The organism is Pseudomonas sp. BN606, assembly GCF_029873115.1.
Lineage (GTDB): Bacteria > Pseudomonadota > Gammaproteobacteria > Pseudomonadales > Pseudomonadaceae > Metapseudomonas.
The window spans coordinates 112,187-168,656 of the sequence record NZ_SSOF01000052.1 but is presented as its reverse complement, the minus strand read 5'-3'; the positions used below and the strand labels follow the sequence as shown (position 1 = coordinate 168,656).

Here is a 56,470-nt window from a genome sequence, read left to right as displayed (position 1 = left end):
ACAGGCTAATGCCTCCCTTGCCTATTACCCATCTAGAGGAGACAACAATTATGGCAATGGAAACTGGTTTGATCTTTCATCCCTACATGCGTCCTGGCCGGACAGCCAAGCAGACCTTTGATTGGGGCATCCAGAGTGCCGTGCAGGCGGACAGCGTCGGTATCGATTCAATGATGATCTCCGAGCACGCCTCGCAAATATGGGAGAACATCCCCAACCCTGAACTTTTAATCGCCGCTGCAGCCTTGCAAACCAAGAACATTAAGTTCGGGCCTATGGCCCACCTGCTGCCGCATCAGCATCCAGCAAAACTAGCGACCATGATCGGCTGGTTGTCACGCATTCTGGAAGGCCGTTACTTCCTCGGTATTGGTGCTGGCGCCTATCCGCAAGCCTCCTACATGCACGGAATTCGCAACGCCGGCCAGTCCAACACGGCTAGCGGTGGAGACGAAACCAAGGACCTGAACGACATGGTGCGAGAGTCACTGTTCATCATGGAGAAGATCTGGAAGCGTGAGCCGTTCTTCTATGAAGGTAAGTATTGGGATGCGGGGTATCCGGAAGAGCTTGAAGGTGCCGAGGGTGATGAACAGCATAAGCTGGCGGATTTCAGTCCTTGGGGGGGAAAGGCACCTGAGATCGCGGTAACCGGTTTCAGCTACAACTCGCCGTCCATGCGTCTGGCCGGTGAGCGCAACTTCAAGCCGGTTTCGATCTTTTCTGGTCTTGATGCACTGAAGAGACACTGGGAAGTCTATTCCGAAGCGGCCATTAAAGCGGGCCATACCCCGGACCGTTCGCGTCATGCGGTATCCCACACTGTGTTTTGTGCTGAAACCGACAAGGAAGCCAAGCGTTTGGTGATGGAAGGACCGATCGGCTACTGCTTCCAGCACTACCTGATCCCCATCTGGCGTCGTTTCGGCATGATGGATGGGTATGCCAAGGATGCAGGTATCGATCCGGCTAATGCTGATCTTGAATTCTTGGTGGATCACGTCTTCCTGGTCGGTTCGCCCGATACCGTGAAGGAGAAGATCAATGCGCTGTTTGAAGCAACAGGTGGTTGGGGAACGCTACAGGTAGAAGCGCATGATTACTATGATGATCCGGCGCCCTGGTTTCAGTCGCTAGAGTTGATCGCTAAAGAGGTCGCTCCCAAGATTGCGCTTCCTAATCGCTGAATCTAGCGCTAGCAATCTAATCTAATCGTGCCCCCTGAGGCTTCGCCCAGGGGGCTTTTCGATTTGATGTGCTGAGAGTTAGGAGCTACTTACTGCCGCTCGAATGGTGGGCAATATATTTATATAAAAATAATCCATTTTACAGAGATAAGCTTTGCTTTCGAGCCAATTACCACTTCTTCCGATTCTTCGGTTTAAGGGGGGTAACGTCCCGTTTTCAAGCGACTGGATTATCACTTCTCAAATTACTTCCATTTAGAGTGCTCCAGCCAATCTCCGAAAGCTTCCGCAGGCATTGGCGCTCCTATGTAGTAACCTTGAACTACATCGCATCCCATCTTCACGAGACGCTCCCAAGCCTCTTGGTTTTCAACGCCCTCAGCAATTACCTCTAAATTCAATCTGTGCGCTAACTCAATCGTAGAGTGAACAATAGCAGCCGCCTTCGGGTGCTCGGCCATTTGCTTAACGAAAGACTGATCTATCTTAATTGCATCTATCGGCAGATTTTGTAGGTAGCTCAAGCTGGAATAGCCAATTCCAAAATCATCGACAGCAATCTGAGCCCCTGTTCCTTTCAATTTCCGCAGTGTTTCTAGCGCATTAGCTGGGTCCTCCATGAGCGCACTTTCAGTAACCTCAAACTGTATCCAATTCGATTTCGCCCCCCAAGTCGCCATCAAACCTTCGATCTTGGTGACTAGCCTGGTGTCGCATAAGTCTTGCGCCGAAAGATTTATGGAAAGCGGAATGTTTAAACCTGACTCATTCCATGCAAAGCATTGTCTAAATGCAGCTTCGAGAACCCAAAAGGTGAGTGTAGTAATCAGTCCGGTGAATTCAGCAAGTGTCACAAACTCGCTGGGAGGCACCATGCCCCGAACCGGATGCCGCCAACGCACTAGTGCCTCAGCTCCACATAGATACGAGCAAGCTAAACTGAATTTAGGCTGGCAATAGAGTATTAGCTGGCCAAGCTTGATCGCTTCACGCAAGTCCGACGTCAGTAATAACCGGTTGGTGCATGCCTCATCAAGGCTATGCGCGAATACCACATAGTCGCGTCCTGTGCGCCTCGCCTCGGACATAGCAGCTCGTGCATGCCTAAATAATGCATCCGGCTCAACACCATGGCCGGGGAACAACGCAATTCCTATCGTCACCCTTGTATAGTGGGTTAGCCCAGAAGAGTCAGGCGCACAATGAAATAATGCATTAAGCTTTTGCGCCATTTGAATAGCGCATTCTGCGTCCGCATGAGGATAAAGAATAGCAAATTCGGCCTCGCCTACGCGAGAAACAAATCCACTCGAGAGTATTGTCGCGCAGAGCTGGTTGGCAATCTCCTGTAGTAACTTGTCTCCCTGTATGTGTCCAAAGGTGTCCTTGATTTCGTGGTAATTTTTGGCCTTTAGAAGCAATACTGCGAGCGGGCGATTTTTCTCTCTGAACTCTATAATGGCTGACTTGATTTTTTCATAAAACATCTCTCGATTAGGTAGTCCGGTAAGTGAGTCGTAGTAAGCCATTTGATGAATTTTTTTTTCTGCAGCTTGATGCTTTGCACGTATGCGCAAATTTTCTATCCCGAACGCCAGATCATCAGCCAACTCGCCTAACAAAGAAACTTCAGACTCATCAAATACTTCAGGTTCGGTAGCAGTGATGCACAGAGATCCTACGACAACTGAATCTACCCGCAATGGAAAGGCAGTAACCGATCCATAACCAAGACGAACCATGTCTTCGCGCCATTTAGCGTGGTCAGGGTCGGTAAGAAGATTGCGGCCGACACAGGCTTTACCTGTAATGACAGCGATAGCTGCGGCTCCTCCCCTTTCTGGATTTGCCCACGAAAGCGAAATGCTTTTAAAAAATTCAGCCTCCTGAAGGCTATGTGAAGAGCTGAGTGCATACGCCATATGAACTAGGGGATAGCCATCGTCGTTTAGCGCACTCCAAACACCGGCATAGCGATAATAGCCTTTTCCTACTATTACGCGGCACATGCCGCTCAGTAGTTCTTGCTCATTTGAGCAGCGCAGAAGCATACGATTGCCTGCACTAAGGGTCTCGAGCGTTCGGTTAAGTCGCTCCAACTCCCGAAGACTGCAGCCTGCCTCCGCTGCCACTGAGGCACCATCTGCGCGAGTGTCTTTGCTAGGGGTAGCCATTAGAGATTGACCCTAAGGGAATACACTCAGCTTAGACCCGTATGTAGCCCCTGCTACGTATCGATCGGCCGCCGCTCGTCATCAGCTTTCATTGCATCCGCAAAGACCTGGACTGAAGCAAGAGGCGGATACGTTCGAGGTAGGCTTGATGCAGGCCACTCAAGTCATTTTCCGGGTAGCCATCCGCGTCACGATCAATCTTCTTGTGACAGCTTGGGCAGAGGAGCATGAGGTTGGCGCTGTCGTTGGTGAGCCCCTGCGCCTTTGCTTCGTCATGGTCCTTACGCCCCCGCGGACCTTGGGGGCTGGCCGGTAGGATGTGGGCTACCTCGCCCCACTTCATTGGCTTGCCTGCGCGGTAGTCGAATGTGAGATCGGTGCCGCATAGCTCGCAGTGACCGGCAGCCTGAGTCCAGACGATTCGTTTCGTTTCGTCGTTGGTGTCGTACCGCCCATTTGGGGGCTTGGTCTTTCGTTGTTTGTCCAATTCGGCGTACCCCCTGGTACATCGATGATCCTGGCTTGTGATAGCCAGGCGGAATCAAACTGAGGTTGTAAGTTACACGGGAAGGTGACGGCTGCTTTTCCCCCAAGCCGGAACTGTCCCGCCAGTAAAAAGGGCCAGCGAGCAATGCTCGCCGGCCCTGTTGTTTACTCTTTGCTGCCCTCTATTCCTTCGGGGCCAATGGTCTCGACCTAACAGCGAAAGCCAGCCTTGGATGGCTGTCGCCGCTGCCTCCCCTGGCAGCGGCTATGCACCGTCTCGGTGCATTCGTTTCAACATTCAGTGAAAAAGTTTCAGTGTTTGTTGAAAAACTACGCGAGATAGCTTTGATCCCAGCTCAGTGCGCCGTAGGTCTAGTACTCGATGACGCGAGTTTCGAAGAAGTTCTTCTCTTTCTGGCCCGATTCTGTCCAGCCTTCTCATGGGTGAGCATCTCACTGACCTGGTCCTTGGCAAGCTCGATGGCCTCTGCGTTTAATTTGATTCCGTTACCAATCGGCCGTCAAAAGCAAGCCACCAACAGCTGCCGGTAGTGCTGCGAGAAGCTGATTTGATAGCTTGGCTCAGCGGCGAAATCACCCAACGAGGAGATGCCTACCGAACCTGTCCCAAGACCCTGCCCACTCTCAGTACCACTGCTGCCATCGACATAGTTAGCGGTAGCCAGCCCGCCAGACGTAATGCCGGGTGTAGAAGTAGGCGTATGAACCTGACTCAGCACCGCCAGATCATCCGGTAGATCATCTGCAATGCGCTCCGCAAAGCGCTGGAGCGTGGGCTCCGCGAGCATGAATAGCCAGGCCTTGTCATCGGGCTCGCCTATACGCCGCAGCACCCGTCCCAACACTTGCCGGTAGTGCAGCTCGGTTCGGATGCGGCTGAGGTAGCAGCACACCTGCAAGCGGGGGATGTCTGTGCCTTCGCTGATCATTCCCACGGCGACGATCCAACGGCAGTCGCTGTGCTTGAAGTTATTGATCACCTGCTGGGCATCCGGGGTTCGGTTGGTTACGACCCGGCAACTTTCTCCCCTGGATTTTAGGGTCTGGGCAATCTGATGGGCATGCTCGATATCGGTGGCGACCACCAGGCCAGCAGCATCCGGCTTGATTCGGCGAAGCTCATCCAACCTTTCGCATCCCAGGCCGAGCAGTTGATCGATCACCTCGTCATGGCGAAGCAGGTCTTCATAGGTGACGGGGGATTCCTCCAATAGCTTGACAATGCTGGGAAAGTGCCTGGCGAGGCTCTCGGCCCCCAACTCTTCCGTAAGCTTCACCTTCTGGTTGTCGAGGAGGACGATGCGAGGCGAACGGCACACCCCGTCCGCAATGGCCTCCTTCAAGCCATAGCGATAGTCACAGATCAGGTGCCCCTCGGGAGAGGAGTATCGCGCGAGGGCAATAGCACGGTCGTCCGAGCGCCATGGAGTGCCGGAAAGGGCCAGGGTGAAAGCGGCACGATCCTGGATCCGTTGCAGGATCTGCTGTCCCCAGGCGTTGCTCAGGAGCGGATCATGACCGGCGCAATGGTGGATTTCGTCGAAGACGACAAATACGCGGTAGTCGTCGAGGAGGCGCCAGAATGCCTCGTCTCGGTACTCCATGGCTTGGTAGGTGTACGCGCCACCCAAAGCGCCAAGCAAGCCGTCCAAGCGTCCGCCAAGCACCGATGAAAAGGTCGAGCGAAAGCCGTCCACCACCTGGCACGACGGAGCAAAGCAGAGCACCAGATCGATCAAGCCTTGCTCCCGCAGGCGCCGGGCCAGCTCCGCTGCCATGCGAGTTTTGCCGGCGCCCGGTGTTGCCTGGCAGAAGAAATGCGGCGTGGAAATGAAGTGCTCGAGCGCCGTTTCAATACAGCGACGCTGCCAATTTCTCAGGGATGACGTCATCGCGAAGTAGTAAGTGTCTTGAGCGTCTTCTCGACGGCACGGAGGTGTCCCAAGAGGCGCGAGCTGCGGTCCATGGCTTCCAAATACTCGCCTTCGACCTTTTCCCGCAGATCCGGCATGTCATCAAGTAACTGCTTGAATCGCTCCGCCTCGCCCATGGCGGACAGGAAGTCGAGCCGGATCTCCTTGAGGAGCGTTTCCAGGTGCTGCTCCGCGTCGAATGAAGGTCTAGGCGGCTCAAGCACTGGCGGCGCCTGCCTTGGTTCGCTGAGGCTATTCTCGAACCCGTTGTCTACTAGCTCGAGTTGCAAATGTGCCGGGATTGGTTGCAGGTGGTAGACCTGCCCGCGCGTGCGGCGCTCTTCGTCAAGCACGAGCCAGCCTACCCGCAGCATTCGGCGGATCTGCTTATACACATATCGGCGCACATTGCCGAGACGAAAGGTCATGCCCTCCAAGCGCTTGGCATAGGCATCCCGCAGGTCACGAGTCGTGAATTGCGTGCGCCCTTCCTCCTGAAGCAGCTGATACAGCCGCCTATCGAAGATGAACGAGGCAGATCTCATGCGGGCACCCACGGGGTCGTAGCGTAAAAATGCGGATTATAGTCCGTGGTTTGTGCGTCGGCAAACGCAGGATAGTGCCGCCTCAAGTGGAGTTGAGGCGGTCATGGATCAGTTGGCGAAAGCGTTGGGGACACGCATTCGGACGCAGAGAAAGTCCTGCCGGATTTCCCAGGACGCATTGGCACTGGCCTGCAGCATTGACCGCAGCTATATGGGACGCATCGAGCGTGGTGAAGTGAATATCACCGTCGAGAAGCTATACCGTATCGCCAGCGTGCTGGCGTGCGATCCAGCCACTCTTCTGCCTCAGGTGACAGAACTGCAGGCCAACTAATCGTTACGGGAATTCAAGAAAGCCCAAGGCTGACTTTCTTGTGGAAGCTCTTCCACCTTTCCGGCAAGCAGTGACTTTATCTTCTCTTGGCTGGCTCGCCATTCCGCAGCAAATTCCTCCGGAGTGAGATCGCCAATCGTGCGGTGCGGTCGGTGTTCGTTGTAATCCCGTCGCTACGCCGCGGTGCGAATTCTGGATTTTGCCAGCGAACAGAATCGTGGCTCGTTGAGGCATTCATCCTGGTACTCGCCGTTGAAAGACTCGATGAAGGCATTCTGCGTGGGATTGCCAGGCTGAATTGGCCATCAGTTTGACGGCGCGTTGAGAGGGCCTTACACAGTCTTAAGGTCACTATCCATTGCCGCTGTGAGGGACTCCTCGCGCTCGATGTATTTTTCTTTGCTGATTTTGCCGGCCTTGAAATCCTGAAGAAGGCGTTTTCTTCGGCGCTCGTAGACTTCATAACGTCGGGCGATTTCGACGTTGTGGATGAGTTGCTCGAATTTGGATTTGACCCTGAAAGCGGCGTCTACATAGTCAAGCAAGCTTTCTAGCGTTGCATGGCCGCTCATGGACATCGCTCGCTCGGCCAGCATCTTATTGGTCATCAGCGTTTGTCTGAATGAGTCGGTGCTTAGCGCCTGTGTTTCAGCAATGAGGTTGGCGACAATGTTGGTACAAAAGGCGTGTCTAAAGAGGTGTGCACAAGCTTGTTCCTCAATGCCAGCTGCGCGTCGGATTATTGAAAATTCGGTCGTCAGCGTGTCTGCCCCTAAAGGGCGTCCGCCGCGCTCGGTAACAAACAGGAAGCCGTGATCTGGAATGCCCTTAAATCGTTTCATGATTTCGCGGCGATCGCCGCGAATATATGTCAAGAGATCCTCAATCAGGGGAGGGCTCAGCTCTAACTCGCGCGTCAGGCCAGTCTCTCCTCGCTTTAAAGTGGTGATGGTAATTATGTGTTTTTTTTTCTTGCTGGCGGCTAATACCTGGGCAACGGTAATAGGCTGAATTTCGCCTCGTCGCGCACCAAGTTCCTCAAACAAGGAAATCATCAAGTGCCGACGATTGCATAGAAATTCTGAGTTGGATATCTCATCAACTGCATAGCGCAACTTTTCAATGCTCGCCTCGCCAATAGGCTTGCGAGTCTTTTTGGCGCTGGCCGTCCTGAAAGATCTATGGTGGACGCTGGAGCGTTTGAAGGATTTTCCGTTTCGATAGGCAGTTGAATCGACCATTTTTATAGCAATGGTTCCACCAATGCCAACGAAATTATGCAGCTGGTTCATTTCTCCAACGTGTGATAGAAAGTTCAAGCACCTTTTGCCAATGCTGGAAATTGTGCGCTCATTTCTCTTGAGTTGGCTTGGGTTGTTGAGTTTGGTCTCCTTGCGGAGCCCATCGATGAACTCACAAAAATCGTCGTCCGAAAGAGAAATGAAATTGAGTTTGTTGTAGTAGCAGAACCTGATCAAATGGCTAATCTGACCCGCGTACTCTCCAAATGTACCACCTTTGCTTCCGAGTCTTGACGGGCCGTTCCCGCCTCGGCCGGATTGCATACGGATTCTAATCATGTAGGCATTTGCTTGCAGGCATGGTGATCCATCCGGCCATGTCATGAAGGGCATGTTGCTGCCGTCAAGCGTTCGGAGCGTGTCCTGCGTTAAATAGTCGTAGAGTCTTAATATAGGAATAGGTTTAAAAAGTTGAGCTGATTCAGGATACTCAACGATTCTATTTTTCATTGGGCACCGACTGCAAATGCTTTTTCATGGACAGAATAGTGATGTCGTCGAAAGGTGCAGGATTCAAATTTAAAATCTTGATGATCCGATTGATCGCGTCGTTAATCCTTTTTTGTCGAAGACCTGTGCTGGGGGTATCGGATATTGTGATTAGATCCCTTCGGTTAACCTCCAGTGCCTGTATTAGAACCATGTTAACTGCATGGAGTGTGGCGACAGATTTCTTAAGTTCCTCAATCTGATCCTCCAATGCAGAACGGGTCTTCTTCTTAGGGGTGGTCAAATCTTCGCTAAATTTTCGTATTGCCGCCTGTGCTTGCACTCGAAGCTTATCCAGGTGCTGAAAATTTATATCAGAGGAATTGTCGGAGAGCCTTTTCTTGAGAGTGTTAAGGCTTATTGGTCGAATTGCTAGCTGTTCATCCTGTACGGTGAAATCCAGATCGAGGGCGCAGAGATTTCCCTGGCTCTTCAGTGCGTTAAAAACCTGTTTATTTTCGACATAGCTCCCTGGGGAGTACGCTATGTCTGAAAGTAATTTAAAAATGTTCCCAATAGATTGGTCGATCAACTCGCGCTTAGGCAATGTGCTCATTGTTTTAGCTGACAATAAATAGGACTTTCATGGATTTGCCGTTTTCATCGTTGAAGAATTGCGGCTCAATCCGGACTTTACCTTCTTCAAGCATCGCCGAAAGGTAATCTTCGATTTTCTGCTCGTCTACCAATGAAAATTTAGAGGTGCCGAATTCCGCAAACAGCAAATCTTGCAAATTTTGATAGTTTTCCAACCGCTCCTGTTTAGCAAGTTCAGCGAAATAGCGGGCGCCCGCTCCCCTGATATCTTTGGGCTCCAGACATTCAGTCAGGTAGTGCCAAACGTGCTCGATGTCGCGGTGGCCAAGCATCCAGCGAAGGGTATCCAACTCGCCGAAGCTATTCGTGTAGAAGAACATGATGGCGAAAAAGCGGCGTAGTTGGTGTTGGCGTACGTAGTAGCGCTCCCCAGCAGCGTTAATATCGCTTTCGAAGTAGTCACAGGCCAAGTCCAGATTGCGATGGTACAGGTGCAGTGTGCAGTCCTGCAGTCCTTTGAGTCCCCGCAACCATGGAGTCGCGAACAAGTTGGTCAGGTCGCTTATAACTCCAAGGCGTTTAAGTATCATTTGAAAGCGGCGCAGTTCCTCAATCATTTCGACGGCAATGGCATCGATAGGCCGAGACTCACGCTGCCGAATCCCCAAGGCTTTGTGGGTGGATTTCGCTAGGTTGAAGACAAGCCATGATTTGCTTTCGTCCAAGCATCTCGAGGCGTCTAGAGTGACCAACTCGTCAATGCGCCGCGCCATGAGCATCCCAACGGCCAACTGGACACTGCCCAGGTAGACACTCACCAACTCAAGCAGTCCATGGTTGGCGCGTAAGTGCTGGAAGTATTGCTTTGCGCCACCTTTTCGAGGAGATTTATTACTACGGTAACTCGAAAGGCCTAACTTTTTAACGCCGAAGCTGACAAGTTCCGGGCCGATAATCCTCAAAAAGTCCGCCTCGGGTAGGCGGGTCATTGCGAGATTCTGTCTGTGGCAATGCGCTGCTACTCTGATGAAGCCGTTTAGGACCTTCCTTCCATGTTCGACATGAAAATCTATACTGCAACGGAAGAGCTTTAGCAGGTTGCTCGCAGGCACACTTCTGTACCGGGAAGCCTCGTTGAGTTTTGGAATGTACTCTATGATGGTGTGAGTATCTGAGGGAGCCGGCAACCCCAATGTGCTGAGCGCTGCGCTATTCACGAGTGCATACCGATAGTAAAAGTACGCGGTGTCTATAAGGTGTTCGGATTCACCTGTGGTTACTTTGACTTTCGGATATTCGCGCTTATACCTGGTTTCGCTGGGATAGAAGCTTAGTACTTCGAGAGACGATTTTGGCGTCTGCCGCCCGTAGATCGTGTCTGGATAGACGCTTTCCGAAAGTAATTTAGTATTTACCTTAAAGCCCTGGCAGTGGGTTCCGTAGTACAAATTAGCTTTCATGAGCGCCGCACGAATCATCGGGATCTCAGCTACGGTGATATTGAGTTTAAGATCTTCACATTCATCATCGTTAACCTCCAGCATACTTGGATACTTAGCAAAAAAATCCTCGGCCTCGCTGTAGATTATATTGCTCAGTTGGGCATTACAGAAAGCGGATGCGCGTTCATGCCATGCATAAACGGACTCTTCAGCCCGTGGGGAGGAGGCCAAATGGTTGAGAATTCCTTTCAATTCATCGGCGTTCAAGGCGCCAAGGCCGAATTGGATAAGACTAAGGCTTTGAGCATGGATTAACAGATAGTCAATGATTTTTAATATGAATGAAAGGCGCGTTTTTAGGGACGCTGGCGCGAGTGTGGCAAACTCGTCGTTGACTCCCGTCGTGCCAATGATGAGCAGGTGCTTCAATGACCGGAGTAGTACCTCGTTGTTGTCGTCAGTTAATAGGCTGCCATCCCCAAGACGTACACTCCAATCAAGTTCGTATAATTTCTTTTTGTTAATATAAATTGACCAAAGAGTCTCATCGAAGTCACTGAGCAGCCAAGGTGCTGACGTATGAGGCGATAGTTCTGTTACCCCAAACTCATCGAGGAATTCATACCCCGTGCTAGATTCACGCCCAGTGAGCAGGGACATAGATCAATTTCTCCATTTTTTTTGCGTCGATCAGCTTCAATGCAGCATTCAGGTGTTTTTTCAGTAGACGGTTAGATCCTTTTTTGATTTCTGTCTTGATTTTGTCTGCAAACGACGCCCAGTATTCTGCTTTTCCGCATACGCGGGCCCGGTCGGTGGAGGCTGTGACTGCCACTTCGAGTGAGAGCAGAGAAGCCAGGAACGGCACGCCGATAGAGAGTACAGCCTCACTGGTCTCGGTATTTTCCCATTGTTCTGTGCGTTCAGGGTCGGAGGCCTGGGACGGAATCTCTTTGATTCGGTGGTTGGCCAGAAAGTCATCTAACTCATTCATGGTATTGAATTGCGTCGCCCGAAGGAGGTTCGGGCTATCTTTCATCGCTTCACAAACAAGAGCTTTCTGAAAGATTCGGATCCACCGAGCTTTGATAAATGCTAGTAACGCATCCGGAAGGTAGTGGCTGAGAAGATCTGGATAGTAACGCTCATGGCCGAGGGCCTTAGACATGGCCTCGCTACTTTTGGTCTGAATAAATATTTCAACTGCCCTAGATGTCCGTATCTTGGTCAGTCGCACCCGTTTGATGAACTCGATCAACTCGTCTGCTGGCAGGTCGCTGTGGGGACTAAATTGTGCGATTAGTTGTTCGCGCAACTTAGGATTTCCAAGAAATTTATGCTTGTTCCAGTACGTTACATTGGCCCGCCGAACTCGATCAAAGGCTGTGCCTGACGTGATAAATAGGTAGCGATAGCTGTCATCTCCTTGGGCACGAAGCTTTCTCCGGCATACGCTAGTTATTTCGATGATGTCCTTAACTGTTTGGAAAGAAATGTCATTGAGTTTGATTACCTGCTCCCGCATATCTGATCTTTTGCGGTTTTTGTATCCAGTGAGTAAACGCTTCTCTTCGTCAAATCCCGTCAATTGACCTTGCTCATTATAAAGCTCGAAACTCCGTAGAAATTCGGTCGTGATTTCAGGATGCTCAAGCACCAATAAGCACTGAAGCGGGAACAGGCTTCCTGTCACGGGGTATCCGTAATAGTTGGCAAGTTCTGAGCCACTGCAGTTTTCGCCAGTGACCCAATAATGGACTTTGCAGAGGAACGCAGGTGGCACTTCGGAACTGGTGGCCTCCAGTGTCGCGCAGACGTCGGCCAGCGTATATTTTTTCGCGGTACTTGAACCTTTGCACTCTATAATCGGATTGCCTTTCTGAGCTAGCAGGACACGACGAGCTTGTCGGGATTTAAGGTCTGCAGCCTGATGGGCTGCCCAGCCACGAACCGTGGCTAGGTCGTTCTTAATGTGGAAGAAGAGGACCTCAACGGCTTCAGAGTCGGTTACGTGAAGGGGAATGCTCGTAAGTAGTTTCTCTTGGACAAGCAGCCCGTCTTCGCACTCTTTTAGTTTGGTTTCAGATCCACGTTTGGTTGACGATGGTGGCTTCTTGATAGGCTTCGAGAGGTTTGCCCATACCCCTGTTTTGCATAGGCATACCTCAACCGTGCTTACAAACGTGTTCCAGCTTTTGATTTGTGATTTTGCGTCCTTCTGGGCCTTCTCTGCCTTGGTGAAGTGAGCAATCGTGAAGGCTTGCATGAAGCTTTTCACGCCTTCTTCGGTATTAAAGGTCCTCCGTGGCCACCTGGTTTGGTGCTCGCCGAGGTAGTCGAACATGTCATTCCATTCGTTGTGAAATGAGGCAGGTCGGCCACGGAAGTCTTTTTCAACCTCTGCGAAGATGGCCTCTACAAATTTCCTTCCATAAGGGACTACGAGCTGGCCGAGCCGCAGGTACACGCCACGTTTGTGCGGGCTTTGGATTGCCCAGCCCTTCCAGTACCAACGTTTGTCATCACTAGTCGAAGCAATCCTCGCGCACACGGCTGGGTCTGGTTTGAACAGGGAGATGTCCCAAGCTAAAGCGTGAGCGCCAGAAACTCGCGCTCGTGCCGAGGTGAGCGACTGGTAGAGACGACGGCAAATTCCGACGTTCCGTGGTCCCGATTGCTCCAATAGAGCATTGCCTGCCATCGCGGCGCAGAACCCTTGCATGATTGCCTCAATGGCTGAGCTTCTGAGCGTTTCCATGGTGATTCGCAGGCCGGCAATGTCGCAGTAGGCCTCCAACAGCTGCAGGGGAACACTGATGCTGTGGTGACTCGTGCCGAAGGATCGTTGGTGGAGCGAAGCCCCATGGTTAATAAGATTCGCCACTTCTGGGTCGATTGCAGCGAGAGGATGAGAGCGGATGGCCCGGGTGTCTTTGATAATTGTCATTTTTATTGAGTTGCCGTGGCGGTCTGAATGGCCCATTCCAGGGGCGTTGAAAAAATAATGACAAAGGTTGCTAAATAGTCAAATCGCGGAACTGGGTTTCGAACTCACCTTCAACTACAAGGAGGGCCTGGATCTGGAAGCGGTTTCGGCATTCTTCGAGCGTTTCATCGACGAAGCGGTCGAGGGCAATGGTCTGGGCTTCATCGGTTCCGAAGACTACGGTTTCGTTTGCCTTGGCAAGCGTGGTTCGGTAACCGCCGAGCAGCGTGACCTGGTCGAAGCCTGGCTGAAGAAGGGCCACGCTGAGCTGGCCGGCTCCACTGTCAGCCCGCTGATCGACGTGTGGTACCCGGAAAATCCCGTCAACGCCTGATTGGGTTGAAGGATGGAAAAAGGGCGCCTGGTGGCGCCCTTTTTTTGTTTTCTGCGAATTGCTGCACGGGCGATTTCAATCACCAGGCAGACCACCGATCTGCAGGGGCTTCATCTGGGGGCAGCTTCGCTGCCTTGTCGAATGAACTCGCGGCGTGTGCCGCCCGATCAAGCCAGCCCTGCTTTCGTCAACACGTCCGTCTCGTCCACTTGGTCGATCTGTTCCGGCTTCAGGAAGCGCTGCGCATAGTCCATGTAGACCCCGGAGCGGATGAACAGGCCGAACAGGTCGGGGTCGATGTGGGCATTGCGGCACATGCCGATCATGATGCCCAGCGCTTCGGAGAGAGTCTTGCCCTTCTTGTAGGGGCGGTCTACGGCCGTCAGCGCCTCGAAGATATCGGCGATCGCCATCATACGTGCCGGCAGGCTCATCTCTTCGCGGGTCAGGCGTTTCGGATAGCCAGTCCCATCCATCTTCTCGTGGTGCCCGCCAGCGATCTCCGCGACGTTCGCGAGATGGGCAGGGAAGGGCAGGTGATTGAGCATCAGGATGGTTTGCACGATGTGGTGATTGATGATGTAGCGCTCCTCCTCGGTCAGCGTGCCACGTCCAACGGAAAGGTTGTGCAGCTCGCCACGATTGAATTTGTGTGCAGGCACCTGCAGCTTGAAACCCCAGGGATTGTCAGGGGGAAGCAGCTCACTGGCAGGGCGCTCGATCACGTGGTCGGGGCGGTCGGCCAGGAGATTCTCTTCCACCGGCAGCGGCTGCGGCGGGGTTCGGGCCAGGCGCTGGGCCTCCTCCCAGGACACGCCCAGACGATTGTCCAGAGTGCGCGTCCAGGTGCGTGCGGCGATGTTCTTCAAGCGTGCCTGGTCCGCATCCGCCATGGCTTCGCCGCCCAGGTTGCAGCGGGCGATGAAGGCGAAGTCATCGTCCAGCGCGACCAGTTCGTCATCGCGTAGCTGTACTTGCCCGGCCTCCTCGGCGCCTTGGGCGATCGCCTGCCAGTAGCGCACCCAGGCGTCACGCTTGAGCACCTCGAAGCGGGTGCGGATCTCATGGATGCGATCGTTCAGGGTTTCCAGCTTGGTGGCCTTGTCCACGACGTATTCCGGGGTCGTGACTTTGCCGCAGTCATGCAGCCAGGCGGCAATATGCAGCGCTTCCCATTCTTCATCCGTGGGGTTGAACCCGCGGAATGGTGTCTCGTTGCTGGCGGCGGCGGCGCGCGCCAGCATCAGCGTGATTTCAGGCACTCGCTGACAGTGTCCGCCGGTGTAAGGGCTCTTGGCGTCAATGGCGCCGGCCATCAGTTGGATGAATGCATCCAGCAACTGCTTCTGCTTCTCCAGCAGCCGCTGGCTTTCAATGCACAGCGCGGCGACACCGGAGATGGCTTCGACGAAGGCGATGCGTTCCGGCCTGAGGATGGCGGGGCGCGACTCCTTGCCCGTGTCGCGGTGCAGCAGGACCAACACGCCGATGGTGACACCCTGGCGGTTGTGCAGGCCGGTGCTGACCAGATGTACGCGAGGGCTTTCCAAGGTTTTCAGCAGGTCACGGTAGGCGCCGGCCTGGTCATAGCCGAAGGAGCAAACCTGGCTCGGGCCGCCGTGGGATGGAAGGTCCAGCCAGTGCGGCAGGGCCGGGCTCTCAAGGCCGAAGCCACGAATACCGTGTGATTCCAGATCCTGCTCCTGATCGTTGAGGAACAGACCGTGAGGCTCCAGGCGGCCCTTCTGGTTGTCGATCAGATAGATCAGCCCGCCGGAGGCTTCGCTGATGTCGACAGTTTCGTCGAGGACGCGTCGCAGCAAATTGTCGAAGCGGGTTTCGGCCGATAGGCTGGAGGCGATTTCCAGGAAACTGGAAATGGTTTCTTTCATTCGCGCCGTGGCGACCGCCAATTGGTCGACTTCCAGGATCGGCGAGCGGCCCATGGCGGGCAGGCTGAAGTTGAAGCTGCGAATGGCTTCGGCCTGGGTGACCAGGGCTCGCAACGGTTCGACCACAACGCGCGAGAGCAGGATACCGAGCGGGATGCACAGCAGCAGGATGGCCAGGGTCAGCATCGCGCTCTGCCAGCGGATGCGATAGGCATCATCCAGCAGTTCGTCCTCAGGAGCGAGAACTGCCAGCTGAAGGCCTTTCGGACCGCCCTCCTTGAGGTGCTGGCGGGCGAGGACCCAGCGTCGGTCACCGATCTCCAGGCTGGTGCGCAGGGCATCCTGGCCGGAAAGGCCGATCAGCGCCGCGAGCGGGGGACTGAAATCCTTCACTTCACCCAGCTCGGGCGCGCCGTTGAGACGCCTGACCAGTTTGCTGGTGTCGGGATAGGCCACGGCGCGGCCGTCAGGCTGGTAAAGCACCACCTCGGTGGAGGGGGTGACTCGGTGATTGGCCAGGGTGGCGGACAGGTCTTCCAGGGTCAGGTCGGCACCTATCACCGCGTCGCCGCCGCTGGGGCGGGCCAACGTAGTGCCGACAGCACCGCTGGAGAAAAACACGTAGGGTGCCGTGGTGATCGCACCATCCTGTTCCAGGGCACGGTAGTACCAGGGCCGGCCACGAGGGTCATAGCGTTCGTTGAGCTCCTCGCGGCTGGTGATCTGGTTGAGCTGGTCGTCGAAGAAGAAAGTCAGCGAGCGCGCCGTGGACTGGTTGTCTCGCTCGATGCTCCACACCTGGAAGGCTGCAGTCGGCGGTGCTTTGAACGCTTTCTTCAGGGTTTCGCTGCGCAGGTGGCGGACCATGAAGAAGTCGCCATCGTCATAGCCGAGATACAGCGATGCGAGTTTGGGGTTGTCCTTCAATGCCTGGGTCAGGGGTTTGAGCAGGGCGTTGAGGCGATCTGTGCTGTCCAGAGACTGGTCTGTGTCGCTCAGGGCCAGCAGGTTGAGCAGATGGTGGATCGGCTGGTAGGTGTGCTGCAGATCGGTTTCCACCTCCGCGCTGATGCGGTCGAAAAGCTCATCGCTGCTGGACAGAATGATCTGGCTGGTCTGGCGGTAATTGAACAGGCCAAGGACCACTCCGGTGATAAGCAGCAGCAGGGTAAAGAGCGCACTGATGTGGACGTGCAACGGAAAGCGACGCTCAGCGAACTTTTGCGGCATTGCGGAAGCTCCTCGAGCCCTGTCCCTGGTGGCCTACAGCAGCATAGATGAGGCTCGTTGCGCGCGTCGTGCAAACTGCCATGAAGGGCAAAATTGTCAGCTACAGAAGGGGAGGTGCCGGGAAACTGCGAAAGCCCGGCGATCCCGATTGCACCCGGGGCCATGGATTTGGCGATCACCGGGCGGGAACCGAACTGTCTTTCCTATCGAAATTGGCCCGCAGCTGTAGGACAGGACGCAAGCTAAGGTAGGTCCTGTCCTGAATGGCGCGACCGGTGCCGTTCAGGGGTCGACAGTGCAACGAGCTTCTCTATCTTGGCAGCCACCAAACCGCGCCAAGGGGGCGATGCTGTGAGCAAACTGGTCAATCTGGACGATTTCCTCGAGCCGGGAAGCGAGTCCGCCTACAAGGTAATGATCGTCGACGATCACCCGGTGATCCGCCTCGCCGTCAGGCTTTTACTGGACCGCGAAGGCTACGCGGTAGTGGCAGAAACGGACAACGGCGTTGATGCAATCGCGCTCGCGCGGGAGCACCAGCCAGACATGGTGATACTCGATATCGGCATTCCAAAGCTCGGCGGTCTGGACGTCATTGCCCGGCTCCACGCCTTGGACCTGCCCCTGAGGGTGCTGGTACTGACCGGACAGAACCCCAACCACTACGCCACGCGATGCATGCAGGCAGGTGCGGCGGGTTTCGTCTGCAAGGAGGGCGATCTCGCCGAGGTCACCGCGGCGGTTCGGGCGGTCCTTTCCGGCTACAGCTACTTCCCGAGCGATGTGATCAAGTCCGGCAAACGGCAGATCGGGTTGCCCGATGAAGTCGAGATGATCGGCCGCCTTTCCGATCGGGAGTTGGTGGTACTCAAGTTTCTCGCCAATGGTCTCAGCAACAAGGAGATTGCCGAGGAGATGTTCATCAGCAACAAGACCGTCAGTACCTACAAGACGCGCCTGTTGCTCAAGCTCAACGCCCGGACGTTGATTGAGCTGGTGGAGTTCGCCAACCGCAACACCCTGATCTGACGCATTCATGCGCTTAATCTACCTGCTGGCAGGCCTCCTGCTCGGAGGCTCGCTCCTGCCCTCGATCAGCCTTGGCGACGATAATCTTTCCCTGGAACTGTTGGGGCGGTCCGAATCCAGCAGCCTGGTAGTGTCCATGACAGAGGATGACCAGCGCTGGTTGAAGGAAAAGCGCGTGTTGCGGATCGGCACCAACGAACCCGATTTTCCTCCCTTCGATATCACGGCGAGCGGCCAGGACTACGAAGGGGTGACTGCGGACTTCTTGCGGCTGATCACCCAGGCCCTCGGGGTCAAGGCCGAGGTATTGCGTTTCCCTGACCGCGAGGCGGCTCGCGAGGCGCTGCGCAACGGGAAGGTCGACCTCCTGGGCAACAGCATGGAAGGTGACGCTGCCAGTCCTGGCCTGATCCAGAGCATCCCTTACATGCATCATCAGCCGGTGATGGTGACGCGCATAGATGATCGTCGTGCGGCCAGCGGCAATCTTCGCGACTTGCGCCTCGCCTATTCAGCGGAGGGGCCGAGCCTGGAAATGCTCCGCCAGCTCTACCCCGATGCGCGTCTTATCCAGCACAGCTCGGTGCGCAGAGCCTTGCAGTCAGTCGCATTCGATCAGAGCGATGTTTTCATCGGCGACGCCGTCGCTGCCAACTACCTGATCAGGCAGGGCTACCTCATCAACCTGCGCATGACGAACTTTGCCGGATTCGACGGTGTTGGCGTCTGCTTCTCCATGGCCAAGGGTAACGAGCGGCTGCAGCGAATTTTCGACAGCGCCATCGCCGGGATCCCGGATGCCGCTCGCGTAGGTATTGCGAAGCGTTGGGGCGGCGGTGCGGGGATGTTCCTGGACAACCTTCGTCCCCAACTTACCGAACGCGAGTTGCGCTGGATGGCGCAGCATAATCCCGCACGGCTGGTGGTCGATGAAACCTTCGAGCCGCTGACCTTCTTCAGCCGGCAGGGCCGCTTCCGTGGGATCGTGCCGGATCTCCTGGAGTTGATCCGGCAGAGGACCGGCCTGGAGTTCGAAGTCAGCGCCAGGTCCACCGCCAGGGATATGCTCGCGGACTTGCGGGAAGGGCGCGTCGACATGGCCGCCACGCTGTTCTCCACACCCGAGCGCAGCCAGTTCCTTGGCTTCACCCGACCGTACTACAGCACCAGCAGCGTTCTGGTGGTAAGGGCTTCGGATAGCGCTCCGCAAGGGCTTGGGGAGCTAAATGGGCGCACCCTGGTGGTTCCTGCCGGGCATTCGCTGATCCCGTACATTCGCGAGAACTACCCCAAGCTAGAGCTGCGAGAAGTCGAAACCGGCATCGAGGGTCTCGCGAACGTCGCGGAGGGCAAGGCCGATGCAGCGGTGCATGCTATGGCGTCGTCCACCTTCCTTATCAATCGATACTATCCCGGGCAACTCCGGATCGCCGACACCATCGGCCGTGATCCGGGCCGCTTCGCCTTTTCGGTATCTCGTGATGCGCCCGAACTGCAAAGCATCCTCGAGAAGGCGTTGTTGTCCGTATCTCCAGATGAGCTGGGCAGCATCATCAACCGCTGGTATACCAAGGCCGAAGAGCCTGCGAGCAGCTGGATCGAGTACCGGGCGCGGCTCTACCAGATCGGCTTCGCTTTTCTGCTGGTGGCGATAGTGTTCGCTTCATGGGCGCTGTATCTGCGTCGTCAGGTGTGGCGGCGTGAGCGGGAGGAACGTCGCCTCAACGACCAGTTGGCATTCAAGCGATCACTTATCGATGGGATTCCCTTTCCCCTATCAGTGCGCGGTCTCGACGGCTGTACCATCACCTGCAACCGCAGTTTCATCGACGCCATTGGTTTACCACGCGCGGCACTGATTGGTCTGCGTCTGACGGAAGTGCCTGGCCTCAAGGCAGACGCCGTAAAAGAGCTCGAGGTGCTGGAAGGGCTGAGTCGGCTCGCGTTGGAAAATGGCGAGGCGCTGTTCCGCGACTATCAGCTGCACTTGGGCGGCATTCCCCTGGAAGTTTCGTACTGGGCCATTCCCTATCGCGATGCCCTGCAGAGGATTCGTGGCCTGATCTGCGGCTGGGTGGATATCACCGAGCGCAATCGCCTGATGGATGAACTGCGCCAGGCCAAGGAGCAGGCTGAATCCGCCAACGTTGCGAAGAGTCGCTTCCTCGCCACCATGAGCCACGAAATCCGCACCCCGTTGAATGCCATCATCGGCATGCTCGAGCTTGCCTTGAAGCGTGAACGTCTCGATCGGGAAGCGATTCTGGTGGCGCGAGAGTCGGCTGATTCCCTGCTGGCGCTGATCGGCGACATTCTCGACATAGCCAAGATCGAGTCCGGGCGCATGACTCTGGAGCCACGTCGCGAGTCCCCCCGCGCACTGATCGAATCCGTGGTCCGCGTGTTTGATGGATTGGCACGGCAGAAGGGCCTGCGACTGTCATTGGCGCTGGACCTCCAGTCCCGGGACGATGTGATGGTGGATGCTTCCTGCTTCAAGCAGATCTTGTCGAATCTGATCAGCAATGCGATCAAGTTCACCGACAAGGGCACGGTTCGCGTTCGTCTGCAGGCCTGCTGCAAAGCTGATGAGCATCTGCAACTGACCGTGATAGTGGAAGATAGTGGCATCGGTATCGCCGAAGAGGACCAGCAGCGCCTGTTCCAACCGTTTACCCAACTGGCCGGCGGCGTGGGTGCGGGGCAAGGCGGCACTGGCTTGGGCTTGAGCATCTGCCGGCGACTGGTGAAGTTGATGGAGGGAAGCATCGAACTACGCAGCCAGCTGGGTGTTGGCACGTGTGTTTCCATGAGTTTCTGTCTGCCACGTCTGACCCCGCTGCCACCAGTGGCGGAGCTGGATGGTGTCCGGGAACTGCCTCCGGGGGCTTTTCGCGTGCTGGTGGTGGACGATCACCCGGTCAACCGAATGATGCTGGTACAGCAACTGGAGCTCCTGGGGCAGTTTGCCGAACAGGCCGAGGATGGCGAAAAGGCCCTGGTTGCCTGGAGTGCTTCGGATTTCGACCTCGTCATTACCGACTGCAATATGCCGGTAACGGATGGCTATGAACTGACTCGAAGCATTCGCGAAAGGGAGCGCGCGCGAGGCGTGCATCCCGGACTGATCATCGGTCTCACTGCCAACGCCCAGCCGGAAGAACTGGCGCGTTGCCGCGAAGCTGGCATGGACGATTGCCTGTTCAAGCCCATTGGCCTGGAAGGTCTGCAGCGCTATCTCCAGAGTCTGCTACCCAAGGGCGAACCATGTAGCGATGATCAGCCCGTCCGCCTGGACCTTGGTCTGCTGGAGCGCGCAGCGGGCGGCTCGCCGGAAGTGACCCGCATGCTGCTGCAGGAGTTGCACCGCGCCAACGAGGTTGACGTCGAGGAGATGGAGAACCTTCTGCAGGCTGAGCGCTGGAACGAGCTGGAGCGCCTGGTGCACAGGGTCAAGGGCGCAGTGGAGTTGATCGGTGCCGAACCGCTATTGGCCCTTTGCATGGCCTACAGCCGAGCCCATGACAACGGCGCCGAGCACGCCGAGCTGCTGCACCTGGCCCGTGCGGTGTGCAAGAACCTGGGCCGCGTCCAGGGCGAGTTGGAGTGTCTCCTGCAGGAGTGACGACCGGGGCTACTCGCCCTGACGTGCCATTTCCATTGAAGGTGCTGGTGCGGTTCCCCAGTGCAGACGGGCACGAAAGGCGAGGTAGGCGACCAGCATCGCAAGCCCGGCACCCAGCAGGGAGTTGTACAGGCGCAGTTCGGGGAGATGCCAGTCGCGGGACAGGCTCTCCGCCAGCAGCACGAAGCACACGGTAGTCTGCACCACGAACAGTCCGTAATGCTGGGCGATGAACGCCCGGCTGAAAAATATCAATGGCAGCAGGCAGGCTACCAGCAGGGCAGGGCTCTGCAACCAGCTCCCCACCCCGATCAGGATCAATGCGCCCACGAGGCTTCCCACGCAACGTTGGATGCCACGTTGCAGGCTACCGTTGAGGTCCATCTGGATCGTAGTCAGCACCGTCAACGTCAACCAGTAGCCACGCGGCAATCCGGTCAGGTTCACCGCTAGCCCGGCAAGTGCGCCGGCAAGGCTGCAGGCCAGGGCGTGTATGAACCAGAGGCGATGGGACATGCGTTGCGCAAGGCGACGCGCCACCTTGGCGAGGTTGCCTGGGCTGGGTAGCAGTGGCCACAGTCGCAGCCCGTGATAGGCCCGCAGCGCGAACGCCAGCAACATTACCCACAATCCCCCTATGGCGAACAGCGCGCCCACTGCCATGCCATTGTTCAGGTTGCCGAGACCCGCCTGGCCCTGGCCGAGGCAGAGGCACACAGCGAGCCCGGCTCCCAGCTTGCCAAGCTCGTTGCCGAAACGTTGCAGAGCGGCCATCAGGAGCCCCATCAGGGCGAAGCTGAACAGACTCAGCAGCGGATGGCTGGCCACCCAGAAACCCATCCCCGCGGCGAGCGCTCCCAATCCGGTAAGCAGCGTCATGCGCAGCATGCCCAAACGGTGCAAGGGGTTGGCCAGCGAAGCCTGGAAGGCTCCAGTGGCAGCCCAGAGAAATCCTGTGTGACTGGTGAACAGGCCCAGCACCAGAGGCAATCCACAGCCCAGTCCCGCCATCAGGGCGGGTCCCCACGCTGGTGCGCCAGCGTGCCAGTGCAGGCTCTGTTTGAGCAACGTACGCATCAAGCGTCTCCTGAGGGCGCTGGGTCAGGTCGGACTGGATCGGCCGGTCATTTCTCGGGCCATTTCGGTTGCGTAGCTGTCGGTCATCCCGGCAATGAAGTCGATCATTCGGATGAAGGCCTGATACAGCGGCCAGGAAGGGTCAGGTGCATTGTTGCCGAGCAGGTCGAGGATGCGTTGATTCTTGAATGACGGCGTGCGCCCGCCATGTTGCTCCAGCGCGGCGCCACAGAACGCGTTGAGGAGGATTTCCAGCGTCGTATAGGCGCCGATTTCGTGGAGTGTCTTGCGCTTGTCCTGGAAGATTTTCTCGCGGGCGATGGCCTTGGCGCGGAGCACGCAACGCTTGGCCGCGCCGTGCATGTGTTCCACCAGGTCGCCTTGCAAGGTGCCGGCGAGCAAGGCGTCCTGCTGTTCGACGAAGGCGCGCGCGGCGGCATTGGTCAGGTGTTCGATCGCCTTGCCGCGCAGGATGGCCAGTTTGCGCCGACGGGAATCCTTTGGTCCGAGCTGGCGATAGGTCTCCGGCAAGTCGTCGCCCACCAGGCCCAGCAGCAGGGATTCGACTTCCGCATAGTCCAGCAGCTCCATCTCAAGACCGTCTTCCAGGTCGATCAGGCCGTAGCAGATGTCGTCCGCAGCCTCCATCAGGTAAACCAGTGGATGGCGAGCCCAGCGATGTTGGTCGAGGCGCGGCAACTCCAGCTTGGCTGCGATCTGCTCCAGCAGCGGCAGCTCACTTTGGTAGCAGCCGAACTTGTGCTTCTTGTAGCCCAGTGCCTCGGCGTGGCGCGAAGTCCAGGGGTACTTGATGTAGGTGCCGAGAGTGGCGTAGGTCAGGCGCATGCCGCCGTCGAATTGGTGATACTCCAGCTGGGTCAGCACGCGCATGCCCTGGGCGTTGCCCTCGAAGCTGAGGAAATCAGCTCGCTCGGCTTCGCTCATGGCGTCCAGCCAGCCCCGCGCCGCCGCCTGTTCGAACCAGTGGCGAATGGCGTCTTCTCCGGAATGGCCAAAAGGCGGGTTGCCGATGTCATGGGCCAGGCAGGCCGACTGGACGATGACGCCGAGGTCCGACGGCTCGCACCATGTCGGCAGTGAATCTCGCAGGGTCTCGCCGACGCGCATGCCCAGGGAGCGCCCCACGCAACTTACTTCCAGCGAATGGGTAAGGCGTGTGTGGATATGATCGTTGCTGGAGACCGGATGCACCTGGGTCTTGCGCCCGAGGCGGCGGAAGGCGCCGGAAAAGACGATGCGGTCGTGGTCTTTGTGGAAGGGGCTACGGCCCAGCTCATCGGTGCTGTGCACCGGTTTACCAAGGCGTTCGCGGGTGAGCAGGGTCTGCCAGTCCAAGGCCTGTCCTCGCCGTTCTGTGGCCGAAGATCCTACTCTACCCCAAGCGATTACCGGCGACTCAGTCCATTGCCAGGCCGGCGGCATCCACATCCACCAGCAGGAGACGGCGGCCGTTGTCGATGAACTGTCCGGCCGTCAGGCAGTACTGGTTGGTGGTGGCGTCACGGTAGGTCGTGGACAGGGTCAGACGGCGCTCTTCCCAGCCTTCGGCCAGAAGTTGATAGAAGTAGGGCCGCCAGGACCAGTTGTGACCCCGGTAGCTCGCGTCCTCCTGCCAACCACCAGGCTCCCAATGCAGATTGGGAGTGATCTGTGTGCCATTACGATCGCATTGGTAGATGCGCAGCAACCAGGGGTAACCCTCCGGGCTGGCCAGGCTCGACGCCGGCGCTCCGCTTTCGGCCCAGTCACGTAGCCGTGCCATCAGTTGGTTGAGGCTGCGGCGCAGCCTCATGAGACGTGCGCGTTCGGCCAGCTTGCTCTGTACGTAGCGGTCGCGGAGCAGGGCGAAGCGCTGGACGAAGGCATCTTCCTCGAAGAACTCCAGGTGCGGCGCGGCAAACAAGTAGCCCTGCACGTAGCGGGCGCCGCACTCCAGGGCGAAGTCCAGTTCGGCTTCCGTCTCCACGCCTTCGGCGATGATCCAGCAGCCGGTCTTTTCGGCCATTTGCGCAAGTGCCTTCACCACTTCACCGCTGGGCCCGCCACGGGCGGCGGCCTGGAACAGACGCATGTCGAGTTTGAGAATGTCCGGTTGCAACGCCAAAACCCGATCAAGCTGGGAATATCCGGCGCCGAAATCGTCGATGGCAATTCGCGCGCCGGCCTCGCGATAGCGTGCCACCACGTCCGCCAGGCGCTGGCTGGCGCCGCCAAACTCGGTGATCTCGAAAACGATGCGTTCGGCCGGGACGCCGAAGCGCTGCAGTTGCTTGAGGCTGGGCAAGGGTTGGCCCGGACGCAGACGGCTAATCCAGCGCGGCGAGATGTTCAAACTGAGGAACCAGTCTGGCGGGGCCTCATGCAGGCGCCGCAAAGCGTCTTCCCGCAGCTGCCGGTCGAGCCGGCGCAGAGCAGCCGGCGAGATTCTGGTATCAACGAACAGCGGTCCGACCGACTGCAGGCTGCCGTCCGGCTGGCGCAATCGCCCCAGGGCCTCGACGCCGGCGATTAGCCCTGTAGCAGTATCGATGAAGGGCTGGAAGCAGGCGAGCGGTTGCCCATCGATCACGGTGACTCCTTAGTGGACGGCCAGGGGGCGGCGCGGTGCGCAGGGTGTTGCCCATTTCAGGTGCGACGGGCCGCTCACCCGTAGCAAGAATGTGGCCAGTTGCCTTCCCCGGCTGGTGTATTACCCCGGCCCGCTTCGCGGCGGGTTCTTCAACAGGGCCAGCAACAACGGGTATAGCGCGCTGCCCAGGCGCAGGCCGCGCCTCAGGCTGCCTTTGCGGGCGGCGAAAAAACCCAGGACAGCCACCGCCGCCATGCCCCAAAGCGGGGCGTGAGGGATGTCCAGCTGGCGGGTGAACTCACGTGCCTGGCGCAATGGCTGAGTCAGCAGCAGGGATTCGTGGCGCAGTTCCTGGCGCTGCATTTCAAGGCGTAGGCGTACCAATGCCTTGCGCATGTCACGACGGGATGCATTGCGGGGCAGTTCCGGCAGGCTCATGGCAACAGGCGCTCCCGGTCACGGGCCAATTCTTCGAGCGTTGCGCTGAAGGGCGATTCTTCGTCGTCTATCGCTGTCCGCAGGCGCACGCCACAGTAAAGCGTGGCGAGCAGGTAGAAGAGGCAGAGTCCTCCGAGCGCTTCCAGGCGCCAGTTTTCCCAAAGCAGCACGATCAACAGGCCCGAAAGCCCGATCAGCAGCAGCAAGGCGAAAATCAGCGTCAACCCCCCGAGCAGCAGCAGGTGGAGGCTGCTGGCCTTTTGTTCCTGCAGTTCTATCCCGAACAGCTCCACATGGCTGTGCAACAGGTTGAGCAGGGAGGCGCTCAGGCGTCTTGGCGAGGGACCGCGTTCCGCCTCCTGGGCGGAAGGGTTTTCGTCGCTCATGGTCAGCGCCTTGCAGCCAGCAGGCCGAGCAGAAAGCCGATGCCGGCGGCGAGGCCGACGCTCTGCCAGGGATGTTCCTGTACGTAGTCTTCGGTGGCCTGGACGGCGGCTTCGCTGCGTTCGCGCAGGTTTTTCTCGGTATCGCGGAGGGTTTCGCGGGCGCGTTTGAGGCTTTCGTGGATCTGCAGGCGAAGCTCATCTGCTTGTTCGCCTGCCAGGCTGGCGGTGTCCTGCAGCAGCTTCTCAGTATCGCTGACAAGGGTCTGGAAGTCGGCCAGCAATTCGTCCTGGGTAGTTGTGGCGGTCTTACGGGGCATGTCGATTCTCCTTGTAGGACTCAATGCCTAAGAGTAGGTGCCTTCGGCCAAGGTTCATCCGGAATTTCCAATCGGATTGCTGGTATAGCGCTTGCATCGGGCTGGTGCGCGGTTGTGGCGAAATGCTCCGCATCGGGGCGGCCTGGAAGGCTCGTCGATACGCGGAGCAAGCGCACAACCTCATGAAAATCAAAGAGAAACGCAGTCAGGAAGAATTCCTGCGCTGGCCTGCCTGCACCAAGTCTGGATCCTGGTTGGATCCGTGGCGGTGCAGCACGGCTTCAGGATGGTGCGCAGAAATCCCTGCTTGAACTGCTTTGGTGCTTTTTTCCTCGCTGCCGGAGTCGTCTTCGCCAATGGAAAACCTCAACAGTGCCGTGGAGACTCTCATCCACGGCTCTAACACCTTGTTCATCCTTATGGGCGCCGTCATGGTGCTGGCTATGCACGCGGGTTTTGCCTTCCTCGAGGTCGGCACCGTGCGCCAGAAAAACCAGGTCAACGCGCTGTCGAAGATCCTCTCCGATTTTGCCGTCTCGACCCTGGCTTATTTCTTCATCGGCTACTGGATCGCCTATGGCGTGACTTTCCTGGAGCCGGCCAGCGTACTCGCCGCCGACCACGGCTATGCCCTGGTGAAGTTTTTCTTCTTGCTCACGTTCGCCGCGGCGATTCCGGCCATCATTTCCGGCGGCATTGCCGAGCGTGCACGCTTTTGTCCGCAGCTCTGCGCCACGTTGCTGATCGTTGCCTTCGTCTATCCCTTCTTCGAGGGGCTGATCTGGAACGGTAACTTCGGTCTTCAGGACTGGCTGAAGGGCAGCTTTGGCGCGAGCTTCCACGACTTCGCCGGCTCGGTGGTGGTGCATGCCGTGGGCGGTTGGCTGGCTTTCGGTGCCGTAGTACTGCTGGGGCACCGTAACGGGCGCTATCGCGAAGGCCGCCTGGTGGCATTCGCACCCTCGAACATCCCGTTCCTGGCGCTCGGGTCGTGGATCCTCATTGTTGGCTGGTTCGGTTTCAACGTGATGAGCGCACAAACCTTGCAGGGCGTCAGCGGCCTGGTGGCAGTGAACTCACTGATGGCCATGGTCGGCGGCACCGTCGCAGCGTTGCTGGTGGGGCGCAACGACCCCGGCTTCCTGCACAACGGTCCGCTTGCCGGCCTCGTAGCGGTCTGTGCCGGCTCCGACCTGATGCATCCAGTCGGTGCGCTGGTGACTGGCGCCATCGCCGGCGGCCTGTTCGTATGGGCGTTCACCGCTACCCAGGTGAAATGGAAGATCGATGATGTGCTCGGTGTCTGGCCGCTGCATGGCCTTTGCGGCGTCTGGGGCGGCATCGCCTGCGGCATCTTCGGTCAGGAGGCTCTGGGTGGCCTTGGCGGCGTCAGCCTCGTGAGTCAACTGATCGGCACGGGCCTTGGCGTGCTGGTGGCGCTGGTGGGGGGCTTCGCGGTCTACGGTCTGCTCAAGGCTACCTGGGGTATCCGTCTGAGCCAGGAAGAGGAGTACTACGGCGCAGACCTGTCGATACACAAGATCGGTGCGACTTCGCAGGACTGATGTCCGCTTCACCTGCGAGTCCTTGCAGGTTGGCCCAGGCGGCACTCCGCCGAGGTACGTGAAGCCAGACGTGCAGTCCCAGCCATGACTTGCACGCTGCCAACCTACGGGAGCTCAATGCCGGAACATGAAAAAGCCCGCCGATTGGCGGGCTTTTCTGTTGGAGCGGAATTACCAGAGCGGCAGCACGTAGCTGAGGATCAGGCGATTCTCGTCGATGTCACTGCCGAAGTTGGTCGAACGCACGGTCGCGTTGCGCCATTTCACGCCGAAGTTCTTCAGAGCGCCTTCCTGGAACACATAGGCGATGTCCATGTTGCGCTCCCATTCCTTGCCTTCCTCGCGGCCTGCGCCCAGGTCGATGTTGTCGCCGGAGAGGTAGCGGGTCATGAAGGTCAGCCCGGGGATGCCGATGCTGGCGAAGTTGTAGTCGTAGCGGGCTTGCCAGGATTTTTCATCCTTGTTGGCGAAGTCGCCGATCTGCACGTAGTTGACCAGGAAGGGGTCGGTGCCGTTGATGTAGGCGAAGCCGGTATCGCCACTCATGCTCTGGTAGCCGAGACCGAAGGCGTGGCCGCCGAGGGCATAGGTGAACATGGCGCCGAAGGCCTTGTTGTCGACGTTGCTGGTGCCTTCATCGGTGGAGCGGGCATAGCGGATATCGCTCTTCAGCGACTGCTTGTCGCCCAGCGGCAGTAAATGCAGGGCAGTGAAATAGTGCTGCTTGTAGAACTCGTCGAGTTCGCCGTAGTGGTAGCCGGTGGCGAGATTGTCGGTCCACTTGTATGTGGCGCCGCCAAAATTGAACTCGTCGCTGGTGGTGCCCCTGCGGAAGGTGATGGCGCGGGCGGCGCCGCTGGCAACTGTCATGTCCTCGTAGTTGGAGGAGTCACGCTGGTTGACCTGCTTGAGCTGGCCGCCATCGAAGGTGAGGCCGTCGAGCTCCATCGAGTTCAGATGGCCGCCCTTGAAGGTTTGTGGCAGCAGCCGCGAATCGTTGTACTGGACGACTGGCAACTTGGGCAGCAGGGTACCGACCTTGAGAACGCTCTTGGAGGCGCGCAATTTGGCGGTCAGGCCGAGCTCGCCATATTCGTCCTGGGCGCGTCCGGTTTCCCGGTCGCGCTTGAGCAGGCCGGTATTGCTGCGGTCCGGGCTGGAGTCGAGCTTGACGCCGAGCAGGCCAAGGGCATCGACGCCAACGCCCACAGTGCCCTCGGTGTAGCCGGATTCATAGCGAAGCAGAAAACCCTGGGCCCATTCTTCAGCCTTGGACTGGGGAGCGTTGTCCTGGCGAAAGTCGCGGTTGAAGTAGAAGTTGCGCAGCTCCAGGCTGGCCTTGCTGTCCTTGATGAACTCGGCCTGGGCGATGCCCGGCAGGGTGACACTGGCGCCGAGCGTGGCCAGGGCCACGGCTCGTGCAAGCGAGGTATTGCTCATTGTTATTGTCTCCTCGTTGGATTGCAGGTCGGTCGGGTCGTCCTGTTACAACAATTTGACTAAAGCATTTCGTTACATTTCCTGTCTGTTAGACGATGGTCTGCAGCTCACTGCACCCACTGCGGGTAGTAACCGAGCACGTCCTGCACCTTGGCGTCGTGAGCAGGAATCACAGTGAGCCCAGGTTCGCTCTGGAGCAGTTCGTGAACCTTCTGCAATTGGGCGCGCGTGGCTTCGCGGTCGTTATCGACCATCCTGCGGCTGACCCAGAATTTCTCCTTCGGCCCGGTAAAACCTTCCAGGCGCCAACTGGCGTCACCGGTGAAGAAGAAACGCCGTCCATCTTCAAGGGTCAGGAATAGGCCCACCGAACCCGGTGAGTGGCCGCTCAGCGGCACCAGTACCAGACTGCGATCACCGAAGAGGTCGAGGCTTTCCTCGAAGCCCATGAAGGGAATGGGCAGGAAGGTGAAGGGGTGCCATTTGACGCCGTGGGTGAACTGACTGGGCAGTATTGCCGGCGGTGTTGCGATTTCGGTGAACTCGATCTCTTCGTAAGGCGCCCAGACTGGCACATCGGGGAAGTCCACCAGTGCCGAGGCGTGGTCCCAGTGGGCGTGACTGAGGATGATGCGGTCCACCTGGATACCATCGCGATCCAACTGGTCGCGGGCCGGGGTCACGGCGCCATACTGCATCAGGGGCTTGTCCCACCAGGGCATTTCGCTGGTGAACTGGCTGTCTACCTGTCGGCCTAGGCCTGTGTCGAACAGCAGGGTAGCGGCGTGATGCTGGATCAGCACCGCCACGTGGTTCGCCTTCACCTTCTCGGTCCATTTGCCGTCCGCCACGGTGAAGGCGTCCAGGGTTTCGGTTTCCGAAGTCTTCACTAGGGCAAAACGCAGGCCATCGGCCTGGGCAATCGCGCTGAAGGTGCCAAGCAGAATGAGCAGGAAATACGAACGCAAGCGCATTTGATCAGTGTCCTTGGGGCAGGAAAGAAGAGGGGGGCGCAGCTTCTGAAGCCAATGGCAGGCGATTGCGGCCGAGGTGGAATGGGCTGTTCATTCTGTCCTCCGAGCCCCGTGGAAATGAGGTAGGTCGAGGTAACCGGGCAAGGCGCGGATCCGCGCGAGCCAGCTATTCAGGTACGGATAGGGCGCGAGCTCCAGCCCGCCTTCTTCGGCCATGGCCAGGTAGGGGTAAACCGCCACGTCGGCGATGGTGGGCTGCTCACCGACCAGCCAGGTGCGATTGGTCAGGTGCGCGTTCACGAGTTCCAGGACCTGCCGGCCACGCGCCTGGGCGTCCTCCAGATCCACCTGCCGGCCGAACTTCAGGCCGATTCGTGCACGTGCCACACCGTTATGGATTTCGTTGGCGGTGAGGCTCAGCCAGCCAGCGATCTGCGCCTGGGCGACGGCGTCCAGCGGGTACCAGTGCGCATCTGCATAGCGTCGCGCCAAGTAGACAAGTATCGCTTGGGAGTCGACCAGCGGCTGACCGTTGTCCACCAGCACCGGGACCTGGCCTCGTGGATTCAGCGCGAGGAACTCCGGGTGCTTCTGCGCGCCGTGGGGCAGGTCCACGGTCAACAGTTCAGCCGGTTGACCGATCAGGCCGAGAAACAGGCGGACCTTGTAGCAATTGCCGGAGAGGTAGAAGTCGTGAAGTTGCATGGCGAGTCCCTCGCGTTGGTTGGAATGCGCTGGATGGTAGACAGACCTGTCTGTATATTTCAAGGGCGAAGCATGCGACATCCCTGGCTTCACGTCCCACGTCATTTGAGCCAATCCAACGGGATGCGCATAATGCGCCGGTTCAGGAGGCTGCAATGGCATCGAGCAAACGCGATCAACTGGTCAACACCGCCATCGCGCTTTTCTATCGCGAAGGTTTCCACGCCACGGGTATCGACCGCATCCTGGCCGAGTCCGGCGTGGCCAAGATGACCCTCTACAAGCATTTCAAATCCAAGGACGAGCTGATCATCGCGGCCCTGGAATCGCGCTTCGCGCCGGCAGCCGAGCGCATGGTATCGGCGTTTGAGCATTTGCCGCCGCGGGAGGCGATCCTGCGGGTTTTCGATGGCCTGGCCGAGTGGCTGAGACAGGAACCGTTCTGCGGCTGCGCCTTCATCAATGCGGCGGGCGAATTCCATGATCGGGACCATCCGGTGCATCGTCTGGCGGCGTCCTACAAGCTCGCTACCCAGCGTTACTTCCGAGATGCGCTGGCACGACTGGAGGTTGCCCAGCCGGAGCGTCTGGCCCGCCAACTCCAGTATCTGATGGAAGGGGCGATCAGCATGGCCCACATCGAGGGGCCGAGCGAGCAGGCGCTGGAGGCGAAGGACGCAGCTGATCAGTTGATGCGCGCCGCTGGCATCTGACTCAATCCGCTCGTCGACAGCCGCTCAAGTTCTTCCGCCTGCGGCCGCCAAAGAGGGGACGCCGCCGACTCCGGACTCCCCGATATGAATGCCCTGGCTCCTTTCGCTTCGTCCACTCAACGTTCTACTGTTTCCGGTATGCCCGCTGCCCTGGCGCGAAAGCAGGTGAATGCGCAGGAAACGCTGGCTCGCCGCCTCGGCGAGCAATTGGGGCTGGAACCGGGCGCTCTGAGCGACAAAGCATCCAAATACACCCCCGAGAAAGTCGCGGACCGCGTGCTCGGTTTCATCGACCAGCGCCGGCGCAGTGAGTCGGCCAATGGCGCCGACACAGCCAAGCTGCAGGGGCTGCTCGACCAGGCTCGCGCCGGGATTCAGAAAGGCTTCGATGACGCGCGCAAGATTCTCGATGGCCTGGGTGTGCTCGGCGGCAAGGTGGCCGAGGATATCGACGACACTTTCGACCGCATCCAGGACGGCCTGGATCAATTGCAGAAGACCTACCTGCAGCCAGCGACTACGACTGAGCCGGGCGGCGCGGTGGCAGTCGCCGGCTATAGCGAGCGATTCCAGGCACAGGCGGAAACCTTCGACCTGGAAGTGAAGACCCGTGATGGGGACAAGCTGCGCATCTCGATTGCCCAGGCGTCGGCCAGCTACTCCCGCAGCACTCTGGCAGCAGCCAGCGATGGCAAGACGTCGCTTCTGGTTGGCAGCAGCCATTCCTCCAGCCTGCAGATCGGAGCCTGGCAGATCGAGATAGAGGGAGATCTGGATGACGAGGAAAAGGCCGCGCTGAGCGACCTGCTCGGCCAGGTCCAGGACATCTCCAGCAAGTTCTACTCCGGCGATCTGGCCGGCGCTTTCGACCGGGCCATGGCGCTGGATATGGATGGTGAACAACTGGCGTCCATGTCCCTGCACCTCACCCAGACCAAGGTCATGCAGGCCGCTGACGCATACGGCGCAGTCGCCCAGCAGGGTGGCCAGGCGGCCAGCGCGGTCAATGGCAACCTCAAGGACTACGCCAACAGCCTGCTGGACGCCTTGCGCAGCGCCGGGGAACTGGCCGAAAACGGCCGCGACACCCTGAAACAGCTGCTCAAGGGTGGTTTCGCCCTGGACGAGCGCTTCGATTCAACTCAACTGGCCAAGGCCGAGGCCCTGAACAATCGTCTGCTGGATGGTCTGCAACCCTTGCTAGACAAGGGCCAGGGCAAGTCCACCGACGCCTGAGCGCGTGCTAGACTTCGCGCCTCGATGATCTTCGAGGCGCATCGCCATGCTTCCTGAATGCCAACTCTTCGGCACCCTCGGTTGCCACCTCTGCGAGGTAGCCGAAGGCGTGCTCATGCCTTTCGTCGAACGCGGCCTGATGGTGGAGTTGGTGGACATAGCTGACCGCGAAGAGTGGGTCGAAATCTATGGTCTGCGCATTCCGGTTCTGCGCCGTTGCGATACCGGCGGAGAGCTGGGGTGGCCCTTCGATGCGACTGCCGTAGCGGCCTTCCTGTCCTGACGGCTATTTCCTGACATAGCTCTTCCGGCCGCTTGGTGTCAGGCAGTAGTGCCCGCCACGCGGACCGATGCAGATCGTTCCGCTTCCACACAGACACTGCCCATCCTCCACCATCCGCGTGGCGCTCCCGGCTGCCGGCTGGCCAAGCATCGCGCCGCAGTTCTTTTTCGAACCGCTGATGGAACCATCATTGCAGACGAAGAGTTCGCCATCGCAACGGGCGATACCGCCTTTACTGCCGGACATGGCGTATTGGCGGCACTGACGTTCAGGGCGGAGGCAGATAGCAGGACGATGGAGAGGAGTGCAATGCGCACGACCGCTTCCCTGGCGATGGGAGAAACCGGCTGATGATAGGGCGGTGCTGGCGATTTGGCATCTGCACTGGGAAAGCTGCCAAAGAAAAATCGCAGGCAATAAAAAACCCGCCTTCAAGGCGGGTTTTTCGGGGTTTGGTCGGAGCGACTGGATTCGAACCAGCGACCTTCTCGTCCCGAACGAGACGCGCTACCAAGCTGCGCTACGCTCCGTTGTGTGGCGCGCATTCTACAGAAAAACTTTTGGCCTACAAGGGGTTAGCGAGAAATTTTTTATTTTCTCTGCATCGCGGCGCGGGAGGCTAAGAATGACGCGGGGTTGCTGCGGGAGGGTGAAGGCCCGCTTCGCTGGCAGTGCGCGAGCGGGCCGTGGGAATCAGAGTTCCTTGATGGTGCGGACCTGATCCTTGTTCACCTTGGCACGCTTGCCGTCCAATTGTTCGAACTCGTAGAAACCCGAGTCGTCGTCAAATTCGGGTTTGTCCACGGCCTGGATTTCACGCCCGTCATTCAGGGTGATCACTGTCGGCGAAGAACAGCCGGCCAGAGTGAAAAGACCCATTGCGAGCAGGAAAGCGGGGACTATCCGCTGGTTCATCGTCATCTCCTTGATGATTACGCTGGTTGTACGGAGCTTCTGACGAAGAACTTCCTGGCAAAGTTCCAGAAATCTGACTCAGTTTCCGGGGTGCGAAGGGCCTAGCAGGTCGGGTGTATTCAGGTTGGCTAGCCGTGGATCGCCTTCCGGGCAGACCACTGCGACCGGGTCCAATTGCCTGAGAATGCGCTGTGGGCTGCGCTCTCCGGCCTGCCAGCCGGCTTCCAGTATCGGCAGTACCCTACGGGGTAGCACGCAGAACAGCGGCTCCCAGAGTTCACCCTGGCGGACCATCACCGGACGCTCGCAGGCGGCGGCGAGAAGGCTGGCAATCAGCGTGTCGTCCACCTGAGGGGCGTCGCAGGGGAGTATCAGCACTTGATCGTGATGGGCCACCGCCAGACCTGCACGGATGCCGGCTAGCGGTCCCGGATAGTCCGGGCTGTCGTCCTGTACCAGTTGGTCGGCCCAGGCTGCGTATTGCTCGGCGTTGCGATTGCAGGAAATGATCAGGTCGTCGGTAAGGGGGCGGACCCGCTCGTGCAGCCAGGCGATCAGGGGGCGACCGCACCACTCGACCAGGCCCTTGTCGCGGCCGCCCAGACGCTGGCCGCGACCGCCGGAAAGCAGCAGGACGGAGCAGTGCGGCAAGGGTTGGTCGGTCATCGAAAGGTCTCCGGGGCGGCGCTGTGATATAACACCGGGCATTCACACCTACAACTGGAAGCCTGCCATGAGTCACAAGGCCGAGGCGGTGTTCGTGCCGCTCAATATCGCCGTTCTAACCGTCAGTGATACCCGCAGCCTGGAGACCGATACCTCCGGCCAGCTCTTCGTCGACCGCCTGACCGCCGCCGGGCACAACCTGGCCGCGCGCGTGCTGCTGAAGGATGACCTGTACAAGATCCGCGCCCAGGTCGCCACCTGGATCGCCGACGATCAAGTGCAGGTGGTGCTCATCACCGGCGGTACCGGTTTCACCAGCCGTGACAGCACTCCCGAAGCGGTGGCCTGCCTGCTGGACAAGCAGGTGGACGGCTTCGGCGAATACTTCCGGCAGATTTCCGTGGCAGATATCGGCACCTCGACCATGCAGTCCCGCGCGCTGGCCGGACTGGCCAACGGCACGCTCGTATGCTGCCTGCCGGGCTCGACCAATGCCTGCCGAACGGCCTGGGACGGCATCCTCGCCGAGCAACTGGATAACCGCCATCGTCCGTGTAACTTCGTACCGCACCTGACTCAGGCCAATGCTTGCGAGAGCCGCGGATGAGTGGATGCGACCATCCCGGCCTGATGCCGGTCGAGGACGCCCTGGCGCGCTTGCTGGCGTTGGCGGTGGCTGCGCCGATCGATGCGTGTGAAACCGTGGCCCTGGCTGAGGCCGACGGCCGCGTACTGGCCGAACCGCTGGTGGCCGGTCTCGACCTTCCACCGTGGGACAACAGCGCAATGGACGGTTTTGCCCTGCGTTTGGCCGACTGGCAGGGCGAGCCTCTCATAGTGAGCCAGCGCATTCTTGCCGGCAGTGCACCGGAGCCGCTGAAACCTGGCACTTGCGCGCGCATCTTCACCGGTGCGCCGCTGCCCGAAGGCGCGGACCTGGTGGAAATGCAGGAGAACGCCGAAGTCCTGCCCGATGGCAGGGTGCGTTTTCTCGAGCCGCTTAGAGCAGGGCAGAACGTCCGTCCACGCGGCCAGGAAACCCGCACTGGCGATAGCGTATTGCCCGCCGGTACGCGACTTGGCCCTATCGAAATGGGGCTGTGCGCTTCCCTGGGTGCTGCAGAGTTGCTGGTGCGCCGTCGTCCCCTCGTGGCGGTGATCTCCACCGGCGACGAACTGGTACCGCCCGGCCAGCCGCTGGGACCGGGGCAGATCTACAACAGCAACCGCAGTCTGCTGATCGCCTGGCTCAAGCGTTTGGGGTGTTCGGTCGTGGACGCCGGCATCCTCGCAGACGATCTGGAGCTGACCCGCAAGGCGCTGGCCGAGTTGGGGCAGGTGGACCTGATTCTCTCCACCGGCGGCGTTTCCGTGGGCGAGGCGGATTTCCTGGGTGAGGCGCTGCGCGAAGCGGGCGAACTAGCACTGTGGAAACTGGCGATCAAACCAGGGAAGCCCCTGACTTTCGGGCACTTCCGCGGCGTACCGGTAATCGGCTTGCCGGGTAACCCGGCATCGACGCTGGTGACTTTCGGCCTTTTGGCGCGGCCCTACTTGCTGCGTCGTCTAGGCGTCGAAGAGGTGGAGCCGCTCGGGTTCGTGGTGCCTGCCGGCTTTACCTGGAAGAAGCCGGGTAATCGTCGCGAGTACCTGCGAGCACGGCTGGAGAACGGCCGCGCGGTGATCTACCCGAACCAGAGTTCGGGTGTGTTGCGCAGTGCCGCTTGGGCAGAGGGGCTGGTGGAAGTGCTGGAAGGCACCACTTTGGCCGAGGGCGATACCTTGCGCTTTATTCCGTTGAGTGAGTTGCAGGCCTGACTGCTCTGGTTGGTCAAGTCCCTACAGGATTGATCCCCTATAGGCTGTTCACGCCTGCCTCTTCGCCTCCCGATACTCCCCTGGCGTCTGCCCGGTCCAGGTTTTGAAGCTGCGATGGAAGGAGCGGGATTCGGTGAAACCCAGGTAGCAGGCGATGTCCTGGATCGGCAGGTCGCTGCGCAGCAGGTAATGTTCGGCCAGTTCGCGGCGTAGTTCATCGAGTATCTGCTGGTAGCTGGTGCCGGCTTGCTGCAAGTGGCGCTGCAGGGTGCGGACCGTCATGTGGAATTTTTCCGCCACCCGTTCCTTACGCGGCAGGCCATCCTTGAGCAGTAGGCGCAGCGCATTCTTGACTCGCTGCGGAAGCGGCTCGTCGTCATCCAGCCCCGCCATCAGTGCCAGTGCATGTTCTTCCAGGGTACGCAGCAGGTTGGCATCGGCCTGACGTAGTGGCACGGCGAGGTATTCAAGGGGTACCAGCAGGGCATTGCAGGGCTGTTCGAAACGCACCGGGCAGCCGAATACCTCTTCATAGTCTTCGATGCGGGTCGCCTCGGGTTGGGCGTGTTCGAACCACACTTCCCTCGGCGAGCGCTGCATGTCGGCGATCCAGCGGGCGTAGAGCAGCCAGGAGGCGAGCACGTTTTCCACCATGTGGCGGCGAATGGCCGGGTCCTGGTGGCGGCAGTTCCAGATCATCCGCACCAGGTCGTCCTCGGCCTCGATGCGGCTCACGCCCATGTCGCCCACCAGCTTCTCGTAAGGCGCGATGCGGCTCATGGCCTCGCCCAGGGTGGCGCAGTTCATGGTGATGTAGCCCAGCACGCTCCAGGAACCGGGTTGCACGTAGCGCGCTGAGTGCAGGCCGAAGAGTGGGTCACCGGATTCCCGGATCAGATGGTCCAGCAGACGTTCGTGGGCTTCACTGGGCAGGCGTCGGCCGTTGTCCGCGAGGTCCTCCGGGCTGAGCCCGGCGGCAGCGAGGACGGAGGCCTGTTCCAGGCCAAGCTGTTCCGCGTGGCGCAGGTACTTGAGAAGGGCGGGAACGGAGGTATAGCCGAGGGCGTGCATGCGTTTTCTTGTTATGTCCTGATTGGCGATGGCCACTGTCCCGATCCGACAGTGACGCCTTTGGGCGGCTGGCTAGTATAGGCAGCCATCGAAGACCTACGAAATAACCCGAACAAGGAGAACGGCATGCGACGCTGGAACGGCTGGGGCGATGAGGCGACGGTGGTGGAGCTGCCGGCCAATGGAGCGGCCTTCCTGGCCGAGCGCATCAGCGCGGGCCAGCCTCTGGCTGACGCAAGTCTGCAGCAGGTGCTGGCTCGTGTACCGGCTTCGCGCCTTGTGGCACATCCGCTGATCAGCCTGGATGCCGAGACTCGCGTGCGCCACGCCCGTGGCCAAAGCCTGCCGGACTGGCTGGCAATGCGCGAGGGAGACTTCGGCCAGTTCCCAGATGGTGTGGCCTTCCCAGAAACCCCGGAGCAGATCCGCGAGCTGCTGGCCTTGGCGGCCGAACGCGACCTGATACTGATTCCCTATGGCGGCGGCACGTCGGTGGCGGGCCATATCAATCCTCAAGCCAGCGAGCGGCCGGTGCTGACGCTCTCCCTGGCGCGCATGAACCGCATGCTGGAGCTGGACGAGGAAAGCCAGATAGCCACCTTCGGCCCCGGCGCCAACGGACCGCAAGTGGAAAGCCAGCTTCGTGCCCGTGGCTACACCCTTGGTCATTTCCCGCAGTCCTGGGAGCTGTCCACCCTTGGCGGCTGGGTGGCGAGCCGTTCAAGTGGCCAGCAATCCCTGCGTTACGGGCGCATCGAGCAGCTGTTTGCCGGAGGCACGCTGGAGACCTTTGCCGGCCCCATGGAACTGCCCACCTTCCCGGCGTCGGCTGCGGGCCCGGATCTGCGCGAGATGGTGCTCGGCTCAGAAGGGCGCTTCGGGGTGATTTCCGAAGTGCGGGTGCGGGTCACTCCGCTGGCAGATCAGGAGTCCTTCTACGCGGTTTTCCTCCCCAGCTGGAGCCAGGCCCTCAAGGGTATTCGCCGCCTTGCCCAGGCGCGGGTGCCGCTGTCCATGCTGCGTCTGTCGAATGCTATCGAGACGGAAACCCAGTTGGCCCTGGCTGGCCATCCGGGGCAGATTGCTCTGCTGGAAAGGTACCTGGCGCTGCGCGGGGCGGGCGCCGGCAAATGCATGCTGACTTTCGGCGTGACTGGCAACCGCATGCAGAACGCCACATCGCTGAAGCAGGCCAGGCGCCTGTTGAAGGCCTTCGGTGGTGTATTCACCGGCACCTTGCTGGGCAAGAAGTGGGAGCACAACCGCTTCCGTTTCCCCTACCTGCGCCACGCGCTGTGGGGTGCAGGCTATGTGGTGGACACCCTGGAAACGGCCACCGACTGGGTTAACGTCGACAGTCTGCTCGGCAAGATCGAGGCCAGTCTGCGCAATGGCCTGACGGATGAGGGCGAGCGGGTCCATGTGTTCACGCACCTGTCCCACGTTTATGGCGAGGGTTCGAGCATCTACACCACCTATGTCTATCGTCCTGGTGCGAGTTACGCTGACGCCCTGGCGCGCTGGAGCAAACTCAAGCGCGTCGCCAGTGAGGTGATCGCGCAGAATCGCGGCACCATCAGCCATCAGCACGGCGTTGGCCGCGATCACGCGCCCTGGCTGCCGGCGGAGAAAGGGCCTCTGGGCATGTCCGCCCTGCGCAGCCTGGCGCAGCACTTCGACCCCGAGGGCCGTCTCGCCCCCGGCGTGCTGTTCGAGGATTGAACATGGCCGCCTGGAACGCCGGTTGGCGCGCCGCAGCCTTGCCGGAACTGGCCAGCAGGGAATGGGACCTGATCGTGGTCGGCGGCGGCATATGCGGCGCCGGAATCCTGCGGGAAGCGGCGAGGCGCGGTTGGAAATGCCTGCTGCTGGAGCAGCGGGATTTCGCCTGGGGGACGTCGAGTCGCTCCTCGAAGATGGTCCACGGCGGCTTGCGCTATATCGCCAAGGGCCAGTTCGGCCTTACCCGCGCCTCGGTGCGAGAACGCCAGCGTCTGCTGGCTGAAGCGCCGGGACTGGTGGAGCCGTTGAGTTTCGTCATGCCGCACCGCGGCAGCTTTCCGGGGCCGCGCGTATTCGGCGGTCTGCTGGCGGTCTATGACGCCCTGGCCGGGCGCCGCAACCACCTGTACTACCCGCTGCAGCAGCTGCGCTATCTGGTGCCCGGCCTGGACGAAGGCGGCCTTCAGGGCGGCACCCGTTTCTTCGATGCGGTAACCGACGACGCCCGGTTGGTAATGCGGGTGCTGGGAGAGGCCCGTGCTGAAGGCGGCGAGGCCCTGAACGGCATGCGTGTGGTGAACTTGCGACGGGAAGAAGGCAGCGTGACCGGCCTGGAGGCCGAGGACCTGGAAAGTGGTCAACGATTCACCTTCCGCAGCCGTGCGGTGGCCCAGGCCACGGGTGCCTGGGCTGATCGTCTGCGTACTGTGCAGGGCACGGAGCACATCCGTCCCTTGCGCGGCAGTCACCTACTGATTGCGGGGTGGCGTCTGCCGCTGGCCCATGCGATCAGCTTCATGCACCCCACGGACGGTCGGCCGGTATTCGTCTTCCCTTGGGAAGGGGCGACTGTGATTGGCACCACCGATCTCGATCACCGGGAAGAGCTGGACCGGGACGCACGCATCACTGAGGCGGAAGTCGACTACCTGCTGGAGGCCTGCGCCTTGCAGTTCCCCGCTGTGCGGATCGGCCGTGACGATGTGCTGTCCACCTGGGCGGGTGTTCGGCCGGTGGTGAGCGATGGCGAGGCACGGCTGAGACCGTCGGATGAGAAACGCGAGCATGTCCTCTGGATGGAGCCCGGCTGCGTCACCCTGGCCGGCGGCAAGTTGACCACCTTCCGTTTGTTGGCGCTGGAGGTGCTGCATGCCTGCGCGGGCTTCGTCGGCCGGACGCTGGAGGAGGGCGATGGCCCGGTCTTCATGCCTTGTGCAGCTCCGGACGCTGCGAGCCTGTCGCCAGCCCAGCGTCTGCGTCTGGCAGGCCGGCATGGACGAAGTGCCGCCGAGCTGGCTCGCTGGGTCGCGAAGATCGGCAATGGGCGCGTCGGAACCACGAATACGCTCTGGGCCGAACTGGCCTGGGCGGCGGAGGGTGAATTGGTCCTGCACCTGGATGACCTGTTGCTGCGCCGCACGCGCCTCGGTCTGTTGCTGCCTGAAGGTGCCCGCGCGGAGTTGCCGCGCATCCGCTCGCTGTGTCAGCCGCTGCTGGGCTGGGACGATTTCCGCTGGGCAGACGAAGAGGCGGCTTACCTGGCGCTCTGGCGTCACTGCTACAGCCTGCCCGAATAACAAGAACAAGGACGCATCGTGAGCGAAAAGAGCTATCTGCTGGCCATCGACAACGGCACCCAGAGCGTGCGCGCCCTGCTGTTCGACCTGCAAGGCAATCTGGTGGGCAAGGGCAAGGTACCGCTGGAGGCCTATTACTCCAGCCAGCCCGGCTGGGCCGAGCAGGACCCGGACTACTACTGGGACAGCCTGGGTGAAGCCTGCCGACTGTTGTGGGAATCAGTGGATATCGACCGCAGCCTGATCCGTGGTGTCTCCCTGACCACCCAGCGCGGGACAGTCATCAACGTCGACGACGAGGGCCGGCCGTTGCGTCCGGCCATTCTCTGGCTCGACCAGCGCCAGGCCGAGGTGAAGGGAAGAATCAAGGGACCATGGGGCTGGTTGTTCAAGGCGATCGGGCTGGAAGGTACGGTGGACTACTTCCGCGCCCAGGCGGAAGCCAATTGGGTAGCGCAGAACCAACCGGAGCTCTGGTCCAGGACCCACAAGGTCCTGCTGCTGTCTGGCTTTCTCAGTCACCGTTTGTGCGGTCGCTTCGTCGATTCCGTGGCATGTCAGGTCGCCTACCTGCCGTTCGACTACAAGCGCTTGCAGTGGGCGCCGTCGCGTGACTGGAAATGGCAGTCCATGCCCGTGCGCCGCGAGCAGTTGCCGGAACTCTTCAAGCCCGGCGAGCGCCTGGGTAGCATCACTGCCGAGGCCAGCCGCCATACCGGTATTCCGGAAGGTCTGCCGCTGATTGCCGCTGGGGCTGACAAGGCCTGCGAAGTAATTGGCGCTGGCGGGGTGGAGCCGAGCGTGGCCTGCCTGTCCTACGGTACGACCGCGACCATCAACACCACGCGGCGCAAGTACCTGGAAACCATTCCACTGATCCCTCCATATCCGGCGGCGATTCCCGATCACTTCAACACCGAAGTGATGATCTATCGGGGATTCTGGATGGTCAGCTGGTTCAAGCAGGAGTTCGGCCTGCGCGAAATGCAGCGGGCGAAGGAGCTGGGGGTAGAGCCCGAGGCGTTGTTCGACGAGTTGGTCAGCAGCGTGCCGCCTGGCTCCATGGGGCTGATGTTGCAGCCGTATTGGTCGCCGGGCATCCGCGAGCCGGGTCTGGAAGCGAAGGGATCGATCATCGGCTTCGGCGATGTCCATACCCGCGCGCATATCTATAGGGCCATCCTCGAAGGCCTGGCCTACGCACTTCGCCAAGGCAAGGAACAGATAGAGAAACGCTCCGGCACGGCCATCACGCGTCTGCGGGTATCAGGTGGAGGTTCCCAGAGTGATGCGGCTATGCAACTGACCGCCGACATCTTCGGCCTGCCGGCCGAGCGGCCGCACGTATACGAAACCTCGGGGCTCGGTGCGGCCATCGATTGCGCGGTGGGCCTGGGTTTGCACCCGGATTTCCCGGCGGCCATCCGTGCCATGACGCGTGTGGGCCAGGTGTTCCAGCCGGAACCGCAGGCACACCGCACCTACGAGCGGCTGTACCGGGAGGTCTACCGGGGGATGTACAAGCAGCTGCGGCCGCTGTACCGGAAGATTCGCGACATCACCGGCTACCCGGCGTAGGGCAGCCGCAGTAGCGAATTCATTCGTGAAAGGGCCGCATCGCGGCCCCCGGCTAGCTCCCTCGCCAATGAATTCACCTACACAAAGTGCTGTGTACCCATTGATGGCGATGGGGAGTGTCAGGCCACATCCACCAGGACGATTTCGCTGTCCTCGCTGGCGGTAAAGCTGAGCACTTCCACATCGTGTACTGCCACGCCATCACGGGCTTCAGCGGCAACGCCATTCACTTCGTATCGGCCCTTGGCTGCCACCAGGTAGGCCTTGCGGCCTTTCTCCAGGCGGTACTCGGCGGTCTGGCCGGCTTTCAGGGTCGCGGCGGCGAGTCGGGCATTGGCGCGGATATGCAGGGCGTCATTACCTTCGTCAATGCCGCTAGCCAGGGTGACGAAGCTACCTGCGCGCTCGCCCTTGGGGAAGGGACGGGCACCCCAGGACGGCGCGGCGCCGTACTCGGTGGGCATGATCCAGATCTGAAAGATCTTGGTGGTTTCGTCCTCGAGGTTGTACTCGCTGTGGGCGATACCGGTACCTGCGCTCATCACTTGCACGTCGCCGGCTTCGGTACGGCCCTTGTTGCCCAGGTTGTCCTGGTGGGTGATGGCACCCTCGCGGACGTAGGTGATGATTTCCATGTCCTGGTGCGGGTGCGGCGGGAAGCCGCTCTGAGGTGCGATCTCGTCGTCGTTCCACACCCGCAGTTGGCCCCAGTTCATCCGCTGGCTGTCGTAGTAGCTGGCGAAGGAAAAGTGATGACGAGCGTTTAGCCAGCCGTGGTGAGCTCCACCCAGTTCAGCGAAGGGGCGTACTTCGATCATGTTCGGTCTCCTGTCTGCTCGCGGAGGGAGTTCTCCGGGAGGAATGGGTGGCATGATCAATCATCATATAACTGTGTAAAAGCGCAATTTGTTCGCCTTTCGTATCTATTAATTCGATTTAATTGGCATTGGGTCAATCGCCAGTGACGTCACTGCGGAAGCCTTGCGGTCCTATACTCCGGCCATTCCTGATCGACGGAGGTGATCATGGGCGAGCGCAAAGCCTTGCTGATCCTGCATGGCAAGCAAGCAACGAACGACGACGTGAGGTCTGCCGTCGAAGCCCGTCGGAATGACGGGTGGGAGTTGGCGGTGCGTGTCACCTGGGAAGGCGGTGATGCCCGGCGTCTGGTCGGGGAAGCGTTGGCAGCGGGCTATCGGACCCTGATCGCAGGAGGCGGTGACGGCACCCTGCGCGAAGTGGCCGAAGCCATCGTCCAGGCCGGTAGCGATGCCAGCCTGGCGCTGCTGCCCCTGGGCACGGCCAATGATTTCGCTCGCGCCGCTGGCATACCTCTTGAGCCCGGCGATGCGCTGGCGCTGCTGGACGTCGCGCCACGAGCCATAGACCTGGGCGATGCCGACGGGCATCTGTTCCTCAACATGGTGACAGGGGGATTTGGCTCGAAAATCACTGCCAACACCTCTGAAGACCTGAAGAAGGTGCTCGGTGGAGCGGCTTATTTTCTCACGGGCCTTACCCACTTCTCCGAGGTGCACTCGGCTCTGGGCAGTTTTCGCGGCCCGGATTTCTCCTGGGAGGGAGAGTTCCTGGCTCTCGGAATCGGTAACGGGCGTCAGGCCGGCGGTGGCCACCCTTTGTGTCCGCAAGCTGTGGTGGACGATGGACTGCTGGATCTCTGCATCATCCCGGCGCCCCAGGACGTGGTGGGCACCCTGACAACTCTGCTCTCCGGCGGCATCCTCGGCCTGGAGGCGGTTTCCGTGAGCGCACGTCTGCCGTGGGTGGAGGTGGAAGCCACGGAAGGGCTGGACCTGAACCTTGATGGCGAACCGCTGGAAAGCTCGCGTCTGCGCGTTTCCGCGCGAGTTGGGGCGCTGCGGGTGCATCTGCCGGAGAGTTCTCCGCTGCTACTGACAGGCTAGGCGCCGGAGCACTGGCGCCAGGGGATTGGCTGCGGCATGATGGCGCGGTGCCATGCCTTCAGTTTTTCGGCAATTTGCCGAAACGCTGCCATGGCAGTCCTGCCCACACCGCATTCGTAGCAGAGGAAGTTCCATGGCCGGCATTCTCGACACCGTCGATCAACGCACCCAACTGGTGGGTGAAAACCGGCTGGAAATCCTGATGTTCCGCCTCAGTGGCCGCCAGCTGTTCGCCATCAACGTGTTCAAGGTGCAGGAAGTCCTGCAGTTGCCGAAGATGACGCTGATCCCGCAGCGACATCCCTTTGTGTGCGGTGTAGTAAACCTCCGAGGCCAGACACTGCCGGTGATCGACCTATCCCAGGCCATTGGCATGCGACCACTGGTACCGGATGAGCGCAGCACCATCATCGTCACCGAGTACAACCGCTCGGTACAGGCGTTCCTGGTGGGTGGCGTGGACCGCATCCTCAACCTCAACTGGGAATCCATCATGCCGCCGCCCGGAGGCGCGGGTCGCCAGCACTATCTGACGGCGATCACCAAGGTGGATGAGCAGATCGTCGAAGTCATCGACGTGGAAAAGGTGCTGGCCGAGATCGTGCCCATGAGCACACGCGTATCCGCTGATCGCCTGGGCAACCCGCTGTTGCAGATGGCTGTGGGGCGTGAGGTGCTTCTGGTGGACGATTCCAGCGTAGCTCTGACGCAACTGCAGGAGACCCTTTCGCAGCTTGGCATGCGCATGCACATGGCCAGCGATGGCCTGAAAGCATTGAAGATGCTCAAAGCCTGGGCCGACAGTGGCGAAGACATGACCGAGAAGCTGCTGATGATCTTCACCGACGCGGAAATGCCAGAGATGGATGGCTACCGCCTGACCACCGAGATTCGCAACGATCCGCGCCTGCGCGACCTCTATGTGGTCATGCACACGTCGCTGTCCGGCAGTTTCAACGATGCGATGGTGAAGAAGGTCGGCTGCGACAACTTCCTCTCCAAGTTCCAGCCCGACAGGCTGGTGGATGTGGTGATGGACCGGCTCAAGCGCGATCAATGAGCTTGAGGTGAGCGGGGTTCGCTGCGTATAAGGTGGGTTTCGCTCGAACGCTGATCAGGAAGCCGGCCATGTTGCGTCTCTCCTCCCTCTATCGATACCCCATGAAATCCGCCATTGGCGAACCCCTGCAGAAGGTCCAGGTGGACGCCTTGGGCTTGGCAGGCGACCGGCGCTGGATGCTGGTGGATGCCGAAAATGGCCGCTTCCTGACCCAGCGCGCCTTTCCCCGGATGTCCCAGCTTTCGGCACGGTGGAACGATGCCGGCGGCTTGACCCTGAGCACCGCGGGGCAGCCGACCCTGGAAGTGCTGTTGCCCGATCCCGACGGCAATCTGCGCGGTACCTTTGTCTGGGGTGCTCCGATGCATGTGCCGGACGCCGGCGATGAAGCGGCGCAATGGCTCAGCGATTTCCTCGGCAAGGCGTGCCGCCTGGTCCATGTACCAGAACACCGTGCGCGGGACATTCCAGGCAGTCTGTTGCCGGAAGAAAAGGTGGGTTTTGCCGACGGTTTCCCGCTGCTGCTGATCGGTCAGGCCTCGCTGGAAGACTTGAGCGAACGGGTAGGGCGGCCCTTGGAGATGCTGCGTTTTCGCCCGAATCTGGTGGTGGAGGGCAGCGCGGCCTATGCCGAGGACGGCTGGAAGCGCATTCGCATCGGTGGCATCGAGTTCAGTGTCGCCAAGGGCTGCAGCCGCTGCATCCTGACCACCATCGATCCGGCGACCGGAGAACGCAACGCCGACCGTGAGCCACTGACGACCCTGAAGACCTATCGCGAGCGCGAGGGCGAGGTCTACTTTGGACAGAATCTGATCAACCGCGCTACCGGGGTGCTGGAAGTGGGGATGGAGATCGAAGTCCTCGAGTAATCTGATTTCGAGCCAATGAGAAAGGGCGCCGATTGGCGCCCTTTCTCATGTCTTACTGGTCGTCGAAATATCGCTCGTGCCAATCCACCAGAGGCTGCGGAGCGTTCAGCTTGTGCCCGTAGATCACCGAGTAGGACAGCACGTTCTGCACATACTGGCGGGTTTCGTCGAAGGGAATGGTTTCCACCCAGACATCGTAGGACAAGTGGTCGGCGCCCCGCAGCCACTGGCGAACCCGGCCGGGGCCGGCGTTGTAGGCGGCCGAGGCGAGCACTCGGTTGCCGTTGAACTGGCCGTGGACCTGACTCAGGTAGGCGGCGCCGAGCTGGATGTTGACGTCGGGGTTGAACGCCTGCTTCGGCGAGCCCAGCGGAATGCCGAACTTGCGCGCGGTTTCCTTGGCGGTGCCCGGCATCAGTTGCATCAGCCCCATTGCGCCGACGCCGGAGCGCGCGTCGGCCATGAAGGCGCTTTCCTGGCGGGTGATGGCGAACACCCAGCTGGAATGCAGACCGCGAATCTTCGCTTGCTGGGTCAGTGCCGAGCGGTGGGCCATCGGGAAGCGGATATCCAGGTCATCCCAGTACTGGGCCTGGCTGATGGTGCGGATGGCCGGGAAGTACCATTGCAGGTCATAGGCGATCTTGGCCTGGGCCACCATCTCGTCGCGGTTGAACAGGCGGCTGACGTGGTACCACTCGCGGCGGCCGTTGACGATCTCGCCGCGGTCATGGAACTCCAGCGCACGGCGGATGCCTGCGGTGTTGCGCACCTTCTGCATCACCTTCGGGTCGATGGCCAGAGGCTTGTTGTTCAACTGATAGGGTGCCTGGATACGGTCGGCGGCCATGAAGCCGTAGAAGTCACGCTCTCGGGCAACCGGTTGGAACAGCGGGACCGGTTGCTGGCTCTGGGGCTGCGCCAGTTGCAGGCTGCGGGCCTGCCAGTAGCGCCAGCGGTTGGTCTTGGCCAGGTCTTCGGGCATCTGCCGGGTCAACTGGTAGGCGTCGTCCCAGCGACCCAGTCGCAGTAGCAGGCGCGCGCGCCATTCGCTGACGGTGTTGTCGCGCAGTTCGGGGTCGTAATGAGTCATGACCTTTAGTGCGCGGGAGTCGAAGCGCTTGGCCAGGGTCAGGCCGATTTCGCGGGCGATGGCCACTTTCTCTTCCTTGGAGAAGGGCAGGCGCGCTGCATAGACATCCAGCAGGCTCAGAGCCTTCTCCGGGTCCTGGCGTGCCAGGCGGCGCAAGCCGAGACCTGCGGCATCGGCCGTGTGGCGATCGGCGGGTGCGAAACGGGCAGTCTGGCTCAATATCTGCGGCTTCTGCGCCACTTCCACCATCAGCTTGCCCTGGGTGCCCAGGCGCGGCATGGTTTTCACCAAGTGGTTGGCCAGGCCATAGTTGCGGGCTTCAGCGGCCAGCTTGGCGCGCTTCCAGCGCAGCTCCTCGGTCAGTTGGCCCTCGGCGCTCCACATGCCGAACAGCACATCGCAGGCTTCGGGCTGGGACTTGCCCACCAGCCAGAGCTTCTTGGCCGAGGCATAGCCTTCTTTCTTCATTCCGTGCTTGAGCTGGTACTGGCCGAAAAGGCAGTCGAGTTCAGTGAAATTGAGCTTGGGGTCGTAGTAATTGACGAACGTCTGCCACTCGCCCCGCTCGGCCAGCCAGCGCAACCAGCGCAGCTTCATCCAGCCGGCTTGGGGAAGGTCGCCATGCTCGGCGAGGAATTTCTCTATTTCTTCGTTGCTCGCCCATTTCAGACGGGCGGTCAGCTCGTCGTATGCCAGGTAGGGCTCCAGCGGGTAGTCGCGCAGGGCATTGGCGTAGCGCTGGTAGGGGCCGGAATCACCCTTGGCCAGTGCGCGCTTGGCCTCGTCGTACATCAGCCGCTGCTGCGCGAGGGGAACCGAGGAGGCCTGAGCGACTTGCAGGCCGACCGTAGAAAGGAGCAGACAGGAAAACAGGCTGAGCAGACGACCGCGCATGACACTTCCGAGGCAGATATATCGTTGTGAATGCCCATTTCGGGGCATCGAATAGCGCCTAGCTTAGCTTCTGGGGCGGGCCGGTTAAAGCATTGCGCCAGCAAGGGAAACCGGCGGTAAAAAATGCCCGAGAGACGGTGTGGCAAGTCGGGTAGAATGCGCGCCCTTATCCCGGAGGCCCCACATGACGCTGCTCAAGTTCACCGACGTATCTCTTGCCTACGGCGCCATGCCGCTGCTGGATAAGGTGTCCTGGCAGATCGCCCGTGGCGAGCGCGTTTGCATCATTGGCCGCAACGGCACAGGCAAGTCGAGCCTGCTGCGCCTGGTCAAGGGCGATCAGTTCGCCGATGACGGTGAAATCTGGCGCGCACCGGCGCTGAAGATCGGCGAATTGCCGCAAGAGTTGCCGCTTGCTGACGATCGTACCGTTTTCGACGTGGTCGCCGAGGGTCTGGCCGGTGTCGGCGCGCTGTTGGCCGAATACCATCACCTCAGCCAGCACATCCAGTCCGAGGCGGACCTGACCAAGCTGGCCCACGTCCAGCAGGAACTCGAAGCTCGCGACGGCTGGCGCCTGCAGCAACTGGTAGATAGCACCCTGAGCCGCCTGCAGCTGCCGGCGGACAAAACCCTGGCCGAGCTTTCCGGTGGCTGGCGCCGCCGCGTGCTGCTGGCACAGGCGCTGGTGGCCGAGCCTGACCTGCTGCTGCTCGACGAGCCCACCAACCATCTGGATATCGGCGCCATTGCCTGGCTGGAAGAGGCCCTGCTGGGCTTCAACGGTGCAGTACTGTTCATCACCCACGACCGTTCCTTCCTGCAGAACTTGGCCACGCGCATCCTGGAACTGGATCGCGGCCACCTGATCGACTGGAACGGCGACTACGCCAGCTTCCTGGTCCACAAGGAGCAGCAACTGGCGGCGGAAGAGACGGCCAACGCGCTGTTCGACAAGCGACTAGCGCAGGAAGAAGTATGGATTCGCCAAGGCATCAAGGCGCGTCGTACGCGTAATGAAGGTCGCGTACGCGCGCTCAAGGCTATGCGTGCCGAACGTGCCGATCGTCGCGAGCGTCAGGGCAAGGCCAGTTTCCAGCTGGAAACCGCCGAGAAGTCCGGCAAGCAGGTCATGGTGGCCGAGAGCGTCGGATTTGCACATCCGGGCGGCGAACCGCTGATTCGCGATTTCAACCTGGTGCTGCAGCGCTCCGACCGTATCGGCCTCCTTGGCGCCAACGGAACCGGCAAGACCACGCTGCTCAAGCTGCTGCTTGGGGATCTGCAACCCACCAGCGGCAGCATCGAGGTCGGCACTCGCCTCGAAGTGGCGTATTTCGACCAGTTGCGTCACCAGCTCGATCTGGAAAAGACCGTAATCGACAACCTCGCCGAAGGTCGCGAGTTCATCACCATCGAGGGCCAGAACCGTCATGTGCTGAGCTATCTCGGAGACTTCCTGTTCAGCCCGCAGCGCGCTCGCACACCCGTGAAGGCGCTGTCCGGAGGCGAACGGGCACGTCTGTTGCTGGCAAAGTTGTTCAGCAAGCCGGCGAACCTGTTGGTATTGGACGAACCAACCAACGACCTGGACGTGGAAACCCTGGAATTGCTTGAAGAAGTGCTGCTGAGCTTCCCTGGCACCGTGTTGATGGTCAGCCACGACCGGGCCTTCCTCGACAACGTGGTCACCAGCACTTTGGTGTTCGAGGGCGAGGGTCGGGTTCGCGAGTATGTGGGCGGTTATCAGGATTGGTTGCGCCAGGGCGGTTCGCCGCGCCTGCTGGGCGTTGGGGAGGGGCGAGAGGCCAAGGCCGAGGCTCCCAAGGCCGCAGAACCCGCACCCGTGGTCAAGGCGACCGTCGCTGAGGCTCCGAAGCAGAAGCTGAGCTATAAGCTCCAGCGCGAACTGGAAGCGATTCCCGGGCAGATCGAAGCCCTGGAGGCTGAGCAGGCGAAGCTGCAGGAGGAAATTTCCGACCCGGTATTCTATCAGCGCCCGGCGGAGCAGACCCGCGTGGTGCTGGAACGCCTGGATGGCTTGCAGAAGGAACTGGACCGCCTGATCGAGCGTTGGGCGGAGCTGGAAGACAGTTGAGGAAGTGAGCCGGAGAGCCCATGGCCATCGAATACCGCATCAGCCTGGATGACCTTCATGAGTTCAGCTATCGCATTGAGCTGGATCGTGAGTACGACCCGGAACGCGCTGCTGGCGCGCCGAAGTGGACGCGTCTGGAGCACCAGCAGTGCAGCAACTGCCCGTTGCGTCAGGAAACCCACAGCCATTGCCCGGCAGCGGTGGACCTGCACCGGGTGATCGAGGACTTTCAGGGCTTGCCGGCGTTCAAGAAGGTGCAGGTCTGGGTGCGTACGCCAGAGCGTGAATACGCCAAGGTGGTTGGGTTGGAGGAGGGGCTTCGCGCCCTGCTGGGGGTCATCATGGCTACCAGCGCCTGCCCGGTGCTGGGCAAGCTCAAGCCGATGGCGCATCAGCACCTGCCATTTGCCAGTAATCAGGAGTTCATCCTACGGGCCGTTTCGCTCTATCTGGCACGTCAGTATTTCAACCTTCGGGAAGGGCGCCATGCAGACTGGGAGTTGAAGGGGCTGGTGCGTCTGTTCCAGCAGCTACAGCTGGTGAACCAGGCCTTCTGGCAACGTATCCACGATACTTGCGAAGGGGACTCCAATCTCAAGGCCTTCCTGACCTTCTTCTCCATGGCCTCCAGCATGACCTACTCGCTGGAAACCCAGTTGCAGAAGATCCGGCCGCTGGTGATGAGCGCGGGCGAGGGCTTTGACTGACGCCCGCGCCCGCTGGGTCGAGTCGTTTTATTCAGGCTTCTTCAGGCGGACCGCCAGTACGTCGCAAGGTGCGCCGTGGAGCACATCGTTCGCGGTGGAGCCGAGCAGCAGAGCAAGGCCGTGGCGGCCATGGCTGCCGACAACGATCAGGTCGCAGCCCTGCTCCTCGGCGAGGCGGTGGATTTCCTGGCGTGGCTGGCCGTAGGCCAGGTGGCGCTGGTCGGCGCTCAGCTCGGAATAAATGCCGGCGAAGCCCTGCAAGCGCTCCCGAGCCTGTTCGAACTGCTGTTGCTGGAGCATGGACAGGTCCATGGGTACGTCACCACCGAAGGCCATGGCCATCGGTTCGACGATATGCACCAGCGACAGCTTGGCATTGCTGGCTTGGGCCAGCGCTTGGGCGCGACGCACCACCGGATGGCATTCATCGGTCAGGTCTACGGCGACCAGAATGTGCTGGTAGGTCATGGGTGACTCCTCCTTAAGGTTGCGCATGATCACAAGTATGGCTTTCCGGAACGTTTAACACAGGCTTTTGAGCGGGATAACCTTTATGACCATCTGGATCGTCCTGTTGCTCCTACTGGCGATGCTCAGCCCGCTGGTCTGGCTGGTGCCTTCCAAAGGGCAGCGCGGGCGTATGGAGCTGCGCCTGCAGGCACGGCGGATGGGGTTGTCCATGCAGTTGTCGCGCCAGGAGTGGCCGCACTGGTTGGTCCAGGAGCCGCCGCATTCCTGCGCCCAGTACCATCGGCCGCGTCTGCGCGGGCGCGAGGCCTGGTGCTATTGGCAGAACGAGCCGGGCACCTGGGTGAACCAGTGGCGCGAGCCGTGCGAGGACGCGGCGGTGCTGACACATCTGGCTGGTTTGCCGAAGGATGTCTACAAGGTCGAAGCGAGCTCGCAGATGATTGCCCTCTACTGGGGGGAGCGGGGAACTGCGGAAGACCTGCAGCGCATCGCCGAAACGCTGAAGGCGCTGGCCTGAGGTCAGGGCGCGACGGTGTTGCCGTCGCGCAGGTTGCCGGTCTCAGCTCTGGGCGGCGGAGTAGCGGGCGGAGATGTCTTCGAGGCCGTCGATGATGCGGTCCGAGTACTTGTTGATGAGGAACGGCACGCTGTTTTCGTTGTAGTTCTTCAGCGATTTCTCGATGTAGCGCCATTTGGTGCTGATGCCATCCAGCGCCTGGCGAATTTCCGGAGTGTTCTGCGGCGCCTGCTCCAGGCTGATCAGCTGGTTGGCAAACTGACCGGCCAGCTCGTCGATGCCCTTGCCGCCATTGCTGCCAATGAAGCTGCCACCGATGGACGCGCTACGGGAGGCGTAGTCCACTGCGATGGTCTGCATCAGCAGGCTCTGATCTCGGCTGCGCTGGGTCAGGGGCGGAACCTGGGTCGAACCCTCCTGCTGGATCCTGGCGTAGAGCTCGTTCGAGAGGTCCATCAGGCGCTTGTTCCGCTCGGTCAGGTCGGCCACCGGTTGCAGGTCGGTATAACCTTGCTGCTTGAGCGAGGTGACCAGACCGGTCAGCTCGCTGTGGTAGCTCTGCCATTCCTGGGCCAGCTGGGCGCGCAGGGCCTTCGATGCTTCCCCGGGCATTTCGCCCAGTTCCTTCAGGTGCGTATCCGCCTTCTGCACCGACTCGTCGATCAGTCGCGCGTAGCGCTGATCACCTTCCATGCCGTTGTACATATAGAAGTCGCCAAGGCTGCGCTGGGCGGCGAGGCGCATCTGATGGAGCTTGAGCAGGCTGTCCGCCGGGGACGCTTGAGCAGAAGCGAAAGCGGGAAGGGTGAGCAGGGTACCCAGCAGAATGGCAAGCAGACGGCTCGTCATTGGTACTACTCCGTGGGCCATTGGCCTCGATTGTTGTTGTTTTGGCGTTCGAATCCTGGCGGATCGAGTGGCACGAATGTACCTGTGAGGCAGGCAATTTGCCAGCGGCCTTCTGGCAGCTTTTCCGCCAAGCAGCAGTGGTCGTGATGAGACGCAATCAATTGAGTGAATCTGTGTCATTTGTCTTGCCCGACTTGCGGCAAGGCAGGTGACAGAGCTGTTTTATCGTGGCCGACCGGTCACGCTGCGCGATTGACAAGCGCAGACTTTTCCCTGAATCTGCGCTCACCCAAATCAAACGGGCGTATGAATCAAGCGTTTGTCTTGTCTGACGCTTCCGATGAAGCCCGAATATCGCGTCGGTGGGTGTGCCGGATCGATCAGGACTATGCTCCGGCAGCGCCGGAGGCAAGTCCGCCGGTCGGCTCCGATGCGTACAGTCCAGTTTCCCAAACCGTGGAGATCAGTTGATGATTTACGAAGGTAAAGCCATCACGGTTAAGGCTCTTGAGGGCGGTATCGTCGAACTGAAATTCGACCTCAAGGGTGAGTCCGTCAACAAGTTCAACCGCCTCACCCTGAACGAACTGCGTGATGCAGTTGCAGCCATCAAGGCCGACGCTTCGGTCAAGGGCGTGATCGTTAGCAGCGGCAAGGACGTGTTCATCGTCGGCGCCGATATCACCGAGTTCGTCGAGAACTTCCAGCTGCCCGACGAAGAGTTGGTGGCCGGCAACCTCGAAGCCAACAAGATCTTCAGCGCGTTCGAAGACCTCGAAGTTCCCACCGTTGCCGCGATCAACGGCATCGCCTTGGGTGGCGGCCTGGAAATGTGCCTGGCAGCCGACTATCGCGTGATGAGCACCGTTGCCAAGATCGGCCTGCCGGAAGTCAAACTCGGCATCTATCCGGGCTTCGGCGGCACTGTGCGCCTGCCGCGCCTCATCGGTACCGACAACGCGATCGAGTGGATCGCTTCCGGCAAGGAGAACCGTGCCGAGGACGCCCTGAAAGTTGGTGCCGTCGATGCTGTTGTCGCTCCCGCCCTGCTGCAGGCTGGCGCTCTGGACCTGGTCAAGCGTGCCATCTCCGGCGAGCTGGATTTCAAGGCCAAGCGTCAACCCAAGCTTGAAAAGCTGAAGCTCAATGCCATCGAACAGATGATGGCCTTCGAAACCGCCAAGGGCTTCGTTGCTGGCCAGGCCGGCCCGAATTACCCAGCTCCGGTCGAAGCCATCAAAACCATCCAGAAAGCTGCCAACTTCGGCCGCGACAAAGCTCTGGAAGTGGAAGCCGCCGGCTTCGTGAAGCTGGCCAAGACTTCGGTCGCCACTAGCCTGATCGGCCTGTTCCTGAATGACCAGGAACTGAAGAAAAAGGGCAAGCAGTACGACGAAGCTGCCAAGGACGTGAAACTGGCTGCCGTACTCGGCGCTGGCATCATGGGTGGCGGCATCGCCTACCAGTCCGCTTCCAAGGGCACTCCGATCCTGATGAAGGATATCCGCGAAGAGGGTATCCAGATGGGCCTGAACGAAGCGTCCAAGCTGCTCGGCAAGCGCGTCGAGAAAGGCCGCATGAAGCCTGAAAAGATGGCTGAAGCGCTGAATGCGATTCGTCCGACCATGTCCTACGGCGACTTCGGCAACGTCGATATCGTGGTCGAAGCTGTCGTCGAGAACCCGAAGGTCAAGCACGCCGTGCTGGCCGAGGTGGAAGGTCATGTTCGCGAAGACGCGATCATCGCTTCCAACACCTCCACCATCTCCATCAGCTACCTGGCCCAGGCCCTGAAGCGTCCGGAGAACTTCGTCGGCATGCACTTCTTCAACCCGGTGCACATGATGCCGCTGGTTGAAGTGATTCGTGGCGAGAAGTCCAGCGAAGTGGCTGTTGCCACTACCGTTGCCTACGCCAAGAAAATGGGCAAGAACCCGATCGTGGTCAACGACTGCCCCGGCTTCCTGGTCAACCGTGTGCTGTTCCCGTATTTCGGCGGTTTCGCCAAGCTGCTGGAATTCGGCGTCGACTTCGTACGCATCGACAAGATCATGGAGAAGTTCGGCTGGCCCATGGGCCCGGCCTACTTGTCCGACGTGGTCGGCATCGACACCGGCCACCACGGCCGCGATGTGATGGCCGAAGGCTTCCCGGATCGTATGGCTGTTGAAGGCAAGACCGCTGTTGACGTCATGTACGAAGCCAAGCGCCTGGGTCAGAAGAATGGCAAGGGCTTCTACGCCTACGAAACCGACAAGCGCGGCAAGCCGAAGAAGGTTACCGATCCGGTTGCCTACGAAGTGCTGAAGTCGATCGTCAAGGAGCAGCGTGAGCTGACCGACGAAGACATCATCAACTTCATGATGATCCCGCTGTGCCTGGAAACCGTGCGCTGCCTGGAAGATGGCATCGTATCGACCGCTGCCGAGGCCGACATGGGCCTGATCTACGGCATCGGCTTCCCGCCCTTCCGTGGTGGTGCGCTGCGCTACATCGACAGCATCGGTGTGGCCGAGTTCGTGGCCCTGGCCGACAAGTACGCCGACCTGGGCGCGCTGTACCACCCGACCGCCAAGCTTCGCGAAATGGCCAAGAACGGCCAGAAGTTTTTCGGCTAATTGAGCGAGAGTGAAGAATATGAGCCTGAATCCTAGAGATGCAGTCATTGTCGACTTCGGCCGCACCCCGATGGGTCGCTCCAAGGGTGGCATGCACCGCAACACCCGCGCCGAAGATATGTCGGCGCACCTGATCAGCAAGCTGCTGGAGCGCAACACCAAGGTCGACCCGGCGGAAGTCGAGGATGTGATCTGGGGCTGCGTTAACCAGACGCTGGAGCAGGGCTGGAACATCGCACGCATGGCGTCGCTGATGACCCAGATCCCTCACACCAGCGCCGGCCAGACCGTCAGTCGTCTGTGCGGTTCCTCCATGAGCGCCCTGCACACCGCCGTGCAGGCCATCCAGACCGGCAACGGCGACGTATTCGTGGTCGGCGGTGTGGAGCACATGGGCCACGTCGGCATGATGCACGGCGTTGATCCGAACCCGCATATGTCCCTGTATGCCGCCAAAGCGTCCGGCATGATGGGCCTGACCGCCGAAATGCTCGGCAAGATGCATGGCATCAGCCGTGAAGCCCAGGATCAGTTCGGTGTGCGTTCGCACCAACTGGCCCACAAGGCCACCGTCGAAGGCAAGTTCAAGGATGAAATCATCCCGATGCAAGGCTACGACGAGAACGGCTTCCTGAAGGTGTTCGACTTTGACGAGACCATTCGTCCGGAGACCACCCTGGAAAGCCTGGCCAGCCTGAAGCCAGCGTTCAACCCGAAAGGCGGCACCGTGACTGCGGGTACTTCCTCGCAGATCACTGACGGCGCTTCCT

46 protein-coding genes, 1 tRNA gene and 3 pseudogenes (1 of these 50 only partly in view) are annotated in these 56,470 nt (G+C 59.9%); 22 read left to right on the top strand and 28 right to left on the bottom strand.

Annotated elements, in window-relative coordinates; translation table 11 throughout:
- Positions 1-50 precede the first annotated feature (50 nt).
- The gene (locus E8E75_RS08435; RefSeq protein WP_179060117.1) at positions 51-1,187 is read left to right on the top strand and encodes an LLM class flavin-dependent oxidoreductase; all 1,137 of its coding nucleotides are present in this window, start codon (positions 51-53) and stop codon (positions 1,185-1,187) included.
- Positions 1,188-1,432: 245 nt separating this feature from the next.
- Here E8E75_RS08435 and E8E75_RS08430 read toward each other — a convergent pair whose 3' ends face one another.
- The 4 genes and pseudogenes from E8E75_RS08430 to E8E75_RS08415 all read right to left on the bottom strand — a co-directional run bounded on the left by E8E75_RS08430 (position 1,433) and on the right by E8E75_RS08415 (position 6,326).
- On the bottom strand, positions 1,433-3,238 hold the full coding sequence (locus tag E8E75_RS08430; protein WP_179060116.1) for an EAL domain-containing protein: 1,806 nt from the start codon (positions 3,236-3,238) through the stop codon (positions 1,433-1,435).
- 244 nt (positions 3,239-3,482) lie between these two features.
- Positions 3,483-3,848: pseudogene (locus E8E75_RS08425) on the bottom strand (HNH endonuclease signature motif containing protein); the annotation flags it as partial.
- A gap of 520 nt (positions 3,849-4,368) precedes the next feature.
- A complete protein-coding gene (locus tag E8E75_RS08420; RefSeq protein ID WP_179060055.1) occupies positions 4,369-5,760 on the bottom strand; it encodes a DEAD/DEAH box helicase family protein in 1,392 nt (463 codons plus the stop codon).
- The gene (locus tag E8E75_RS08415; RefSeq protein ID WP_179060054.1) at positions 5,757-6,326 is read right to left on the bottom strand and encodes a hypothetical protein; all 570 of its coding nucleotides are present in this window, start codon (positions 6,324-6,326) and stop codon (positions 5,757-5,759) included. Before E8E75_RS08415 ends, E8E75_RS08420 begins: the two co-directional genes overlap by 4 nt.
- A gap of 103 nt (positions 6,327-6,429) precedes the next feature.
- On the opposite strand from E8E75_RS08415, the gene E8E75_RS08410 reads away from it, so the two are divergent.
- Positions 6,430-6,660, top strand: a complete 231-nt coding sequence (locus E8E75_RS08410; protein ID WP_179060053.1) for a helix-turn-helix transcriptional regulator — start codon at positions 6,430-6,432, stop codon at positions 6,658-6,660.
- Here the strand turns inward: E8E75_RS08410 and E8E75_RS08405 are convergent.
- The 5 genes and pseudogenes from E8E75_RS08405 to E8E75_RS08385 form a co-directional block, all read right to left on the bottom strand.
- Positions 6,657-6,959 (bottom strand): annotated as a pseudogene (locus tag E8E75_RS08405) (transposase); the annotation flags it as partial. The gene E8E75_RS08410 and the pseudogene E8E75_RS08405 sit on opposite strands and share 4 nt — an antisense overlap.
- A gap of 33 nt (positions 6,960-6,992) precedes the next feature.
- On the bottom strand, positions 6,993-8,411 hold the full coding sequence (locus E8E75_RS08400) for a site-specific integrase (protein ID WP_179060052.1): 1,419 nt from the start codon (positions 8,409-8,411) through the stop codon (positions 6,993-6,995).
- A complete protein-coding gene (locus E8E75_RS08395; RefSeq protein ID WP_179060051.1) occupies positions 8,401-9,006 on the bottom strand; it encodes a hypothetical protein in 606 nt (201 codons plus the stop codon). Before E8E75_RS08395 ends, E8E75_RS08400 begins: the two co-directional genes overlap by 11 nt.
- A 4-nt stretch (positions 9,007-9,010) precedes the next feature.
- Positions 9,011-11,089, bottom strand: coding sequence for an integrase (locus E8E75_RS08390; RefSeq protein ID WP_179060050.1), 2,079 nt, complete (start codon positions 11,087-11,089; stop codon positions 9,011-9,013).
- Positions 11,067-13,412 (bottom strand): hypothetical protein, encoded by a 2,346-nt coding sequence (locus E8E75_RS08385; protein WP_280358514.1) that lies wholly within the window; start codon positions 13,410-13,412, stop codon positions 11,067-11,069. Before E8E75_RS08385 ends, E8E75_RS08390 begins: the two co-directional genes overlap by 23 nt.
- A gap of 31 nt (positions 13,413-13,443) precedes the next feature.
- On the opposite strand from E8E75_RS08385, the gene E8E75_RS08380 reads away from it, so the two are divergent.
- The gene (locus E8E75_RS08380) at positions 13,444-13,749 is read left to right on the top strand and encodes a YggL family protein (protein WP_280358512.1); all 306 of its coding nucleotides are present in this window, start codon (positions 13,444-13,446) and stop codon (positions 13,747-13,749) included.
- A gap of 167 nt (positions 13,750-13,916) precedes the next feature.
- On the opposite strand, the gene E8E75_RS08375 is transcribed toward E8E75_RS08380, so the two are convergent.
- Positions 13,917-16,871 (bottom strand): HD domain-containing phosphohydrolase, encoded by a 2,955-nt coding sequence (locus E8E75_RS08375; protein WP_153921068.1) that lies wholly within the window; start codon positions 16,869-16,871, stop codon positions 13,917-13,919.
- 414 nt (positions 16,872-17,285) lie between these two features.
- Here E8E75_RS08375 and E8E75_RS08370 point away from each other — a divergent pair, with 414 nt between their 5' ends.
- Together E8E75_RS08370 and E8E75_RS08365 are read left to right on the top strand one after the other, a co-directional pair.
- Positions 17,286-17,900 carry a response regulator transcription factor gene (locus E8E75_RS08370; RefSeq protein ID WP_178123561.1) on the top strand — a complete coding sequence of 205 codons (615 nt, stop codon included), beginning with the start codon at positions 17,286-17,288 and terminating at the stop codon, positions 17,898-17,900.
- A 7-nt stretch (positions 17,901-17,907) separates the two neighbouring features.
- Complete coding sequence (locus E8E75_RS08365) at positions 17,908-21,525, top strand: transporter substrate-binding domain-containing protein (protein ID WP_153921072.1); 3,618 nt, start codon at positions 17,908-17,910, stop codon at positions 21,523-21,525.
- Between the two features lie 9 nt (positions 21,526-21,534).
- Here the strand turns inward: E8E75_RS08365 and E8E75_RS08360 are convergent, their stop codons facing one another.
- The 6 genes from E8E75_RS08360 to E8E75_RS08335 all read right to left on the bottom strand — a co-directional run bounded on the left by E8E75_RS08360 (position 21,535) and on the right by E8E75_RS08335 (position 26,333).
- Positions 21,535-22,602, bottom strand: coding sequence for an FUSC family protein (locus E8E75_RS08360; protein ID WP_153921074.1), 1,068 nt, complete (start codon positions 22,600-22,602; stop codon positions 21,535-21,537).
- Between the two features lie 24 nt (positions 22,603-22,626).
- A complete protein-coding gene (locus E8E75_RS08355; protein WP_120651703.1) occupies positions 22,627-23,958 on the bottom strand; it encodes a deoxyguanosinetriphosphate triphosphohydrolase in 1,332 nt (443 codons plus the stop codon).
- Between the two features lie 61 nt (positions 23,959-24,019).
- Positions 24,020-25,192 (bottom strand): EAL domain-containing protein, encoded by a 1,173-nt coding sequence (locus E8E75_RS08350; RefSeq protein ID WP_120651702.1) that lies wholly within the window; start codon positions 25,190-25,192, stop codon positions 24,020-24,022.
- 120 nt (positions 25,193-25,312) lie between these two features.
- Positions 25,313-25,630: a hypothetical protein gene (locus E8E75_RS08345; protein ID WP_120651701.1), complete on the bottom strand. Its 318-nt coding sequence runs from the start codon at positions 25,628-25,630 to the stop codon at positions 25,313-25,315.
- Positions 25,627-26,016: a phage holin family protein gene (locus E8E75_RS08340; protein WP_153921076.1), complete on the bottom strand. Its 390-nt coding sequence runs from the start codon at positions 26,014-26,016 to the stop codon at positions 25,627-25,629. Before E8E75_RS08340 ends, E8E75_RS08345 begins: the two co-directional genes overlap by 4 nt.
- A 2-nt stretch (positions 26,017-26,018) precedes the next feature.
- The gene (locus E8E75_RS08335) at positions 26,019-26,333 is read right to left on the bottom strand and encodes a YqjD family protein (RefSeq protein ID WP_120651699.1); all 315 of its coding nucleotides are present in this window, start codon (positions 26,331-26,333) and stop codon (positions 26,019-26,021) included.
- Positions 26,334-26,689: 356 nt separating this feature from the next.
- Here E8E75_RS08335 and E8E75_RS08330 point away from each other — a divergent pair, with 356 nt between their 5' ends.
- Positions 26,690-27,898: an ammonium transporter gene (locus tag E8E75_RS08330; protein WP_120651698.1), complete on the top strand. Its 1,209-nt coding sequence runs from the start codon at positions 26,690-26,692 to the stop codon at positions 27,896-27,898.
- 171 nt (positions 27,899-28,069) lie between these two features.
- Here the strand turns inward: E8E75_RS08330 and E8E75_RS08325 are convergent, their stop codons facing one another.
- The 3 genes from E8E75_RS08325 to E8E75_RS08315 form a co-directional block, all read right to left on the bottom strand.
- Entirely contained in the window at positions 28,070-29,338 is a 1,269-nt protein-coding gene (locus E8E75_RS08325) for an OprD family porin (RefSeq protein WP_153921078.1), read from the bottom strand.
- A gap of 107 nt (positions 29,339-29,445) precedes the next feature.
- Positions 29,446-30,312 (bottom strand): MBL fold metallo-hydrolase, encoded by an 867-nt coding sequence (locus E8E75_RS08320; protein WP_120651696.1) that lies wholly within the window; start codon positions 30,310-30,312, stop codon positions 29,446-29,448.
- Between the two features lie 90 nt (positions 30,313-30,402).
- On the bottom strand, positions 30,403-31,017 hold the full coding sequence (locus E8E75_RS08315) for a glutathione S-transferase family protein (protein WP_153921080.1): 615 nt from the start codon (positions 31,015-31,017) through the stop codon (positions 30,403-30,405).
- Between the two features lie 155 nt (positions 31,018-31,172).
- On the opposite strand from E8E75_RS08315, the gene E8E75_RS08310 reads away from it, so the two are divergent.
- The 3 genes from E8E75_RS08310 (at position 31,173) to E8E75_RS08300 (ending at position 33,249) form a co-directional block, all read left to right on the top strand.
- Complete coding sequence (locus tag E8E75_RS08310) at positions 31,173-31,730, top strand: TetR family transcriptional regulator (RefSeq protein WP_153921082.1); 558 nt, start codon at positions 31,173-31,175, stop codon at positions 31,728-31,730.
- A gap of 84 nt (positions 31,731-31,814) precedes the next feature.
- Entirely contained in the window at positions 31,815-32,966 is a 1,152-nt protein-coding gene (locus tag E8E75_RS08305; protein WP_153921083.1) for a DUF5610 domain-containing protein, read from the top strand.
- A gap of 46 nt (positions 32,967-33,012) precedes the next feature.
- Positions 33,013-33,249 (top strand): glutaredoxin family protein, encoded by a 237-nt coding sequence (locus tag E8E75_RS08300; RefSeq protein ID WP_120651692.1) that lies wholly within the window; start codon positions 33,013-33,015, stop codon positions 33,247-33,249.
- 3 nt (positions 33,250-33,252) lie between these two features.
- Here the strand turns inward: E8E75_RS08300 and E8E75_RS08295 are convergent.
- From E8E75_RS08295 to mobA, 4 genes and pseudogenes are all read right to left on the bottom strand, one after another.
- A pseudogene (locus tag E8E75_RS08295) lies at positions 33,253-33,566 on the bottom strand (hypothetical protein).
- A gap of 136 nt (positions 33,567-33,702) precedes the next feature.
- Positions 33,703-33,779: transfer RNA gene (locus E8E75_RS08290), tRNA-Pro, on the bottom strand.
- Positions 33,780-33,942: 163 nt separating this feature from the next.
- A complete protein-coding gene (locus E8E75_RS08285; protein ID WP_120651677.1) occupies positions 33,943-34,164 on the bottom strand; it encodes a YgdI/YgdR family lipoprotein in 222 nt (73 codons plus the stop codon).
- A gap of 78 nt (positions 34,165-34,242) precedes the next feature.
- Positions 34,243-34,830, bottom strand: a complete 588-nt coding sequence (mobA, locus tag E8E75_RS08280; protein ID WP_153921085.1) for a molybdenum cofactor guanylyltransferase MobA — start codon at positions 34,828-34,830, stop codon at positions 34,243-34,245.
- A 67-nt stretch (positions 34,831-34,897) separates the two neighbouring features.
- Here mobA and moaB point away from each other — a divergent pair, with 67 nt between their 5' ends.
- Positions 34,898-35,437 (top strand): molybdenum cofactor biosynthesis protein B, encoded by a 540-nt coding sequence (gene moaB, locus E8E75_RS08275; protein ID WP_120651675.1) that lies wholly within the window; start codon positions 34,898-34,900, stop codon positions 35,435-35,437.
- A complete protein-coding gene (gene glp, locus E8E75_RS08270) occupies positions 35,434-36,648 on the top strand; it encodes a gephyrin-like molybdotransferase Glp (RefSeq protein WP_120651674.1) in 1,215 nt (404 codons plus the stop codon). The genes moaB and glp overlap by 4 nt, the downstream gene beginning before the upstream one ends.
- Positions 36,649-36,696: 48 nt before the next feature.
- Here glp and E8E75_RS08265 read toward each other — a convergent pair whose 3' ends face one another.
- Positions 36,697-37,719 (bottom strand): AraC family transcriptional regulator, encoded by a 1,023-nt coding sequence (locus tag E8E75_RS08265; protein WP_120651673.1) that lies wholly within the window; start codon positions 37,717-37,719, stop codon positions 36,697-36,699.
- A 126-nt stretch (positions 37,720-37,845) separates the two neighbouring features.
- On the opposite strand from E8E75_RS08265, the gene E8E75_RS08260 reads away from it, so the two are divergent.
- From E8E75_RS08260 to E8E75_RS08250, 3 genes are read left to right on the top strand one after another with little or no spacing between them, the layout of a single operon-like run.
- Positions 37,846-39,441: an FAD-binding oxidoreductase gene (locus E8E75_RS08260; protein WP_153921087.1), complete on the top strand. Its 1,596-nt coding sequence runs from the start codon at positions 37,846-37,848 to the stop codon at positions 39,439-39,441.
- A gap of 2 nt (positions 39,442-39,443) precedes the next feature.
- A complete protein-coding gene (locus E8E75_RS08255) occupies positions 39,444-41,018 on the top strand; it encodes a glycerol-3-phosphate dehydrogenase/oxidase (RefSeq protein ID WP_120651671.1) in 1,575 nt (524 codons plus the stop codon).
- Positions 41,019-41,036: 18 nt separating this feature from the next.
- Complete coding sequence (locus E8E75_RS08250) at positions 41,037-42,596, top strand: FGGY-family carbohydrate kinase (RefSeq protein ID WP_280358498.1); 1,560 nt, start codon at positions 41,037-41,039, stop codon at positions 42,594-42,596.
- A 119-nt stretch (positions 42,597-42,715) separates the two neighbouring features.
- Here the strand turns inward: E8E75_RS08250 and E8E75_RS08245 are convergent, their stop codons facing one another.
- Positions 42,716-43,414, bottom strand: a complete 699-nt coding sequence (locus tag E8E75_RS08245) for a pirin family protein (protein ID WP_120651669.1) — start codon at positions 43,412-43,414, stop codon at positions 42,716-42,718.
- 207 nt (positions 43,415-43,621) lie between these two features.
- On the opposite strand from E8E75_RS08245, the gene yegS reads away from it, so the two are divergent.
- From yegS to E8E75_RS08230, 3 genes are all read left to right on the top strand, one after another.
- Positions 43,622-44,521: a lipid kinase YegS gene (yegS, locus tag E8E75_RS08240; protein ID WP_120651668.1), complete on the top strand. Its 900-nt coding sequence runs from the start codon at positions 43,622-43,624 to the stop codon at positions 44,519-44,521.
- Positions 44,522-44,654: 133 nt separating this feature from the next.
- Positions 44,655-45,581: a chemotaxis protein CheV gene (locus E8E75_RS08235; RefSeq protein ID WP_153921089.1), complete on the top strand. Its 927-nt coding sequence runs from the start codon at positions 44,655-44,657 to the stop codon at positions 45,579-45,581.
- A 68-nt stretch (positions 45,582-45,649) separates the two neighbouring features.
- Positions 45,650-46,453 carry an MOSC domain-containing protein gene (locus E8E75_RS08230; RefSeq protein ID WP_120651666.1) on the top strand — a complete coding sequence of 268 codons (804 nt, stop codon included), beginning with the start codon at positions 45,650-45,652 and terminating at the stop codon, positions 46,451-46,453.
- Positions 46,454-46,505: 52 nt separating this feature from the next.
- Here E8E75_RS08230 and E8E75_RS08225 read toward each other — a convergent pair whose 3' ends face one another.
- Complete coding sequence (locus E8E75_RS08225) at positions 46,506-48,440, bottom strand: transglycosylase SLT domain-containing protein (protein ID WP_120651665.1); 1,935 nt, start codon at positions 48,438-48,440, stop codon at positions 46,506-46,508.
- Between the two features lie 184 nt (positions 48,441-48,624).
- Here E8E75_RS08225 and E8E75_RS08220 point away from each other — a divergent pair, with 184 nt between their 5' ends.
- The gene (locus E8E75_RS08220) at positions 48,625-50,538 is read left to right on the top strand and encodes an ATP-binding cassette domain-containing protein (protein ID WP_120651664.1); all 1,914 of its coding nucleotides are present in this window, start codon (positions 48,625-48,627) and stop codon (positions 50,536-50,538) included.
- Positions 50,539-50,558: 20 nt separating this feature from the next.
- Complete coding sequence (locus E8E75_RS08215; protein ID WP_120651663.1) at positions 50,559-51,245, top strand: hypothetical protein; 687 nt, start codon at positions 50,559-50,561, stop codon at positions 51,243-51,245.
- Between the two features lie 27 nt (positions 51,246-51,272).
- On the opposite strand, the gene E8E75_RS08210 is transcribed toward E8E75_RS08215, so the two are convergent.
- Positions 51,273-51,713, bottom strand: a complete 441-nt coding sequence (locus E8E75_RS08210) for a universal stress protein (RefSeq protein WP_077525355.1) — start codon at positions 51,711-51,713, stop codon at positions 51,273-51,275.
- Between the two features lie 85 nt (positions 51,714-51,798).
- Between E8E75_RS08210 and E8E75_RS08205 the strand changes: the two genes are divergently transcribed.
- On the top strand, positions 51,799-52,233 hold the full coding sequence (locus E8E75_RS08205) for a hypothetical protein (protein WP_120651662.1): 435 nt from the start codon (positions 51,799-51,801) through the stop codon (positions 52,231-52,233).
- Positions 52,234-52,275: 42 nt separating this feature from the next.
- On the opposite strand, the gene E8E75_RS08200 is transcribed toward E8E75_RS08205, so the two are convergent.
- Positions 52,276-53,082: a hypothetical protein gene (locus E8E75_RS08200; RefSeq protein WP_120651661.1), complete on the bottom strand. Its 807-nt coding sequence runs from the start codon at positions 53,080-53,082 to the stop codon at positions 52,276-52,278.
- Between the two features lie 470 nt (positions 53,083-53,552).
- Here E8E75_RS08200 and fadB point away from each other — a divergent pair, with 470 nt between their 5' ends.
- Together fadB and fadA are read left to right on the top strand one after the other, a co-directional pair.
- Positions 53,553-55,700: a fatty acid oxidation complex subunit alpha FadB gene (gene fadB, locus E8E75_RS08195; protein ID WP_120651660.1), complete on the top strand. Its 2,148-nt coding sequence runs from the start codon at positions 53,553-53,555 to the stop codon at positions 55,698-55,700.
- A gap of 19 nt (positions 55,701-55,719) precedes the next feature.
- Positions 55,720-56,470: the 5' portion of an acetyl-CoA C-acyltransferase FadA gene (gene fadA / locus E8E75_RS08190; protein ID WP_120651659.1), read on the top strand. The gene runs 425 nt beyond the window's last position; the window shows 751 of its 1,176 coding nt (coding positions 1-751); the start codon lies at positions 55,720-55,722; the stop codon falls past the right edge of the window.

What these genes read in the sequence shown, in the direction of transcription:
- E8E75_RS08215 (WP_120651663.1), top strand. Translation starts at nt 50,559, where the DNA reads ATGGCCATCGAATACCGCATCAGCCTGGATGACCTTCATGAGTTCAGC.
- mobA (WP_153921085.1), bottom strand. Translation starts at nt 34,830, where the DNA reads ATGACCGACCAACCCTTGCCGCACTGCTCCGTCCTGCTGCTTTCCGGC.
- E8E75_RS08310 (WP_153921082.1), top strand. Translation starts at nt 31,173, where the DNA reads ATGGCATCGAGCAAACGCGATCAACTGGTCAACACCGCCATCGCGCTT.
- E8E75_RS08315 (WP_153921080.1), bottom strand. Translation starts at nt 31,017, where the DNA reads ATGCAACTTCACGACTTCTACCTCTCCGGCAATTGCTACAAGGTCCGC.
- E8E75_RS08340 (WP_153921076.1), bottom strand. Translation starts at nt 26,016, where the DNA reads ATGAGCGACGAAAACCCTTCCGCCCAGGAGGCGGAACGCGGTCCCTCG.
- fadB (WP_120651660.1), top strand. Translation starts at nt 53,553, where the DNA reads ATGATTTACGAAGGTAAAGCCATCACGGTTAAGGCTCTTGAGGGCGGT.
- E8E75_RS08390 (WP_179060050.1), bottom strand. Translation starts at nt 11,089, where the DNA reads ATGTCCCTGCTCACTGGGCGTGAATCTAGCACGGGGTATGAATTCCTC.
- moaB (WP_120651675.1), top strand. Translation starts at nt 34,898, where the DNA reads ATGAGTCACAAGGCCGAGGCGGTGTTCGTGCCGCTCAATATCGCCGTT.
- glp (WP_120651674.1), top strand. Translation starts at nt 35,434, where the DNA reads ATGAGTGGATGCGACCATCCCGGCCTGATGCCGGTCGAGGACGCCCTG.
- E8E75_RS08265 (WP_120651673.1), bottom strand. Translation starts at nt 37,719, where the DNA reads ATGCACGCCCTCGGCTATACCTCCGTTCCCGCCCTTCTCAAGTACCTG.
- E8E75_RS08220 (WP_120651664.1), top strand. Translation starts at nt 48,625, where the DNA reads ATGACGCTGCTCAAGTTCACCGACGTATCTCTTGCCTACGGCGCCATG.
- E8E75_RS08400 (WP_179060052.1), bottom strand. Translation starts at nt 8,411, where the DNA reads ATGAAAAATAGAATCGTTGAGTATCCTGAATCAGCTCAACTTTTTAAA.
- E8E75_RS08415 (WP_179060054.1), bottom strand. Translation starts at nt 6,326, where the DNA reads ATGAGATCTGCCTCGTTCATCTTCGATAGGCGGCTGTATCAGCTGCTT.
- E8E75_RS08210 (WP_077525355.1), bottom strand. Translation starts at nt 51,713, where the DNA reads ATGACCTACCAGCACATTCTGGTCGCCGTAGACCTGACCGATGAATGC.
- E8E75_RS08285 (WP_120651677.1), bottom strand. Translation starts at nt 34,164, where the DNA reads ATGAACCAGCGGATAGTCCCCGCTTTCCTGCTCGCAATGGGTCTTTTC.
- E8E75_RS08420 (WP_179060055.1), bottom strand. Translation starts at nt 5,760, where the DNA reads ATGACGTCATCCCTGAGAAATTGGCAGCGTCGCTGTATTGAAACGGCG.
- E8E75_RS08235 (WP_153921089.1), top strand. Translation starts at nt 44,655, where the DNA reads ATGGCCGGCATTCTCGACACCGTCGATCAACGCACCCAACTGGTGGGT.
- E8E75_RS08395 (WP_179060051.1), bottom strand. Translation starts at nt 9,006, where the DNA reads ATGAGCACATTGCCTAAGCGCGAGTTGATCGACCAATCTATTGGGAAC.
- E8E75_RS08365 (WP_153921072.1), top strand. Translation starts at nt 17,908, where the DNA reads ATGCGCTTAATCTACCTGCTGGCAGGCCTCCTGCTCGGAGGCTCGCTC.
- E8E75_RS08225 (WP_120651665.1), bottom strand. Translation starts at nt 48,440, where the DNA reads ATGCGCGGTCGTCTGCTCAGCCTGTTTTCCTGTCTGCTCCTTTCTACG.
- E8E75_RS08335 (WP_120651699.1), bottom strand. Translation starts at nt 26,333, where the DNA reads ATGCCCCGTAAGACCGCCACAACTACCCAGGACGAATTGCTGGCCGAC.
- E8E75_RS08410 (WP_179060053.1), top strand. Translation starts at nt 6,430, where the DNA reads ATGGATCAGTTGGCGAAAGCGTTGGGGACACGCATTCGGACGCAGAGA.
- E8E75_RS08245 (WP_120651669.1), bottom strand. Translation starts at nt 43,414, where the DNA reads ATGATCGAAGTACGCCCCTTCGCTGAACTGGGTGGAGCTCACCACGGC.
- E8E75_RS08320 (WP_120651696.1), bottom strand. Translation starts at nt 30,312, where the DNA reads ATGCGCTTGCGTTCGTATTTCCTGCTCATTCTGCTTGGCACCTTCAGC.
- E8E75_RS08325 (WP_153921078.1), bottom strand. Translation starts at nt 29,338, where the DNA reads ATGAGCAATACCTCGCTTGCACGAGCCGTGGCCCTGGCCACGCTCGGC.
- E8E75_RS08435 (WP_179060117.1), top strand. Translation starts at nt 51, where the DNA reads ATGGCAATGGAAACTGGTTTGATCTTTCATCCCTACATGCGTCCTGGC.
- E8E75_RS08360 (WP_153921074.1), bottom strand. Translation starts at nt 22,602, where the DNA reads ATGCGTACGTTGCTCAAACAGAGCCTGCACTGGCACGCTGGCGCACCA.
- E8E75_RS08385 (WP_280358514.1), bottom strand. Translation starts at nt 13,412, where the DNA reads ATGGGCCATTCAGACCGCCACGGCAACTCAATAAAAATGACAATTATC.
- E8E75_RS08205 (WP_120651662.1), top strand. Translation starts at nt 51,799, where the DNA reads ATGACCATCTGGATCGTCCTGTTGCTCCTACTGGCGATGCTCAGCCCG.
- E8E75_RS08200 (WP_120651661.1), bottom strand. Translation starts at nt 53,082, where the DNA reads ATGACGAGCCGTCTGCTTGCCATTCTGCTGGGTACCCTGCTCACCCTT.
- E8E75_RS08255 (WP_120651671.1), top strand. Translation starts at nt 39,444, where the DNA reads ATGGCCGCCTGGAACGCCGGTTGGCGCGCCGCAGCCTTGCCGGAACTG.
- E8E75_RS08370 (WP_178123561.1), top strand. Translation starts at nt 17,286, where the DNA reads ATGATCGTCGACGATCACCCGGTGATCCGCCTCGCCGTCAGGCTTTTA.
- E8E75_RS08230 (WP_120651666.1), top strand. Translation starts at nt 45,650, where the DNA reads ATGTTGCGTCTCTCCTCCCTCTATCGATACCCCATGAAATCCGCCATT.
- E8E75_RS08300 (WP_120651692.1), top strand. Translation starts at nt 33,013, where the DNA reads ATGCTTCCTGAATGCCAACTCTTCGGCACCCTCGGTTGCCACCTCTGC.
- E8E75_RS08305 (WP_153921083.1), top strand. Translation starts at nt 31,815, where the DNA reads ATGAATGCCCTGGCTCCTTTCGCTTCGTCCACTCAACGTTCTACTGTT.
- E8E75_RS08345 (WP_120651701.1), bottom strand. Translation starts at nt 25,630, where the DNA reads ATGAGCCTGCCGGAACTGCCCCGCAATGCATCCCGTCGTGACATGCGC.
- yegS (WP_120651668.1), top strand. Translation starts at nt 43,622, where the DNA reads ATGGGCGAGCGCAAAGCCTTGCTGATCCTGCATGGCAAGCAAGCAACG.
- E8E75_RS08375 (WP_153921068.1), bottom strand. Translation starts at nt 16,871, where the DNA reads ATGCCGCAAAAGTTCGCTGAGCGTCGCTTTCCGTTGCACGTCCACATC.
- E8E75_RS08260 (WP_153921087.1), top strand. Translation starts at nt 37,846, where the DNA reads ATGCGACGCTGGAACGGCTGGGGCGATGAGGCGACGGTGGTGGAGCTG.
- E8E75_RS08330 (WP_120651698.1), top strand. Translation starts at nt 26,690, where the DNA reads ATGGAAAACCTCAACAGTGCCGTGGAGACTCTCATCCACGGCTCTAAC.
- E8E75_RS08430 (WP_179060116.1), bottom strand. Translation starts at nt 3,238, where the DNA reads ATGCTTCTGCGCTGCTCAAATGAGCAAGAACTACTGAGCGGCATGTGC.